The following is a 51,690-nucleotide window of genomic DNA, read 5'->3' on the forward strand; positions in this document are numbered from 1 at the left end:
ACCTGAGAGTCGAGCTCATCGATATTGGCTGAGCCAGCGATGAAGTTGCCTTCCATCATCAACATGCAGTAGATCGCTTCATGAACACCAGCGGCGCCCAAAGAGTGACCTGACAGGCTCTTTGTAGAGCTGATGGCCGGGGCCTTGTCACCAAAGACTTCCCGTACCGCCTTGATCTCCGCAACATCACCCACCGGGGTGGAGGTGCCGTGGGTGTTCAGGTAGTCAATCGGGGCGTCCACTGTAGACATCGCCTGGCGCATGCAGCGTGCAGCGCCTTCACCGCTCGGCGCAACCATGTCATAGCCATCGGATGTTGCACCGTAGCCTACAATTTCTGCATAAATCTTGGCACCACGAGCAAGGGCATGCTCGAGCTCCTCGACTACAACCATACCGCCGCCGCCAGCGATGACAAAGCCATCACGATTGGCATCGTACGCGCGGGAAGCCTTTTCAGGGGTTTCGTTGTACTGGCTAGACAGGGCGCCCATGGCGTCGAACAGGAAGGACTGGGACCAATGTTCCTCTTCACCGCCACCGGCAAACACGACGTCCTGCTTGCCCAGTTGAATCTGCTCCATCGCCAGGCCAATGCAGTGCGCACTGGTTGCGCAGGCCGATGCCACGGAATAGTTCAGGCCTTTAATTTTGAAAGGCGTTGCAAGGCAAGCCGATACCGTGCTGCTCATAGTACGAGTAACCCGGTAGGGGCCGACACGCTTGACGCCTTTTTCGCGCAAGATATCCAGCGCTTCCATCTGGTTGAACGTAGAGGCGCCCCCGGAGCCGGCAATCAGGCCGGTACGTGGGTTTGAAACCTGCTCTTCGGTCAAGCCTGAGTCTTTGACAGCCTGTTCCATTGCCAGGTAGGCATAGGCGGCTGCATCACCCACGAAGCGCTTGACCTTGCGGTCGATCAGCTCTTCCAGGTTCAGGTCGACGGACCCGGACACTTGGCTGCGAAGCCCCATTTCGGCATATTCCGGATTGAAACGAATGCCGGGACGACCTGCGCGCAGGTTGGCGGAAACGGTGTCTTTGTCATTGCCGAGGCAAGAAACAATGCCCAAGCCGGTGATCACGACGCGACGCATGCGGAAGGACCCTTAGAAACTTTCTGTTGAAGTGAATAGGCCGACACGAAGACCTTCGGCCGAGTAAATCTCGCGACCATCAACGCTAACCGTACCATCTGCAATGGCTAGAATTAGCGAACGTGTAATGGTGCGCTTGATATGTATGTTGTAGGTCACTTTCTTGGCAGTGGGCAGTACCTGGCCAAAAAACTTGACCTCTCCTGAGCCCAGCGCACGGCCGCGGCCAGGATTTCCCTGCCAGCCAAGATAGAAACCTACCAATTGCCACATGGCATCCAAGCCCAGGCAGCCTGGCATTACCGGGTCACCTTCGAAATGGCATTTAAAGAACCAGAGATCTGGATTGATATCCAGCTCGGCGACCAGTTCACCCTTACCGTACTTGCCGCCTACATCGCTGATATGAGTGATCCGATCGATCATCAGCATGTTCGGGGCGGGCAGTTGCGCATTACCCGGGCCGAATAGCTCGCCACGGCTGCAGCGCAGCAAGTCTTCGTGGGTGAAGGCGTGTTGTTTGGTCATGCAAGCTCCTGTAGCTGGCCTGGTGATCAATGTCGGCGATTATAGTGTCGCTCTCGCTATTGGACAGCCACCACATAGACAGCCAAGCCATTTTTAAAGTCACAGCGAGGCGGTAAAACCTCGCGAAAGACGAATTGTGCACGTTGGAGATCAAATACTCCAATAGTGATGCATATCCGATTACAAGGACGTTGCTCCTCGAGACCGCTCGGGCTGGCTAATCCAGCGTTGCAGCATCTGCTGAAGATCAGCTCGCTTGAAGGGTTTTGCCAGATAATCATTCATTCCGGCAGCCAGACAATTTTCCCGATCCCCCTGCAGCGCATTAGCCGTCAGTGCAATGATGGGAACCATAGGCCCAGGCTGTTGGCGGATCAGGCGAGTAGCCTGATAGCCATCCAGCACCGGTAAGCGACAGTCCATGAGAATTGCACTGAAAGACTGCTGCTCGGCCAGACTTACCGCCTGGGCTCCATCCCCTGCGATAGTAATATGATACCCCAGGCTGCGTAACATGGCTTCGATAACTGTCTGATTGACCGGGTTATCCTCAACCAGCAGGACGTTCAGTCCATTGGCCTGAAACTCCTGAAGAGGAGACTGGTTGCGCTCTGTCTGCTGGACGTGTCGGAAGGGAAGCGGCAATTCGAGCGTAAAGGTTGATCCCTGGCTTTCCTGGCTTATGGCATGAAGCGATCCACCCATCCGCTCCGCCAGTGTGCGTGCGATGGACAGTCCAAGCCCGGTACCTCCGTAACGGCGGCTGATGGTTGGGTCTGCCTGCTGGAAGGCATCAAACATGCGTTCCAGACGTTCTGCCGAAATACCTATGCCGCTATCGTGTACCGAGCAGGTGAGCCAGAGCAGGCGCTCATCCAGAGGTTGGCAGTAGCATTTAACCTCGATTAAGCCGCTCTCGGTAAATTTGAGTGCATTGCCAACCAGATTGACCAGGATCTGCCTCAGGCGCGTCGGGTCTCCTGTAACCTCCAGTCGCTCCAGACTTTCGGCGCCTTCAAGCGCCAGCTGCAGACCACGTTGTGTTGCACTGTGCTGGAAAACCTGCACCGAACCTGTAATCAGGTCGGCCAGATTGAATGGAATGCTTTCCAGCTCCAGCGCACCACGCTCGATGCGTGAGAAATCCAAAACATCGTTGATGACTTTCAGCAAATGCTCTGTGGATTCGGTAGCAAGGCTGGTGTATTCACTTTGCTCGCGGGATTGCTCTGTGGTTTCAAGGAGCTGCAACATGCCCAGTACGCCATTGAGTGGTGTACGAAGCTCATGACTCATCATGGCGAGGAAGTCTGATTTGGCGCGGTTGGCCTGCTCGGCCTCTTCACGTGCCGCAACCAGCTGATCAATGCTGCGCTGTTGCTCTTCACTGGCCCGCTGCAGGGCTTGGGCAAGATCATTGATCAGATGCGCCAATACGCCCATTTCGGAGTTGTCTGGTACCGGAAGACGGCTGTGGTAGTCGCCTGCGCGAATGGCATTCACGGTACGACCCATGTCGCTTAGCGGCGCGGAAAGGCGCTTGGCCAGGCGCCAGGCCAGCAAGAAGGTAAGCCCAAGTGCCAGTAAGGCCAGTGCGCCTGCCTTGGTCAAAATAGCCTGTTGGCGCTCATGGAAGGCTTCGTTGGTCACGCCAACGGCAACACGGCCAAGGGACCCATTCGAATTGGGTGTGCCCGAGCGGCTGATGCTTGCGTGAAATATCTCTACCTGTGAAGCCGATTGCGCATTGGGGGGCGGATTATGCGCATACATGATGATGCGCTCCTGACGATCGCGGATTTCGATAAAGCGAACGTAGCGGGTCGCCAGTGTGGCCTCCAGGAGGTTGCGTAGCATCGGCAGGTTGTCGGTCGAGACCCCATATTCACTGGCAGATGCCAACTGAATTGCAATCAGCTGACCTGTGTGACTGAGTTCGTGATGCAGATCCTGAAGGCGGGCGTATGTGAAATAGCCCGTCAGTACCAGTGTAATAATCAGGGCAGGTCCCAGGCTGATGGCTAAAGTACGGGTACGTATGCCCCAGCCGCGTCGCTTGTCCAATAGAGCGTTCTCCGTGAGCCTTGAGCTCGATGCTCTTACTACAATAGGCCATTCTGGCCGTTATGGTGTTAGCGTCCACCTTCAGGAAGAAGGATACGGTAATTACACATGGTTCAATAAAAGAGAGCGGAATGTTAAATAGGGGCTTCGTATAATGTGGATACCGTCGCACATTGCGGCATAAATGGATAACCCGATGAGTGTAAAGCAACCTATAGCAGTCTTGGGCGGAGGCAGTTTTGGAACTGCCCTGGCCAATCTGCTGGCGGAGAATGGTCATCCTGTAAAGCTCTGGATGCGCGATCCTGAGCAGGCTGAAGCTATTCGTCAAGTTCGTGAGAATCCGCGGTATCTAAAGGGCATAAAGGTTCATCAATCTGTCGAGTCGGGATGTGATCTTGATGCCTCTCTGGCAGGGTGTGACATTGTCTTTGTCGCGCTGCCCTCCAGTGCGTTACGTAATGTGCTTGCCCCGGTAGCCGATCGCCTGGCTGGTAAGGCGTTGGTCAGCCTCACCAAAGGAATTGAAGCGCATACCTTCAAGCTGATGAGCCAGATCCTTGAGGAGATCGCACCGAAAGCCAGAATTGGTGTGATTTCAGGACCTAACCTGGCGCGAGAGATTGCAGAGCACGCACTGACGGCTACCGTTATTGCCAGTGAAGATGATGCGCTCTGCCAGCAGGTGCAGGCTGTTCTCCATGGGCGTACCTTCAGGGTCTATGCCAGCCGTGACCGGCTGGGAGTAGAGCTGGCCGGAGCCTTGAAGAACGTATATGCCATCATGGCGGGGCTGGCAGCTGCGCTGAATATGGGTGAAAACACCCGCAGCATGCTGATTACCCGCGCGCTCGCCGAGATGACTCGCTTTGCCGTACAGCAGGGTGCCAATCCCATTACATTCATGGGTTTGGCCGGGGTAGGTGATCTTATCGTCACTTGTTCTTCGCCCAAGAGCCGCAACTATCAGGTAGGGCATGCATTGGGTGAGGGCCTTACGCTTGAGGCGGCAGTTGCTCGAATGGGGGAGACGGCGGAAGGAGTTAACACCTTGCGTGTCCTCAAGGAAAAAGCCGATGAACTCGGCGTCTACATGCCGCTGGTGCAAGGCCTGTATGCGGTACTTTTCGAGTCCCGCACGTTGGATCAGGTTATTGCTGCGTTGATGCGTGGGGAGCCGAAAACCGATGTCGATTTCTATTTGCCGATAGGCTCCGAAACCTAGGAGAGAATATGTCAGCAGACACTCATGAGCGCGAAAGCCTCGCGTTGCGTCTTATCTGGATGGTGATTTTCCTGCTTGTATGGTTAGTGTCGCAGTACCTTTTTGCAGGTGTGGTAATTGCTCAGCTGGGCTATCGCCTCGTCAAAGGCACACCAAGTGACGCCTTAAGTGAATTTGGTTCGAGTTTGTCCTGCTATCTGGCGCAGATTGTTCGTTTCGGAACCTTTGCTACAGAAGAAAAGCCATGGCCTCTTGCTGACTGGCCCGATACCGCTTCCTCTATGCAAGAGAAACAGCCATGACGCTCTGGTTGCTAAGGCATGGTGAGGCGGAGCCGCGTTCAGAGGGCGATGAGTTCAGGCCGTTGACGGATAGAGGGCGTACTGAGGTCAGGCGCAGTGCAGAGCGGCTATTAGGGCAAAGAATCGATGTGATTTATGCCAGTCCATACGTCCGAGCCCAGCAGACAGCCGAGCTGGTCAGGGGTGTTCTAGGGCACAAAGAGTCCATTGTCACTTTGCCCTGGATAACGCCTGATGATGACGTGATCAAGGCTATTGATCTTCTGGATGATCTTTCCGGCAGTAATATCCTGTTAGCTACCCATAATCCCTTTGTCAGCTACCTGGCTGGTCTTCTGGTTCATGGAAACCTACAGCAGCCACTGAGTATGGCTACAGGCTCACTGGCTACGCTTGAAGGGGAAACGCGCATTGCAGGTGCCATGGAGCTGGTTGAGCTTTTCCATCCTTGACTGATTCGACGATTCCATAATTTCTAACAAAAAAGAGGTCGTTATGTTAATTGATGCATCAGGTGTGTCTTTACGGGTCTATGCGGAGTACCTGGTATGAGTATCTGGTTCACCGAGCCGGACCTCGCTGCGCTGGATGAGAGTTTGCAAAACACTATTTGCGAGCGCGTGGATATTCATTTTGAGGCTTATGATGAAGATTCGCTCACTGCAAGCATGGCGGTAGATGAGCGTACCCACCAGCCGTTTGGGTTGCTTCATGGAGGGGCTTCTGTTGTCTTGGCAGAAACCGTCGGCTCCATTGCCAGTCTGCTCTGTATCGACAGGAGCCAGTACACCTGCGTGGGGCTTGAGGTCAATGCCAATCATTTGCGAGCTGTTAAACGTGGACGGGTGACCGCTGTGGCAAAGCCTGTCCATCTGGGTCGAAGTACTCATGTATGGGATATCCGATTGTCAGATGAAGCGGGGCGTGCAACCTGTATTTCGCGTTTAACGGTAGCTGTCATTCCCAAAGACCGCATTTCGTCCTGATGCCGCGCCTGGACCAGCCCTTTCGGTTATTAGGTGTTGGTCTTGCGCCTCTTTATATCTAGAGCATTTACTGGTTCGTCGAGCATGAGCGCCATTGCTCTGCGAAGCCCTTCTGCTTGCTTTATTGTCTGATCTGAAAATCAATTATGAGAACTAGACATGACTGCCCATGTACAGGAGTTGCGCCTTAACTTACCCCACCTTGAGCTTGCGGCTCGTTTATTCGGCCCTGAAGACGGGCGGCCAGTGCTGGCTTTGCATGGCTGGTTAGATAATGCCATGACGTTCTCGCGATTGGCCCCTTATCTGGAGGGGTTGCGCATTGTTGCAGTCGACCTGCCGGGGCATGGTTTATCCGCTCATCGCCCGGCCGGTGTTGGCTACCTGCTGCAAGACTACGTGCAGGACGTATTGATGGCAGCAGAGCAGCTAGGGTGGGAGCGCTTCTCGTTACTGGGTCACTCACTCGGGGCCATTATTTCGGTGCTTTTCGCAGCAGCATTGCCGGAACGTGTCGAGCGTCTGGCGTTGATCGACGGGCTGCTACCGTACACGACAGAGCCGGATGAGGCGCCTGAAAAATTAGGCAATGCCTTGCGTGCTCAGCTTAATTTGCCCAATAAGCGCAAGCCGGTTTATGAGACTGTTCAGCAGGCCGCTCAAGCCAGACTCAAAGGTGTGGGATCGGTCAGTATGGAGGCTGCAGAGCTACTGGCAGAGCGAGGGTTGATGCCTATTCCAGGAGGGTATACCTGGCGCTCCGATGCTCGTTTAACCTTGCCGGCCACATTAAGGCTGACGCATGAGCAGGCCTTGGCGTTCATTAAAAAAGTGCAGTGCCCCGCGAGTCTCGTTGTGGCTGACAAGGGGCTGCTCGTCAATATTCCCGGTATCGATGGACTTTTACAGGAGCTTGCTTGCTATGAAGTTACCCGTTTGGCTGGGGGGCATCACTTGCATCTGGATAACGAGGTTGGCGCAAGGGCGGTAGCAGATTGTTTCAATCGCTTTTTCTCTGCAGCTTGACTCGAATACGGGTATTGATAAGGCTTGTTATGCATAAAGGATCAATAGCGATCAAGTCACAGGGAGCCATGCCTCTAAAGGATGCAGCGTTTGGGCGGTTTTGAACGTGTATTCGCTCTGTCAGATTCGCCTGTCAGTCCTCAGGCAGGAGAAAGCGTGTGCCGGTATAACACGCTACTCCAGGTAAACATGTCCCCGCTATTATTTATGGGTCTTTAAATTAATTCAGGGTGATTCACTAATATATATGCGACTTTTTTTTGCGCTTGGTCTGGGATTCATGACGTGTGCTGCTGTTGCGGCAGATATGCCAGGCAGTGTCGATCTTCCAGTGCTGGCGCGACCTGCCCATGCCGAAATTATTGATTATCGTGAGGCTGGGTCTGTCGAAAAAATGTACCCACAGGGCGCTGTAAGTCGTATAGGAGGCAAGTTGCGCCTGGAGGGAGACGTCCAAGCAGAGGGTAAGCTCGTCACGCTGACCTATGAGTTGCCCCGTGGCCATGACCCTATTGCGGCACTTAATGAGGCTAGAAGTACATTGCAGAAGCAATCTGCGATACCGTTATCGTGGTGTAAGGGACGCGATTGTGGCTCCAGTAATGTATTTGCCAATGCTATTTTTGGAAAATCGCAGTTGTATGGGCCGGACGAGCAGCAGTCGTATCTCCTGTTGCGTCTCGCTCCACCACAAGACGACACATTGCTGGCGCTTTACGCGATCACTCGGGGTAATCGAAGGGGTTATCTGCATGTGGAGCAGCTCGAGGCTTCCATACCTTTGGGCAAGCTGGTAGCAAGTCCTGCAACATTGCTTCGTCAATTGCGGCAAGATGGTGAGTTACATCTTCCTGCGTTAGCCGATCCACCAGACGATATCTGGCTGGACCTGGTAGGGCAGTGCCTTAATCTGGACACAGGTACCCGAGTGATCATCGGTGGGCCGCAAGCGGGCAAGTGGGAAAAAGCGTTGCTGGCCAGGAGAATACGAGCTGCCCGGCTTGAAGTTGACCCGAATCGTGAGCCTGGGCTCTATCTGCAGCTATAACCCATCTAGCGGTAACGACAGGTATCTGGCGGGGCGTTAAGCTCTGACATTGTCACTTGCCTGTCCGGCGGGTGGAACCGATTAAGCAGGACAGTGATTCGATTGTCATCTTAGGAATTTTTATGCGGCTTCCTGCTGGTCAGTCTCCCCAATTACCTCCGCCCATGTATGAGCACGATCGCCTGCTCGTCCGCATACTTCTCCTGTCACTCCTTGGTGCCTGTCTATGGGTGTTGCTGCCATTCATGTCGGCCCTATTTTGGGCTGCGGTACTGGCTTACGCCAGTTGGCCCCTGATGCGGGGCTTGACCCGCAGGCTGAACGGCCGCAATACGGTGGCCGCTGCGATTCTTACGATCGGTTGGATATTGTTGGTGGCATTGCCGCTTGTATGGGTTGGTATCGGACTTGCTGATCATGTGCGTGGAACGATTGAGTTAGTTCGCAGCATTCAAGTGGGCGGTTTGCCGCCTGTGCCAGAGTGGGTAGTGCGGTTGCCTCTTGTTGGCGACCGGCTGGCCAGTCTATGGCAAACCCTAGATGCGCGAGGTACTGCCTATTTTGACAGCTTGAAGCCCTATCTGGGGCAGATGGGGAATTGGCTTCTGGCGCGAAGTGCGCGCGTAGGTGGCGGCTTTTTAGAGCTGGCGCTAAGTCTTGTCCTGGTGTTTTTCTTCTACCGTGACGGACCTCGGCTGGCTACCTTGGTTGAGAAGCTGCTCGTCAGGCTGATTGGTGCTCAAGCCGGCCATTATATGCAACTGGTCGGCGGCACAGTGCATCGAGTCGTTAATGGAATTCTAGGAACGGCGGCGGCTCAAGGTGTCTTGGCGATGATAGGCCTAATGATCGCTGGGGTGCCCGGCGCGTTAGGATTGGCGCTGTTGACCTTTGCATTGAGCTTGATCCCTGTAGGGCCTCCGCTGGTCTGGATACCTTCAACGATCTGGCTGGTGCTCCAGCAGGAATATGGATACGCCATATTCATGGGGCTTTGGGGGCTCTTTGTCATTAGCGGTGTAGATAATATTCTCAAGCCGTATTTGATTAGTCGGGGAGGGGACCTGCCATTGGTAGTCGTATTGCTTGGTGTCTTTGGCGGCCTGCTGGCGTTTGGTTTTATGGGATTGTTTCTGGGGCCTATTCTTTTGGCCGTTGCCTACAATCTGATTCGTGACTGGATGGCAGGCGCTACAGATCAGGTCCCAAAGCCATAACCAAACGAGTGGGGCAAACAAGACGTTTTACCCCACTCAAGCACGTTATAGCGGAAGGCTCTTGGCGTTTACATGCAGGTTGCGTCCTGCAAGCAGGCCAAATAACGCGGCTGAAATGGCGATTCCAATAAACAGGATGCCCACACTGCTCCAGCCGCTGCTCATGTCATGGATCACGCCTACCAGCAGGGGACCCATGGCTGCCAATGTATAGCCTACGCCTTGGGACATTCCTGACAGGCGAGCTGCAATATGCGCATCAGGCGAACGAAGTACGATCAAGGCCAGTGCTATACTGAAGGTTCCGCCTTGGCCCAGGCCTAGAATGCAAGCCCAGAACCATAGACTGCCGAGGGAACCGTACAGGCAGCCAAGAAGGCCGGTTAGCGTCATGCTCAGCACCAGGATGATGGCCAGGCGCTGGTCCTTGCCTCGGGTAGCCAGCCAAGGCGTGATAAGCGCGGTCAGTAATTGAAGTAGGACTGAAATGGACAGCATGAGTCCTGCCTCTACAGCGCTGAGACCTCGATCAATCAGGATGGAGGGTAGCCATCCAAAAACAATATAGGCGAGCGACGATTGAAGCCCCATATAAAGGGTGACCTGCCAAGCCAGCTTATCCTGCCATAAGCCTACCACCTGCCATTTCTGGCTGTTCGCATGATGATTAGCGCGGGTTTGCGGCAACCAGACGATTGCTGCCAAGATCGCTGGTGTTGCCCAGAAAGCCAAGGCCGGTTGCCAGCGGTCGTTGAACATATGCTCCAGTGGGGCTGTTGCACCGGCGGCGAGGGCGGCACCCAGGCATAGCGCCATGGTATAGGCGCCCATGAGCATGCCTGCCTGCTTTGGAAAGTCCCGCTTGATAATGCCGGGTAATAGAACGCCTATGACTCCAATGCTGGCACCTGCAACAAGACTGCCTATAAACAGGCCGGCAGGGGGTAACAGACTACGTAAGACAATACCGCCTGCCAGTGTAAGCAGTATCACCAGCACGGTTCTTTCGCTGCCCAGCCATCGGGAGAGGCGAGGCGCCAATGGCGCAAAAAGTCCCAGGCACAGGACGGGTGCTGTAGTCAGTAGCCCGGCTGCTGAGCTGGACAACCCGGTCGAGGCCTCGATCTGACGAAGCAGAGGGGAAAGACTTGATAAGGCGGGCCTTAAATTAAGTGCGACAAGAAAGAGTCCCAGCAGGAGTAACCACGCACGTGCGGGTACAGATGAGGTGTGGGTTGATGGGGCAGACATTAAGTAATCCAAATGTATAAACATGCTCATCCTACCTCAAACAATCGGCAGGACATTTTTGTAGTTGGGGTGGCGAGATATACACACCCGACTAAAACGCCATTGGGCGTAATGTCAAGGGGTTGTAATGCGTAGTAAAGCTATACTCTAAAATTATAAATAACTGAAAAGGCACAGAATTTATGGATTGCCTAAAAAAACGACAGTTTAGTTAAAGGTGGCGTGGCTACTGGCGTTGCGGTGATTTCCACCATCTTTTCCACGAACTTATCCACAGCTTTTGTGGATTAAAAACGTTCATGCCAGGTACTTTAAGGCGTTTATACAATGTTTTTTCGCGACATTTTGTCCTTGTAAATAGTTGGCAAGTTCCATCCGTGGCTCCATACGAGCCTCGAATCAGGCATATAGCAGGCGTATGCTGGCTATTTAGTCTGGTTCACTCACCAAGCAAGCCTAACCTTATCCAGGCTTTGTTAGAATACGGACCTATAAGCGCGCCTCGCGCGTATGAAATTCTTAGCCTTCAGCGGAGTACTTATGTCCGAGCCGATTCGCCTTACCCAATACAGCCATGGAGCCGGCTGTGGTTGCAAGATTTCGCCTAAGGTATTGGAAATCATTCTGGCCGGCAGTGGTGCCCAGCATCTGGACCCGAATCTTTGGGTAGGAAATGCCTCGAGGGATGATGCAGCGGTATATGCCCTTGATGCTGAGCGAGGTGTGGTTTCTACAACTGACTTTTTCATGCCCATTGTGGATGATCCCTTTGATTTCGGACGTATCGCGGCGACCAACGCCATTAGCGATATCTACGCCATGGGTGGCGATCCTTTGATGGCAATTGCAATTTTGGGCTGGCCTGTCAATGTGCTTCCGCCTGAGGTTGCACGGGAAGTGGTGGCAGGTGGCCGCAAGGTTTGTGACGAGGCGGGCATCCCGTTGGCTGGTGGACACTCTATCGATGCGCCTGAACCTATTTTTGGTCTGGCAGTAACAGGTGTCGTCGAAAAGCGAAACATGAAGCGAAACGACACGGCTTCGTTAGGCTGCAAGTTGTTCCTTACCAAGCCTCTGGGCATCGGCATTCTGACTACCGCTGAAAAAAAATCAAAATTGCGTGTGGAAGACATGGGTGTCGCACGCGATTGGATGTGTCAATTGAACAAGCCGGGTAGTCGCTTTGGCAAGTTGGCTGCCGTCACCGCAATGACAGATGTAACGGGCTTCGGGCTACTGGGACATCTGGTGGAAATGGCTGACGGCAGCGGCTTAACTGCCCGGGTCGAATATAACGCAGTTCCACGTTTGCCTATGGTTGAGCAGTATCTGGAGTGGGGGTGTGTGCCTGGTGGCACCTTACGCAACTTCGATAGCTACGGTGACCGTATTGCATCGCTATCCGAGCAGCAGAAATTGCTTTTGTGCGATCCCCAGACCAGTGGCGGGCTGTTGATCGCGGTCGAGCCGCAGGGCGAGTCAGCATTCATGTCGGTCGCTCGAGAGTTAGGCCTATCACTTCAGCCTATTGGCGAAATGGTTGATCGACAGCGGCATGCGGTTGAGGTGTGTTGATGCGCGATGACGCTCGGGACTACCGCTCCCTCTTTCTTTCTGGTGTGCCGCTAATGGATGTGCGTGCACCCGTCGAGTTTTCCAAGGGCGCTTTTCCGGGCGCAACCAACCGGCCGTTGATGAATGACATCGAGCGGCAAAAGGTGGGTACCTGTTACAAGCTGAAGGGGCAGCAGGCTGCTCTGGAGCTTGGACACTCTCTGGTTTCCGGTAAGTTGAAGGAAGCGCGGGTACAGGCGTGGGCCGAGTTTGCCGAGGCCAATCCGGAGGGCTATCTGTACTGCTTCAGGGGTGGGCTGCGGTCGCAAATCACTCAGCAATGGCTGCTTAGTGAGGCAGGTATTGCCTATCCACGTGTAGCCGGTGGCTATAAGGCCATGCGTACGTTTCTCATGGAAACACTGCTTCAGTCTGTTGAGGAATGCCGCTTTGTATTGGTGGGCGGTATGACTGGAACTGGCAAAACAGAAGTCATCGCTCAGCTCGACGATAGTATTGATCTGGAAGGGCATGCCAATCATCGCGGCTCAAGTTTTGGTAAGCGCGCCACCGTACAGCCATCACAAATCGATTTTGAGAACAGTCTGGCCATTGACTTGTTGAGGCGTCGTGCAAAGGGGCAGGATCGTTTTGTGCTGGAAGATGAGTCTCGGTTGATTGGGCGGTGCTCCTTGCCTTTTGAGTTGCACCAGGCTATGCAGCATTTTCCCATGGTATGGCTGGAAGACACCCTGGAGGAGCGTGTCGAGCGAATACTAAAGGACTACGTGATTGATCTGGCAGCCGAGTTCAATCGTGAACATGGCGACAGCGGATTTGATTTGTTTGCTGAACAGCTTTGTAAGAGTCTTTCCAATATTGCCAAAAGACTGGGCGGCGAGCGCTATCAACGCCTGGCGGAAATCATGAATGAAGCACTCGCGGTGCAGAAGGTCAGTGGCGATGTAGAGCAGCATCGTGAATGGATTCGAGCGTTGCTAAGTGAATATTACGACCCTATGTATGCCTATCAACGCGAGAATAAGTCAGGGCGCATCCTCTTTGCTGGAGATCAGCAGGCGGTCGTGGGTTATCTCAAGGCAAACCGTTGAACAGGCTAATTAAAACGAGGTCTTTAATGCGCCGGATTTACTTATCCATTGAAGGAGTCAAATCATGAATCGCTGGCTTGCAATGATGCCTGTCGCGGCGCTGGTACTTGCTGGATGTGCAGCCAAAACGGTCAACCGAGACAGTTGTGCAGCGGAAGTGAACGCTGCATGGAAAGAACTGGATATAGCCAAAACCGAAGGGTTTGCAGGTACGGTCAGCTACTCCAAGGCGCTGGGCTTGATTTCAACCGCCAAGACTCAGCAGCAGGTAGAAGCCTATAACGGCTGCGTTCAAAATGCCCAGAAGGCGCGCTTCTATATTCGCGAATCACGCGCTGGTCGTTGATTGATCCAAGGATGAACATCTCACATGTTCATCCTTTCTTGCTTCCCTTTCCTCTATCTAGCCTTGAGCGTTGAACGCTTGCCCATTGACGTGTGCGCTGTCTGGTCCCATCAAATAGAGGTAGACGGGCATGATCTCCTCGGGTGTTGGGTTGCGTGCAGGGTTTTCAGCAGGGTAAGCGAGGGCGCGCATGTCGGTTCGGGTTCCGCCGGGATTGATACTGTTGGCCCGTACGGCCGCAGTGCCATCCATTTCATCGGCAACCACCTGCATAAGGCCTTCGTTGGCAAATTTAGAAACGGCGTATGCTCCCCAATAGGCACGTCCTTTTCGCCCCACACTGCTGGAGGTGAAAATGATCGAGGCATCGTTCGATTGTCTGAGCAGTGGCAGTAGCGCACGCGTTAGCATGAAGACTGCGTTGACGTTGACTTGCATAACCTGCATGAAGGCTTCTCCGCTGGTCTGCTCAACAGAGGTGCGAGGACCTAGAATACCTGCATTGTGCAAAAGACCATCAAGTCGACCAAACTCCGTTTCTACCATGGCAGCCAGCTCTTCGAACTGCTCAGGCCGTGCGGCTTCAAGGTCAAAAGGAACGACTACCGCTTGTGGATGGCCAGCAGCCTCGATTTCATCGTAGACCTCGTTGAGGTTCTCTTCTGTCTTACCCAAGAGTAGGATGGTTGCGCCATGGGCAGCATAGGTTTTTGCCGCTGCCCGGCCAATGCCTCGTCCGGCACCTGTTACAAGGATGATTCGATTTTTGAGAAGGTCAGGGCGGGCCTTGTATTCAAACATCTTGACTCCCAGCCGCTCGCTTGAGCGGCCCTACTATTTTAACAGCCGCAAATGGCGCGGTCCAAGGCGTCACGCAGCTCAAGCGGGTGATCTACTACCAGATCGGCGCCCCAGTGAGCAGGATTGTCCTCTGGATGGATATAGCCATATCGCACGGCCGCTGTTTTGGTGCCCGCTGCGCGCCCCGAATCGATATCTCGACGATCGTCACCGACAAAAATGACGGCTTGCGGCTCGATATTGATTTGTTTACACGCTAACAACACGGGCTCTGGATCAGGTTTGCTGTAGGTGACGTGGTCAGGGCAGATCAGAACGGCTGAACGTTTAGCAAGGCCAAGTGCCTGCATGATGGGCTCTGCATAACGGACGGGCTTGTTGGTGACTACGCCCCAAGTCAGACGAGCCTGCTCCAGGTCCGCCAACAATTCTTCCATGCCCTCGAATAGGTGAGAGTGGATGGCGCAGTGATCCTGATAGCGGTCAAGAAAGTCCAATCGTAGTGGGTCAAACTCATCGCTCAAGGGATCTACTTCGAACGCGCTGGCTACCATGGCTCGCGCGCCACCCGATACGACGTCCCGGACAGTTTTCTCATCGACGGCTGGCAAGCCTCGATCAGCGCGCATGGACTGGATCACGGCGATAAAGTCAGGTGCCGTGTCGAGCAATGTGCCGTCCATATCGAACAGTACTGCTTTTATTCGCATCCTATTACTCCTCGCGGATGGTGCGCAGCATGTAGTTTACGTCGACATCATTGCCCAGCTTGTAGACCTTGGTAATCGGGTTGTAAGTCATACCGATGACATCGCGTACGTGTAGGCCGGCGTTTCGGCACCAAGCGCCTAATTCGGATGGACGAATAAACTTGCGGAAGTCATGAGTGCCGCGCGGCAGCAGACGCAAGACATATTCGGCGCCCACAATGGCAAATAGATAGGATTTGGGGTTGCGGTTAATCGTAGAGAAAAAGACATGGCCGCCAGGTTTAACTAGTGTCCGGCATGCTTGAATCACAGATGCCGGATCTGGGACATGCTCAAGCATTTCCATGCATGTGACGACATCGTAAGCGCCGGGCGTTTCAGCTGCCAGCTCCTCAGCGGTAATGCGGCGGTAGCTGACGGGCACACCTGATTCCAGTTGGTGAAGCTGTGCAACTGAAAGCGGCGCTTCGCCCATGTCGATCCCTGTGACGTCCGCGCCCCGTACTGCCATGGCTTCGCTCAGGATGCCGCCGCCGCAGCCTACGTCGAGTACTTTTTTGCCGGCGAGGTTGGCGTGTTGGTCAATCCAATTGACGCGCAACGGATTGATATCATGAAGCGGCTTGAATTCACTCTCTCTGTCCCACCACCGCGAGGCCAGGGCTTCGAATTTGGCAATCTCGGCATTATCGACGTTGGACATCCCTTACACTCCATTCTCTAAATTCGTTGTGCAAATGCGCTTGTGATTTGGCATTTGCTAGATGAACGCACCACTGGCGCAGCCAGTCGTTAGCGAGCGGCTATCTTTTGGCCCCAGGTGCGAGCGTTCTCGATAAGTTCTTGTTCATCCAGGCGGGTCAGCTTGCCGTCCTTTAACAAGGGGCGACCACCCACCCAGACATGCTTCACACAATCACGGTTGCTGGCATAAATCAGTTGAGACACTGGGTCATAAATGGGTTGCTGAGCCAGTCCGCTCATGTTGAAAGCGACCATGTCAGCTGCCTTGCCCACCTCAAGGGAGCCCAGGCAGCGCTCAAGACCTAGGGCACGTGCCCCATTGAGTGTGGCCATACGCAAGGCTCTGTGTGCATCCAGTGCTGTTGCGGAACCGGCTACGGCCTTGGCCAGGAGAGCGGCGGTACGGGTTTCGCCCAACAGATCCAGGTCATTGTTGCTGGCTGCCCCGTCCGTACCTATCGCGACGTTCACGCCTGCCTGCCAAAGCGTTTCTACCGGGCAGAAACCGCTGGCTAGCTTGAGATTGGACTCAGGGCAGTGGATTACATGAGTGTTGGTCTCAACCAGATTTTCCAAGTCTTCCTCGTCGATCTGGGTCATGTGGACAGACTGGAAGCGGGGACCTAAAAGTCCTAGCCTGCGCAGGCGAGCAAGCGGACGTTCCCCTGTCTTTTCGATTGCCTCCTGCACCTCGCCAGCCGTTTCATGCACATGCATGTGGATGCATGCGTCAAGTTGATCGGCCAACATCAGGACATTGGCCAGCTTGTCATCGCTGACGGTGTAGGGGGCGTGAGGCCCAAAAGCGACCTTGATGCGCTCATGTAGCTTCAGGTCATCAAAAAGCTCAAGTCCCCGGCGTATCGCCTCATCTGCAGTCCTTGCCCCTGGTACAGGAAAGTTCATGATCGGCAGGGTGACTTGCGCCCGCATACCTGACTCGTGGATGGCCTCACACGCTACCTGCGGAAAAAAGTACATATCCGAAAAGCAGGTTATGCCGCCTTTGATTTGCTCTGCGATGGCCAATCGGGTGCCGTCGCGGACGAAATCCTCGCTTACCCATTTGGCTTCAGCGGGCCAGATATGTTCCTGTAGCCAAGTCATGAGCGGAAGGTCATCCGCAAGGCCACGAAACAGTGTCATCGCAGCATGGCCGTGCATATTGATGAGGCCCGGACTCAGTAGCATGCCGGGAAGTTCGACTGACTCGGCTGCCTGATAGCGTCGCAGATCAGAGCGGGGTGCCAATACGGCGATTTGCCCATTCTTGATGCCGATAGCGTAGTCAGTCAGTACCACCCCGGCCGGTTCCACCGGAACGATCCAGGTGGGGAAAAGAAGCAGGTCAAGGGGCACGACACCAGGCATGGAAGGGCTTCCTGAAGGTAAATAAATGAAAGTATAACTGGCGTCAGCCCAATGGCGGGACTCAGTCGGACCACATTATCGATAAAAGCGTTTATAAGCCCATGTATTCGCGATGTCCTGTCACAGCGGCTTGTATCACCCCTGTATAATCGACTTTTTTGTTTCAGGCGATGAGGGTGATCATGCGCGAACGACTTCTGGCCGCAGAGAAGGTCAAGGCTATCGAGTGGAAAGAGGGCGTACTGCATCTGCTAGATCAGCGTTTATTACCCATGCAGGAAGTCTGGCTCACGTATGACTCGGCCAGTGGTGTGGCCGAGGCAATCAGGCAGATGGTCGTGCGAGGAGCACCGGCAATCGGTATTAGTGCAGCCTACGGCGTTGTGCTAGGCGCTCGAGCGCGCCAGCAGGCAGGGGAAGACTGGTTGCAAGCGCTGGATGAGGATATGCAGATGCTCGCAGAGTCCCGTCCTACAGCGGTCAACTTGTTCTGGGCGCTTAATCGTATGCGAGAGCGCCTGAAGCGACTCAAGCCGGGCGAGGAGGCACTAGCGGCCCTTGAAGCGGAGGCCGTTGCCATCCATGAGAGCGATCGCGAAGCCAATCTGACCATGGCGCAGCTCGGGGTCGAGTTGATTCGCAAGCATGGCGATGGCGTTCAGACGCTTCTGACCCATTGCAATACCGGTGCGTTGGCGACCGGAGGGTTTGGAACCGCCCTGGGGGTTATTCGTGCGGCTCACCTGGAAGGACTTGTGGACAAGGTATTTGCCGATGAGACGCGCCCGTGGCTACAAGGTGCCCGCCTTACTGCCTGGGAGTTGGCTGGCGAAGGCATTCCTGTCACTTTGAATGCCGATGCGGCAGCGGCCCATCTGATGAAAACCGGCAATATCTCCTGGGTCATCGTAGGGGCTGACCGAATCACAGCCAACGGTGACGTTGCCAACAAGATCGGGACCTATCAGCTGGCCGTCAATGCAATGCACCATGGGGTGCGCTTTATGGTTGTGGCGCCCAGTTCGACCATCGACATGAATCTGACATCCGGTGAGGACATCCCCATCGAGCAGCGTGAGGGACGCGAACTGCTTGAAATAGGCGGCGTTCGGATTGCGGCAGAAGTCGATACTGTAAATCCTGTTTTCGATGTAACGCCTGCTGATCTGATTGATGCGATTGTCACGGAGCGAGGCGTCGTGGAGCGGCCCACTGCAGAGAAAATGGCTGCACTTATGAACCGCAAGCGCTTGCACTGATTTTTCCGCTTAACACGACTCACACATCGCCTGCGGGAAACCGCAGGCAACCCTTGGTTTGTGGTAGTATTTACCGCTTTCCCGCAGGGTGTTGAAACTAAGGAACCAGGCTTCTCATGGGCGAACTGGCCAAAGAAATCCTCCCGGTCAATATTGAAGACGAACTCAGACAGTCTTACCTCGATTATGCGATGAGCGTAATCGTCGGACGCGCATTGCCGGATGTGCGCGACGGCTTGAAACCTGTGCATCGCCGTGTGCTTTATGCCATGAGCGAGCTGGGTAACGATTGGAACAAGCCTTATCTGAAATCCGCCCGTGTCGTGGGCGACGTAATCGGTAAATACCACCCTCACGGCGACTCTGCGGTATACGACACGATTGTACGTATGGCGCAGCCGTTCTCCCTTCGCTACATGTTGGTGAATGGTCAAGGTAACTTCGGTTCGGTTGACGGTGACTCCGCAGCCGCTATGCGATACACCGAAGTGCGCATGTTCAAATTGACCCACGAAATCCTGGCGGACCTGGATAAGGAAACCGTTGACTGGGTAGACAACTACGACGGGTCCCTGAAGATCCCGGCAGTCATGCCTACAAAGGTTCCGAACCTTCTGGTCAATGGCTCCAGTGGTATCGCGGTGGGGATGGCTACTAACATTCCGCCTCACAACCTGACCGAAGTGATCGATGGCTGCCTGGCACTGATCGAAAACAGTGAGCTGACTGTCGATCAACTGATGCAGTATATCCCGGGACCTGATTTCCCGACTGCAGGCATTATCAATGGCCGGGCAGGTATCATCGAGGCTTATCGCACAGGACGTGGCCGTATCTATGTACGTGCACGCGCTGACGTCGAGGATATCGACAAGTCAGGCACTCGCCAGCAGATCGTCATCACCGAGCTGCCTTATCAGCTGAACAAGGCTCGTCTGATCGAAAAGATTGCCGAGCTGGTGAAAGAACGCAAGATCGAAGGTATCACCGAACTGCGTGATGAGTCCGACAAGGATGGCATGCGTGTCGTAATTGAGTTGCGCCGCGGTGAAGTGGCTGAGGTCGTGCTGAACAATCTGTATGCACAAACCCAGCTGCAAACAGTGTTTGGTATCAATATCGTTGCGCTGGTGGATGGCCAGCCCAAGGTCCTTAACCTGAAGGACATGCTTGAGGCATTCATCCGTCACCGTCGCGAAGTGGTTACCCGCCGAACCATTTATGAGCTGCGTAAAGCGCGTGAGCGTGGTCATATTCTCGAAGGCCAAGCGGTAGCGCTGTCCAATATCGACCCGGTTATTGAACTGATCAGGTCCTCTCCAACCCCAGCTGAAGCCAAAGAGCGTCTCATTGCGACCGGCTGGGAGTCCAGTGCTGTCGAGGCGATGGTGGAACGCGCTGGTGCGGATTCTTGCCGGCCGGAGAACCTGGATCCGCAGTATGGTCTTCGTGATGGCAAATACTGGCTGTCTCCTGAGCAGGCGCAGGCCATCCTTGATCTGCGATTGCATCGTCTGACCGGCCTGGAGCATGAAAAGCTGCTGGCTGAATATCAGGAGATCCTGAAACAGATTGCAGAGCTGATCCGAATACTCAACAGCCCTGAGCGTCTCATGGAAGTCATCCGTGAGGAGCTTGAAAAGATCAAGACAGAGTTCGGTGATGCACGTCGTACTGAAATCGTCGCGTCTCAAGTCGATCTGACCATTGCTGACCTGATCACAGAAGAAGATCGTGTCGTCACCATTTCCCATGGCGGCTACGCCAAGTCCCAGCCCTTGCATGCCTATCAGGCTCAGCGCCGTGGTGGTCGCGGCCGTTCTGCCTCGGGCGTGAAGGAAGACGATTACATCGAGCATCTTCTTGTCGCCAATAGCCATACCACACTGCTGTTGTTCTCCAGCCTGGGTAAGGTGTACTGGAAAAAGACCTACGAAATTCCTGAGGCTTCTCGTGCTGCACGTGGTCGTCCGCTTGTAAATCTGCTGCCATTAGCTGAAGGCGAGCGTATCACTGCGATGTTGCCAGTAGATCTGGAGGCCGTGCGTCAACAGTCACCTGAGGATGAAGACCTGGGTGATCAGGACGATGTCGTTGAAGACGTGGTGCTTGAAGATGATGCTGAGGTCGATGAGGGCGCAGAAGGGGTTGAAGATAGCGGCAAGGATGAGCCTACCGGATCCTATATCTTCATGGCTACTGCTTACGGCACGGTCAAGAAAACCCCGCTGGTGCAGTTCAGTCGTCCTCGTAGCAATGGCCTGATTGCGCTGAAGCTGGAAGAGGGCGATAGCCTGATTGCAGCGGCCATTACCGATGGCGCCCAGGAGGTCATGCTGTTCTCTGACAACGGTAAGGTCATTCGCTTCAAGGAGCGTCATGTCCGCACGATGGGACGTACAGCCCGTGGTGTCCGCGGTATGCGTCTGGGTGATGGGCAGCATCTGATTTCCATGCTGATTCCAGAAGAGCAGGCGCAGATACTGACAGCCAGTCTGAATGGTTATGGCAAGCGTACTGCTATTGCTGAGTATCCGCAGCGTGGTCGTGGTGGTCAGGGCGTAATAGCCATGGTAACCAATGAGCGTAATGGCCCGCTGATTGGCGCTATTCAAGTCCTTGAAGGTGAGGAAATCATGTTGATTTCTGATCAGGGTACGCTGGTGCGTACACGGGTTGATGAGGTTTCCCTTCAAGGCCGCAACACGCAGGGTGTAACACTGATCAAGCTTGGCAAGGGCGAGAAGCTCGTAGGCCTTGAGCGTGTGCAGGAGCCCTCAGTTGACGACGAGTTGATCGAGCATGAGGGCGAGCTTGATGACGAGTTGCTTGAAAAGGAGCTTCCTGTCATTAGCGAAGAGCCAAGCGATGAGGATGTCCTGCCGGGCGCCAACGATGTTCCCTCTGATAACATGCCCAATGAGGACGATGAGTGATGAGCAAGCGAGCGTATAACTTCTGCGCTGGCCCGGCTGCGCTGCCGGAGGCGGTACTGAAACAAGCTCAGGCCGATCTGCTCGACTGGCAGGGGCGCGGCTTGTCTGTCATGGAGATGAGTCACCGTGGCGACGACTTCACTGCAATCAGCTCGAAAGCCGAGCAGGACTTGCGGGATTTGCTTGTAATCCCCGCTGATTACAAAGTGCTTTTCCTGCAGGGTGGGGCAAGTCTACAGTTCGCTCAGATTGCACTGAACCTGCTACCTGAAGGTGGAAAGGCTGATTACATCGATACAGGGATCTGGTCACGCAAGGCTATCGAGCAGGCGCAAAACTATGGCGCAGTGAATGTTGCCGCCAGCGCCAAGAAATACGATTACCTGGCTATCCCTGGGCAGAATGAGTGGCAGCTTTCCAAGGACGCGGCCTACGTTCATTACACGCCGAACGAAACCATTGGCGGCCTTGAGTACAACTGGATTCCTGAGACAGACGATGTTCCTCTAGTTGCTGATGCGTCCTCGAACCTACTGTCACGTCCTTTGGACGTGTCACGGTTTGGGTTGATTTATGCGGGCGCGCAGAAAAACATCGGACCCAGTGGGCTTGTAGTGGTGATCGTTCAGGAGGAGTTGCTGGGGCGGGCACGTTCCTCTTGTCCCAAGCTCCTTGATTATAAGGTCGAGGCAGACAACGGTTCGATGTACAACACGCCCGCCACGTTTTCCTGGTATCTGTCTGGCCTGGTGTTCCAGTGGCTGAAAGATCAGGGTGGACTACCTGCCATCGAGCGGATCAACCGTCAGAAGCAGGAGCTTCTGTATGGCTTCATCGATAGTAGTGAAATGTACATGAATCCGATTGCGGTAAATGATCGTTCCTGGATGAACGTGCCTTTCCGCCTGGCAGATGAGCGTCTGGACAAGACTTTCCTGTCGGGTGCCGAAGAGCGAGGCCTTCTATATCTTCAGGGGCATCGCTCGGTAGGTGGCATGCGCGCATCCATCTACAACGCTGTCAGTCTTGAGGCTGTGCAAGCACTGGTCGCCTATATGACAGAGTTTGAAAAGGGGCACGGTTAAACCATGGCGGAACAAGAGCTCAAGGCCCTGCGCCTCCGTATCGATAGCTTGGATGAACGGATTCAGGAACTCATCAGTGAGCGCGCCCGCTGCGCTCAGGATGTGGCTCGCGTGAAAATGCAGTCGCTAGGTGAGGGGGAAAGTCCGGTTTTCTATCGACCGGAGCGCGAAGCGCAGGTGCTCAAGCGGGTAATGGAGCGTAACCAGGGCCCGTTGGGTAATGAGGACGTGGCTCGTTTGTTTCGAGAGATCATGTCGTCGTGCCTTGCGCTTGAAGAGCCATTGAAGGTTGCCTATTTGGGGCCGGAAGGTACGTTTTCGCAGGCGGCTACGCTTAAGCATTTTGGTATGGCGGTAAAGACACGGCCAATGGCCGCTATCGACGAAGTCTTTCGTGAGGTGGCGGCTGGGGCCGTAAATTTTGGTGTGGTTCCTGTTGAGAACTCAACTGAAGGTGCCGTCAACCATACGCTTGATAGTTTCCTGGAGCATGATCTGGTTATCTGCGGCGAGGTGGAATTGCGTATCCACCATCATCTGCTTGTGGGTGAAACGACCAAGACAGATAGCATTTCGCGTGTTTACTCACACGCGCAGTCCCTGGCTCAGTGCCGTAAATGGCTAGACGCGTATTTCCCTAACATCGAACGAATCGCAGTTTCGAGCAATGCCGAGGCTGCGAAGCGGGTTAAAAGTGAATGGAATAGTGCGGCGATAGCAGGGGATATGGCGGCTTCCCTGTATGGTTTGTCAAAGCTGCATGAGAAAATCGAGGATCGTCCAGATAACTCCACGCGGTTTTTGATTATTGGAAATCAGGAGGTCCCACCTAGCGGCGATGACAAGACGTCTGTGATCGTGTCGACTCGCAATAAGCCGGGCGCCTTGCATGATTTGTTAATGCCGTTTCATGCCAACAACATTGACCTGACGCGCATCGAAACACGTCCATCCCGCAGTGGTAAGTGGACCTATGTTTTCTTTATAGACTTCGTCGGTCATCAGCATGATCCTCTCATCAAGGATGTGCTAGAAAAAATCAATGGCGATACGGTCGCCTTGAAAGTTTTAGGGTCGTATCCTAAAGCAGTGTTGTAACGCTCGAAAGCCACACCGTTAGGGTGTGGCTTTTTTATATTTGCTTTCTGTATCTGCAACGCATCCCGCATCATCAAAACTAATGACGCGTGAATGCTTCTTGCGCTGCGTTACATAGTAGTAGCGGGTGCGATTATTGTTCTCGACGATCCTGTCTGGCTTTCCCAGGGCGCTTTCGACATCCTCTTTCGTCATGCCCGCTATAACCTTTTTGTGGATGACCGCCGTTCTTCTTTCCGAGCCTGAAAGCACGTTTGGGCAGGCTCCTTCCTTAGCTCCCACAACTGCCAGCTCATGGTAGGTAGGCAATTGATCCTTTGAGGGGGAAGGCGAGGATAACGGTTGTGTCGATATCGGTGTTTTGGGTCCGTTGCCGCCAGGCTTGGGATTATCAGCGGTTTGGTGGCTGATCGTCTCGCCTTTAAGGCAACCATTTGCGGAAAAGCTGATATGGCCGTCTTCGCTTGCACATCGAAAGACCGTTGTGGCAGTAGCCGTATTTGAAAAAAACAACATTACCAAACATAGAAGTGTAACGGGATTACGGTACATAGCTGTCCTCCATGACATCTGTTCATAGCGTAGTGCGAGATGCGCCGTGCCGCTGTGATTGGCTCCGCAGATCAACGGCTAGGCTCGGTCAGGCATGAGCATTAGCTGCCAAATGATTGTTTTTAACTGTTTTACATCGCCGACTCAGCGCATGCAGTGCTATGATTCCGCTTGTCAGCCCCGCCGGGGCTCGTGGACCCTTTCCATGGACATACCCCGATCTAACAAACTTCGATCGCTGTTTCGTTTATTAAAGATTTAATTCCCGCAGCGCGCTCCGTTGCCGGGGATGGAGTGCGCTTATGAGTGAAGTGGAAGCAAGAAAGCCACAGGAAAGTCTGCAGGAGCGACTGGCTCAAGTCGTTGAGCTGCTCCATCAGTATCGTTTCGTTGAAGGTCCCGCTCACGACGAGCAGGTTGTGCAGCCTGATGAGGCGTTGCATGAAGAGGGGCTGTCCGAACTCCGTCGCCGCCTGGATGAACTGCATCCGGCCGATATTGCCTTTATCCTTGAGGCGCTTCCACTTCATGAGCGTCTGACCGTCTGGAGCCTGGTTAAGACCGAGCGTGACGGCGACATCCTTCTTGAGGTCTCCGACTCTGTTCGTGAAACACTGATTGCCGACATGGATGATCAGGAAATCCTTGCAGTGGCAGGACAGCTGGATGCTGATGAGCTGGCCGACCTGGCGCCTGACCTCCCTCGAGATGTTGTACATGAGCTTATGGAGGCTCTGGACGCCCAGCAGCGTGAGCGGGTGCGCTCAGCGCTTTCATATGAAGAGGATCAGGTTGGCGCACTGATGGACTTCGAGATGGTGACTATCCGCGACGATGTCACGCTTGAGGTTGTTCTGCGGTATTTGCGTCGCTTGAAGGAGCTGCCAGGCCATACGGATAAGCTGTTTGTTGTCGATTATGACGGCATATTGAAGGGCGTGCTTCCTGTGAAGCGGCTTTTGGTCAATGACCCGGAAAAGCAAGTCGCTGAGGTAATGGCTAACGACCCGGTAGCGTTTCATCCTGATAATGATGCCTACGAGGCCGCTCAAGCGTTTGAACGTTACGATCTAATTTCTGCGCCTGTCGTTGACAAGAATGGCAAATTGATAGGTCGTCTCACTATCGATGAAATGGTGGACTTGATTCGCGAGGAAAGTGAATCTGAGGTCCTCAACATGGCGGGTCTTCGTGAAGACGAAGATGTTTTTGCTTCTGTTTGGAAGTCGGTCGGCAATCGTTGGACCTGGCTTGCTACGAATCTGGTAACGGCGTTTGTTGCATCTCGTGTAATCGGGCTCTTTGAAGGCAGCATTGAAAAGTTAGTAGCGCTGGCCGCCTTGATGCCTATCGTTGCAGGTATTGGCGGTAATTCGGGTAATCAGACGATCACTATGATTGTGCGTGCTATCGCGCTGGGTCAGCTCAATGCCAGCAGCACCATGAGATTGTTGAGGAAAGAGCTAGGTGTTGCGCTCTTCAATGGATTGATTTGGGGTGGGGTAATTGGCCTGATTGCCTATTACCTTTATAACAGTTGGTCGTTAGGGGTCGTCATGACGGCTGCCATGACGTTGAATCTCTTGCTGGCCGCGTTCATGGGAGTATTGATTCCCATGACGTTACAACGGTTTGGGCGAGATCCCGCAATGGGGTCCAGCGTGCTGATTACAGCAATGACAGACAGCGGCGGCTTTTTCATCTTCCTTGGTCTTGCCACTATGTTCCTTCTGTAACTTCAAGCGAAAGGATCAGGGTGTATCCCTGATCCTTTAACAAATACTTTATTCCTGTGATGACTCGACGTCATTGGCAATCAGAGAGAGGAGGGCGTTTTGCTGGCGTCCAGAAAGTTGTCTGAAGCGCTGTAGCAGTTCCCGTTCATGAGCGCTTAGCTCTGGACTATCCATACGCATGCTCGGGTCTGTATCGATAGCGCCTTCTTGAATGAGACTCTGCTCCAGTCGAGCAATGATTTCAGAATTCATGCTGCGATGATGGTTGCGTGCAACTTCGGCGATACGTTCGCGCATTCCTTCGGGAAGACGGACGACGAATTTGTCAGCTGTGCGACTGGAGTACGATCTAATTGCCTGAGTCATGAGTACATTCATCTAAGTGGTCAAGGACGATGCCAACAAGGCTTTCATGAAGCTTGGGACAGCATTTGTTATTTGCTCTCAACGCCATTACTTGCGTGAGCTTATTGGCGTCAATTTAGTGACAATTTTCAAAAAAAGCAAAGTGGCTTCTCTCTAAATCAATGCTAATGAGAAGCTTAGCAATGATTTCTGGGAATAGCGGTCTTTAACGCTAGGTTTTACATAACGCATGACAAAGCGCGCTCTTGTCGTTAACATTCTGCTCTCGCACGACGTCATTTGGTCCCAGTAGCTCAATTGGATAGAGCATCCCCCTCCTAAGGGGAAGGTTGTGAGTTCGAACCTCGCCTGGGACACCATAAAACTTGCAATACCTCACGCTCTTCTACTCTTCACATCCTTGACTAACTCATAAACTGGACTTTATGGTCTTTTATATTATTGTGCGTTAACAGTTGTCCTTTCATTTTTATGGCAACTATTAATATGACTTCTAATATGACTTCTACCGTAAAGTGATATTAATAGTTAGCCGTCCTATAACCGATATATAAATATGTGATGGGGTTGGCAGACTGAAGGGGAACCTTTGGTGGGCATGAGAATCTATCGCTGGCGCTAGTATTAAGGGGTAACAAGATTCCTTAATTATAGTTATGTTATTCCGGTGCTCATTGGGCTGAGCGTGTTGGCCTCGATAACGATTCGAACAAGCAGAGCCCAGCAATGAACTTGTTTTACAGGCACGGCCAATTGAGTTGGCTGTGATGGTTTGTTCGTTATGTCGCGCCCATTCTTAATGAAGCCGCAATATTAAAGTTTATCTAGACAGCTTTGCTGAATATGGATCAACCCACTTGGGCTCTCTGAGAGGAAGCGTGAATGTCTTATTATCCCGTTCTGTTATCAATCGTTTTTGTTGTCCGTAATCAGTCTAGGGAGCTTGCAGAGTCATTGACTAATGCGGCGAGTATTATCGCCTCACTAGTGAGTGACTATGAGTTGATCATTGTTGACAACGCCTCTACCGATGACAGTGTAGCCATGTTAAAAGGGTTAACCAGCGAGAAGGGTTTGCCGAATCTTCAGGTGTATGCTCTGACCAAAGAGGTCGATACGGACACGGCTTGCTGGGTGGGTTTGGAAAATGCACTTGGCGATTATGTAGCGGTCATTGATCCACTGACGGACGATGTCGGGTTCTTGCCTGCAATGCTGGAAAAGGCAGCGGAAGGAAGTGATGTCGTATTTGCGGCCAATTCTCAAAAGCCTAAGCGTACCTTAGCCTACAAGGCCTGCTTCTCCAGCTTTAACTCTTTGTACAAGCGTCTAGGCGGCATCGACCTTGCAAACGATGCCCCTCAGTATCGCCTGTTGAGCAAGCGCGTAGTTAATTTTATTCTGCAACACCCTGTTCCTGCTTTGACCTATCGTCATTTGCCGGCAACAGCGGGCTTTGCTCAGACAAAGTTGACCTATAGCTCTACGCCCAAAGCGCCTCAGAACAAGCGTCTGGGAGACAGTATCGAGCGGGGAATCCGTCTTCTGATCTCTACAACGCGTGCCCCTATGCGACTGGTCAACGTTCTTTGCATGTTTGGTGCTGCAGCCAACCTTATCTACTCGGCATATGTCATCGCGGTTGGGCTTCTCAAGTCGGATGTTGCGCCAGGTTGGGTAACGCTATCCCTGCAACAGTCAGGCATGTTCTTTCTTCTGTCCCTCGTGCTGCTGGTGTTGGGCGAATACATCCTGCAAGTGGCTACCCGTACCAATGAAGGGCCGGCATACCATGTTGCTCAGGAGTTTACGAGCGCCATCATGACGCGACGCGAGAAACTCAACATTGAGGTCGTCAGTGACCCACAGCCGTCTACCGTGACTGCTGCTGCCTCTAATATGGCTTAAGGCATACATACATCATGCAGGATGCTATTGTCATTGGTGGCGGTTTCTACGGATCCATGATTGCCTTGTATTTGATGAAAGTACGAGGTTTCAAAGCTGTGACGTTGATTGAGCGAGAGGCGACTCTGCTCAATCGTGCGTCTTATAACAATCAGGCCCGTGTGCATAACGGCTATCATTATCCGCGTAGTTTCACGACTGCCTTCAGAAGTCGCGTCAACTTACCCCGCTTTATAAAAGATTATCCTGACGCTGTAGTCACAAACTTTACAAAGCTCTACGCCATAGCCCGTAATAACTCGAAAGTTACTGCCAAGCAGTTCGAGCGGTTTTGTCATGAAATTGGTGCAAAGCTTGAACCTGTACCTGCGTCAATGGAAAAGCTCTTTGAGCCACGGCTTATTGAGGCTGTTTATCTAACGGAAGAGTACGCGTTCAATTCTAGAGAATTGGCAGGAGAGGCGAGGCGCGAACTCGATGAAGTTGGAGTCGAGGTATTACTTAATACCAGGGTGAAATCTATTCATCGGCAGGGCAGTGACACGCTTTCGGTCACTTATGAGCAGGATGGAAAATCGGTAGAGCGCTCCACTCGGTTCATTTTTAACTGCACCTATAGTGGTCTGAATCAGTTTTCCGGCGACTTTCCGGGTACTCAGACCAAGTTGAAGCATGAGCTGACAGAAATGGCCTTGGTTGAGATGCCGGATGCGCTTAAAGGTCTAGGCGTTACGGTGATGGATGGGCCTTTCTTCTCCATGATGCCTTTCCCTGCGAGAGGGCTGCATACGCTATCCCATGTGCGATACACGCCGCATATGCAGTGGAACGACTCACCGGATCTCGACCCCTATCATCGCCTTGAGCACTATCACCGCGACACACGCGTTGATCGCATGATTCGAGATGTGGCGCGATACATGGCCCCTGTCGCCAATGTTCAGTACAGAGACTCGCTTTTTGAAGTCAAGACCATCCTCGTTAAGAACGAAGGGGATGACGGTCGTCCCATCCTTTTTGAGCAACACGCTCAACTGCCCAATTGTTACTCGGTTCTAGGCGGAAAAATCGATAACATTTTTGATGTTCTGGAGAAGCTAGATGCCGAACCCATCCACTGATGCAACAAGTTTTGCGGATGTTACCCCGGCTCGGACGGCCCGCTGGCTGGGAATTATTGCTCTACTCGCGTTTGCTTTCGTCAGTCATTTCACGCTAGGTCCAGGCAATATTGTCGATCCTTTCCATCAAGGAGAGTTTTTTGCCACTTTGCCTAACATGTTGCATGGCCAAGCAGGTGAGCATGCTTTTACTATTCATGGTGCACTCGATTATTTACCTGCCTGGATCGCCACTCACTTCAGCGGGCCGGATAATAACTTTCTCTATACCCAGGTTGCCTACGCACTGTGCAACCTAGGTGCGGCTTGGCTGTTTTACTTGATAGCGTCTTTATTTATTGAGCGTGGCGCTAGATATGAGTTGCTGACACTCGTTGCAGTGGCGGTGGTAGCCAGCCAACTGGTTGGTTACCGTGACCTGTGCTTGCTGCTTTCGATCTATTTATTCCTGCTGTGTTTGCGAGCCAATCGCTCCTCCGATTTTTTTGTTAAAGCGACTCTCTTGGGTATTGCTGCAGCATTCAACATGTTTTGGTCTTATGATCGGGGCATTACCGGCTTTGGGGCGATAGGGTTGGGCGTGCTTCTGGCCAGCTTTTACGATCGCCGTTTCATCTATGCCATGGCCATCTTTGTTGGGACGTTTCTTGTACTGTCCCTGATGACTGAGGTGTTTTCCCTTAGCGATTATCTACGGAACTTCGACTTTCTACTCAGTACATCCTCGCAATGGACGTATCACAGTCCACGCTTCATCATTCAGAGCGCGCTACTGACCGTACCGACAGTGCTGGCTTATTATGCACTGTTCAAAGCGCTGCCTAAGCCGTTCCATTTCGGCTCTGCGTTTGCCATTGCTGGAATGCTGGCTGTCCTGATGTTGGTTTTGTACAAGATCGCGACCAACCGTGCAGATTTCATCCATGTTCCGATGGGTATGTGGGCGCCTTTGCTCAGTTTCCTCTTCGCTTATGACCAGCTGCGTAAGACGGGCCGAAAGCAGGAATTTGTGCTGCTGAAAAAGCCCGTAGCCGCGGCGGTGGTTGGGTCTATGCTGCTTCTAGGGCTGATTGGTAAGAACCCGATGCCCTTTTTTGCAGTTCTGCTGGGTTTGGTACTCATTAACAGCAACCGCAAGCCCTTGGGGTATGTAGCCTTGGTAGGTCTCTCGGGGTTGCTGGCTGCCTTTACACTTTACAAATCGCCAGTCCCCAATGTTCTTGTAAACGGCTACAAGTGGCTACCCAATATGGCGTCGCCCCCTGAGAACTCTCTGCTGGTCTCTGACGGTGCGCGTTGGGCGGCCAGCCAGATCAAGGGGTCAGGATCGCAGTGTGTGTTTGATCTTTCCAATAACGGAATTATCAATGGCGTGACAGGTTTGCCCGCGTGTACGAAATACATTTATCCGGTGTATGCCACGCGCGTGTATGAGCAAGACATGATTTCGGATCTGAAAAAGTCAGACCCCTCTGTCGTGGTCTACTCCACAACGTTCTGGTCGTTCAATATCAACGACATATCAATGCACGACAAATTTCCTGAACTCAAAAAGTATCTGGATGAAAGGTATCCGTACGAAAAGTGCGAGTCGGAATATTGTCTTCGTTTTAAAAATACTCAGGGGTGATAGGAATGAGTTTGCCAGACGCGCTTATAGGATATAGCGGCTTTGTCGGTTCGACATTACTCAAGCAAAAAAACTTTGAGGGCCAGTTTCGCTCGACCAACATCTCTGAGGTAGGCGAAAAGGCTTATCACACGCTTGTATGCGCCGGTGCCCCCGCTCAGAAATGGATTGCGAATAAGGACCCCGAGGCTGACCGAGAGAAAATCGACGGTTTGATCGAACACTTGAAGCAGGTTAAATGCGAGACATTTGTTCTTATCAGTACTGTTGATGTATTCGGCTCGCCCGTTGGAGTCAATGAAGAAACGCCTGTTGTTGAAGAGGGCCTGCATGCGTATGGCTTGAATCGCAGACGCCTTGAGAAATTCGTAGAAAGTCATTTCCCCAATTACCTGATTGTTCGTTTGCCAGGTCTAGTCGGACCAGGACTTCGCAAGAACGTTATTTTTGACTTCCTGAACGATAATAATCTCTCGGTCATCGATAGCCGTGGGGTATTCCAGTTCTATCCCATGGTCAATCTCTGGTACGACATCCAGACTGCCCTGAAGGCTAATCTCAAACTGGTGCATTTTACTTCGGAGCCTGTCAGCGTCGCTGATATCGCTCGCTATGGCTTTGGCTTCGAGTTCACTAATGAATTAAGCAACACTCCAGCTTCGTATGATTTCCAATCCCTCCATGCTGAGGAGTTTGGCGGTGGTGCCGGCTATCAGTACAGCAAGCGTGAGACGCTTCAGGCAGTAAGGGCATATGCACAGTCCGAGCCGTTGAAAGCGAAGACTGCTTCGGAGGCTCATTGATGCGAGTCGCCATTTCCAACATCGCTTGGGATGTTTCCAATGACGAAGAAGTAGCGCAGCTGCTTTCCCGTTACGATGTAGATGCAGTCGATATAGCGCCCGGTAAATACTTTCCGCAGCCCAAGGATGCGACTGATGCAGAGATCCGGGCAGTCAAGCAGTGGTGGCAGTCCCGTGGTGTTTCGCTAACAGGCATGCAGTCCCTGTTATTCGGAACTACTGGATTAAATGTTTTTGGCTCCGCTGAGTCACAGCAGGCAATGCTGGATCACTTGGATGCCGTCTGCCGTATTGCGGCAGGCCTGGGCTCTACGCGTTTGGTATTTGGCTCTCCCAAGAACCGTGATCGCTCTGCAATTGCGGAGGAACAGGTAGATAGCGTAGCTATCCCTTTCTTCCGCCGCTTGGGTGATATTGCTGCTCGTCATGGTGTGCTGATATGCCTGGAGCCAAATCCCACCTGTTATGGGGCTAACTTCATGGTCAATAGTGTAGAGACTGCTCGTGTAGTTGAGGCAGTTGATCATGACTCTATCCGGATGCAACTCGATACCGGCGCCTTGGCGATCAATGACGAAAATCCTGAAGAGATCATTGCCCGCTTTGCACCTTTCATTGGGCATGTACATGCCAGTGAACCCAATCTGATTACGTTGGGTGATGGCGGTTCGAAGCATGCGCAGGTTGCCCAAGCATTGGCACAACACCTTCCCGATCATGTCGTGACTATCGAGATGCTCCCTGCCAAGGAAGAATCGAACATGGCATCTATCGAAAGAGCACTGGGCGTTGCTACACGGCTCTATCGAGATGGTGTGCAAGCAGGGGTAATGGCATGAAGTGGATGATCCTCATACTGGGCATCCTGTCCAATGCATCTGCCAGTGTCCTTGTAAAGATGGCCATGATGCCACCAAGAAAGTTTCCAAGTCTTTCCGATCCTATGGGAGCGTTAAGCAACTGGCCATTCTGGCTTGGGCTTTTTCTTTATGGATTGGCGTTTCTGCTGTATGCCGCTGCGCTTGCACGTTTGCCGCTGAATGTGGCGCATCCCGTTTTGACCGCTGGTGCCATAGCAACCGTGGCGATCATGTCGGCAGCGATATTCAAAGAACCTTTCCCATGGACGACCATTACCGGGATCATCATGGTAATCGCCGGTGTTGCGCTGATTACGGCCCGTGTAAGCTCATAATGTAGACATGACTATGACAGCAGATATTTCCGAACACATACGCACTTCCTGGCAAGTGCCTGCGTATGAAAAAACGATGTGGTTGGGCAAGCAGCACGCCACATGCATCATCATTCCCGTTATCAATGAAGGAAGCCGTATTGTCAGTTTGCTGACTCGGATGAAGGATCTGAACGTTGATCAAGCGTCGGATGTAATCATTATCGATGGCGGCAGCACAGACGGCTCATTGGAGCTGGAGCGCCTCAAGTCCAAGGGTGTTAGAGGCCTGTTGCTCAAAAAGGGACCTGGTAAGCTAAGTGCTCAGTTGCGTTGTGCCTACGCCTTTGCATTAGAGCAGGGCTACGAAGGCATCGTGACGATTGACGGGAACGACAAGGATGATCCTGAGGCTATCCCGCGGTTCATCAAGGCGTTGGAGGAGGGGGCAGACTTCGTGCAGGCGTCGCGCTTCCTGCAAGGCGGTGTTGCTGAAAACACGCCAAAGTCCCGTGATTTCGCTATTCGCTTCATTCATGCGCCTATGCTGAGCATGGCATCAGGCTTTCACTGGACCGATACGACCCAGGGGTTCCGGGCCTATAGTCGCAAAATGCTGTTGGATCCGCGTGTCGCTCCATTCCGTGATGTGTTCATGACCTATGAGCTGTTGGCTTACCTGTCCTATCGAGTGCCCAAGCTGGGTTATCGTTGTGTAGAGCTGCCTACCATCCGCCGCTACCCTAAAGGTGAAGTGCCCACCAAGATCAGTAGCGTGAGAGGAAATCTCTCTGTTCTTCAAGTTCTCTTCAAGGCGTGTACGGGACAGTACAACCCTTGAGGGACTATAAACACGGCGGCTTAGGCCGCCGTGTTTGTTTCGGCTAAAAATCCCTCCTGACTCGACCGAACTCTTGGGCTTGCTGCCCATCGAAGGGGTACATCAACGTCAAGGCAACAGGCCTTCGTGTCAAACGCATAAGAATCTGTCTTCGAAGCGCATTGTGCTGCCTTCGTAAGGAGCTGTAATGGGACGTACGTTATCTGCCTTCCGAGCGCTTTATGCTGCTACTTTGCTCATGCTGATCGGCTCAGGCCTGCTTAGCACCTATATGGCACTAAGGCTTGCGTCCGAGGAAGTTCCAGGGGCCTGGATCGGTGCATTGACAGGTGCTCAATACCTGGGTCTGGTGTTGGGAGGCAAGGTAGGGCATCGGCTTATTGCGCGTGTAGGGCATATAAGGGCTTACGTTGCTTGTGCGGGAATCGTAACTGCTGCAGTTCTGGGAACCGGAATATTGCCCTTTCTGCCCGTGTGGCTGCTGCTGCGTATGCTGGTAGGGATGGGCATGATGTGCCAGTACATGGTGTTGGAAAGCTGGTTGAATGAGCAAGCTGAGCCCAACCAGAGAGGCAAGGTATTCTCGGGGTATATGACGGCTTCCTACTTTGGTCTGGTTCTAGGGCAAGGTGTACTGATTGCCTGGCCTGAGCTCGGTAGCGAAAAGCTTATGCTGGTTGCGCTCTGTTTTGCGCTCTGTCTGGTGCCTGTTGCGATCACTGCGAAGATCCACCCGGCCCCGATGAGTCCGGCTCCTCTTGATCCTGGATTTTTCTTCAAACGAATCCCCCAATCGTTAACAACAACTGTAGTGAGTGGCCTCGCTATCGGTTCGTTTTATGGTCTTGCGCCTGTTTACGCCGCGGCCCAAGGGCTGCTAACCGAGCGAGTCGGCTTATTCATGGGGGTTTGTATTTTCGCAGGGCTGCTGGCCCAATGGCCTATTGGTTGGCTTTCCGACCGCCATGATCGTAGTTGGCTGATTAATAAGGTTGCGCTTGTTCTGGTGGTGGCTGCACTACCGCTGGCGTTATTGCCCAAGGTCCCCTTATTACTGCTGCTTGCTCTTGGCTTTGCAGTCAGCATGTTGCTTTTTGTGCTTTATCCTCTAGCCGTTGCGCTTTCCAACGACCATGTGGAAGGGGAGCGACGGGTATCCCTTACCGCCATGCTCCTGGCCACCTTTGGCGTGGGAGCCTGTATCGGTCCGCTATTAGTGGGTGCCTTGATGAATTGGTTCGGCGCCAACATGTTGTACGCGTCCATTGGTGTGTGCGGGTTGATTCTGGTGTGGCGTATCAGGCCGCAGGATGTAAAAGGCTTGCACCGTGTCGACGAGGCCCCGCTGCAACACGTGCCTATGCCGGATAGCCTGGCCAGCTCACCTTTGGTTGCGGCACTGGACCCGCGAGTAGATGAGCAGGTAGTCCATGATCAGATGCAGAATGCAGAGGCGGTGGCAACTCCAGCGGAGGCTGCAGATGAAGAGACTTCCTCATCTGCAGTGGAGGCTATGGCTGAAGAGAGCAATCCTATACCTGAGGATGAGCCCAAGCGTTAATCTATCCGCCGTGTTTCGCGTTGAAGTTGATAGACGAAGCGTTCGACCTGACGTTGAGTTAGGCCCGACATGCGATAGAAGCGCAGGCCTACCTCGGTACAATCTAGCCTTTCGTTATAAGAAACGTGGCGAACTTCTACTGTTGAGCTAAGGGCGCTGCCAGGGAGGGCTACGGAGAATTTTTCCAGTAGCTCACCAGGAGACACCATGGACGTTGCATTCTTGGCGATACGGATCTTGCAGCCGGTCGCCGAGATGTCCAGGAGCGAACCTTTCAGGAATTTTTTACTGGGAAGGTCTGAGAGCTCGGCTGTTGGCTGGCGATTAAGCTGAAGGCGGACCCTAAAAGCATTTCGGCGCTGGTGATAGCTTACTTCCTTCGGGAGTGGAAACCAGTAGCAGCGGCTGTCGTCCAGCTCGCTCAAACTACCTGGAACGTCGTATTCCCAGGTGATTTGCACGCCTTCATGGGAGCTGTCGATGCGAAAACGCTCTCCCTGAAGCAGTAGCCGTTCCCCTTCGGTAGGGATGAGTTCATCCAGTGCGATCAAGCCTTGTTCGGTATTGATGTCGATCAGAAAGCTCTGGAACTGTCTGTTACGTTCCAGAAAGGTTACGCGGAGTGGACTACGGGTTTCCACCAACGGTTTTAGGTATGCAGCTATCTCAATAGGTGTCTTGAGTAGCTTGGGTGGCTGAGGACCCTGCACATCATTAAATGCGTTGGACACGCCCTGTCTCCATTTCTTGACAAATAAATAAAGAATGGCCGGGATCGTTTAATCCCAGCCATTGTTTCAACAATTCATACCTGACTTAACGGGCGTTGGTAATTCGAGCGGGGCAGATGGCCGCGTCTGTTGTACAGACTGGGCACAGGAGGGCCCTGCAAAATTTCGAGCATGCTGGCCACAGTATACTGGTTGGCCTTGATGATCTGGCCATTCCGGTTGTTGGCTTCCTTGCACTGCTCAATAACGGTCGTGAGCTGGTCTGCCGCCTCGATCAACTGATCGTCCTGCTCGAAACGTTCGGCATAGGCTAACAGGCCTTCACGGCTCAAGGGTAACCCCAGGCGCTGCAATTGTGCAGAGCGCAAGTGATTATGCTGATCCAGCTGAACCAGGAGTGGCTGCTTTTCATCCAGCAGCAGGCCAAGCAAATCGAACTTGCGATTTACCAGGGCTTCGTGTTCTAACTCGATCAGTTCCAGCAACCTTGTAGCGATGTTCAAATCGCTAAGGGTTAGCTCAAGCAAGCTGGCGTTGTGCATACGATCTACACTCGTGCGTCATATTTCCAACGCTGCGTCGCTTAGCGCTGGGATTCAAAATCAAGCAGTTTGGAAGCTACGCGCTGGCTATCGACTTTATAGCTGCCATCAGCAATGGCCTGCTTCAGGCGATTAACACGCTCGCTATCAACCACCGGCTCTTGGCGAATCTTTTCGACAGCCTTCTGAAGCGTTTGGGCTTCATCGCTCAGCTTTACATTTTCGCCTGCTGGCTGGGTTGGGGATACGGCAGCAGCCTTGGCAACTTCACTGGTTTTGTTAGTTGCATTGGTCGCTGCAGGTCCAGTAGTCCGGCTAGTGCTGGCGGTGCTGGAAGTGCTGTTCGTTCTGTTGAAATCAATAACCATGATGGATAACCTCGGACAGTTTCGGTCGCATGCCCAGCTTTTCGGCTTAGCCCAAAAAAACTTTAGGCTAAATTTTGTGCTCCGTTTGGCAAAAAGCTAATGGGCCAGTATAAACCATCTGTTAGAGGCCATGGTGGCTGTTTGGTTTACATGGCGACCTCAACCATTCCCGGGCCAGTCACACGCGCTTTAATGACGCGCTTGGAATTCAGATTCTTGACGCGAATCTGTTCTCCCTGGGCTCCATCAATCAACGCCTCTCCCTGCATTCTTACAGTAAAGCCTCCCGATCCCGCACTAATGACAACCTGATCGCCCTTGCGCACCACTTCGGCTGCCTGGAGAAAGGAGGGAGCCAGTATCTGATCTGCCACTACCTGCCGCTTGAGTTTCTGGCCCATTATTAGATCGATATCGGTGAGATAACCTTGAGGTAATTTTCCGACGTCTCGCTCCAGTAGAGCTACATTTTGCGGATCTATAATCGTATCGCGCAGCAACGGTCGGGTAGTGACTACGACATTTCGATACAGGCGAACCTCCGCAGGAATGTAGACGGTCCAAGGGGTGCTTCCTTCGCATCGAACACGTACCGAAACACGGCCTAGCGGTGCTTCAAGGCCCTGCTGTGCAACGGTTAACGGTCGATCGCAAGCCGCCAGACGTAAACGTGGGTCCAAGTCTTTCACCTGAACCTCGTGTCGACCCTCGGCATGACTCTCGATCAAATATTCCTGAACGCGCTCCTCAAGAAATCCTTGAGCCGAGCCGATAAGTTCTTCAGGCAGGGTTAGCTCGGCAGCTGCATAGGTCTGGTTTGCAGAGCAGAACCCTACAAGCGTTATCAGTAATGAGATGTGGCGTCTGTTCATGCGTCGAGAAACTGTCTTCGGCGGTTCATGAACCTACCTAAGCAATCCCTGTGCCGTCTTCTGTCATCCGATAGGCCGGCCTTTTCAGGAGTTCACAAATGGCTGGCGTATTAGATGCAGTCAACCAGCGTACTCAGTTGGTCGGGCAGAATCGGCTGGAACTGCTGTTGTTCCGTTTGGACGGCCCGCAGCTTTATGGAATCAACGTCTTCAAGGTAAGGGAAGTGCTGCAGTGCCCCAAACTTACCGTGATGCCGAAATCCAGTGCTGTCGTACGTGGCGTTGCAAGTATTCGTGGTGGCACCTTTCCGATCATGGACCTGGCGCTGGCAACGGGTCGCCGTGGTCTGGATGATCTGACGAACAGCTTCGTCATCATTACAGAATACAACACCAAGGTTCAGGGCTTCCTGGTGCGCTCCGTCGAGCGAATCATCAATATGAACTGGGATATGATCCAACCGCCACCCAAGGGAACCGGTCGTGATCATTACCTGACGGCTGTTACGCGTGTCGATAATCAGCTGGTTGAAATTATCGACGTGGAAAAAATCCTTTCAGAAGTAGCGCCTTCGGTCGAAACCATTTCGGAAGGTGTTATTGACACGGTTGTTCAGGCAAAAGCCGTTACCAAGCATGTGCTGATCGTCGATGACTCGTCTGTGGCACGTAAGCAGGTGAGCCGCTGTCTGGGAACCGTTGGAGTGGAAGTAACTGCGCTCAATGACGGACGTCAGGCGCTGAATTTCCTGAAGGACATGGTCGATAATGGTGAAAAGCCGGAGCGGGAGTTGCTCATGCTGATCTCTGATATCGAGATGCCTGAAATGGACGGCTATACTTTGACGGCAGAAATCCGTAACGACCCCCGGATGAGCAACCTCCATATCCTTCTTCATACCTCACTGTCTGGTGTATTCAACCAAGCTATGGTTAAGAAGGTTGGAGCTAATGATTTCCTCGCTAAATTCCGCCCCGATGATCTTGCATCCCGGGTTATTGAGCGTATCAAGGCAGCCGATGAAGGCTGAGATGATCAACGCTCTTCTTTTCTGATTCAGGAGCAGAACGGAAGTGTCAGCAGTTAATGCAGATTTTATGCAGTTCCGTGTCTTTCTTGAAAAGACGTGTGGAATCCTGCTTGGTGATAATAAACAGTATCTGGTTTCCAGTCGCCTCAACAAACTGATGGAGGCGGAAGGAATCAAGTCGTTGGGAGAGCTGGTACAGCGTATCCAGACCCAGCCACGCAGTGGACTTAAGGAGAAGGTCGTCGATGCGATGACGACCAATGAAACCTTATGGTTTCGTGATACTTATCCGTTTGAGGTTCTGAAGAATCGCCTGTTGCCAGAGTTGACCAAAGCCAACCCTGGACAGCGACTGCGTATCTGGTCGGCAGCCTGCTCGTCGGGCCAGGAGCCTTACTCGCTATCGATGACCATAGACGAGTTTGAGCGTAGCAGCCCAGGCCAGCTACGCAGTGGTGTCCAGATCGTAGCAACAGACTTATCCGGTGTAATTTTGACAGCGGCTAAATCAGGTGAGTATGACTCATTGGCAATCGGGCGTGGCCTTTCCCAGGAAAGACTGCAACGTAATTTTGACGTGGTTCCGCCGAATCGGTGGTCAGTAAAGCCCGCTATTAAAAGCCGCGTTGAATTCAGAGCGCTCAATCTGTTGGACAGTTATGCCAGCCTGGGCAAGTTCGACATGGTCTTTTGCCGCAACGTGCTGATTTATTTCTCGGCTGATGTGAAGAAAGATATCCTGACGCGTATTCACGGCACGCTCAAACCGGGAGGCTACCTGTTCCTGGGGGCGTCGGAAGCCTTGAACGGGCTGCCGGAACTCTATCAGATGGTCCAGTGTAATCCTGGCATCATTTACAAAGCGAAATAAGCCAAAGGCCCGACATGTCGGGCCTTTTCTTTTCCTGTCTTGCCATCCTTCCTGTCAAAGTTTTGCCGTCATCCTTGCCGCTTGCCCCTTCAAATACGGAAAAACCTTGCCGCTTTTGGCGCCGTAGCGCGCCTTATTTTTTTAAACCATTGATATTTAAGGGTTTTAATAGTTGGCATGTGCATTGCTAAAGGGAGATAGCCCTTCTGGCAATAGGTTCATGACCATGAGTATCAGTTTCGATAAAGCATTGGGTATCCATCAGCAGGCGTTGAATTTCCGTTCTCAACGCGCCGAAGTGTTGGGCAACAACATTGCTAACGCCGACACGCCTGGATACAAGGCGCGCGATCTGGATTTCTCGGCCGTTCTGGCAGAGCAAGCCAGCAAGTCGTCGCATAGCAAATTCAACCTTGATACGACCAACACTCGTCATATCGAGGCTGAAGGTTTCGGTGATCTGTCAGCGGATGCTGCGATGCGCTATCGCATACCCACTCAGCCTTCGCTGGATCAGAACACTGTAGATGAGCAAGTAGAGCAAGCCAATTACGCAGAAAACTCTGTGCAGTTCCAGGCCAGCTTCACGTTGCTTAACAACAAATTCAAAGGGCTCATGTCTGCCCTTCGTGGAGAGTAACCATGTCCCTGAGTAATGTATTCAACATTGCTGGTACAGGTATGAGCGCACAGACCACGCGCCTGAATACCATCGCCAGTAACATTGCTAACGCCGAGACCGTTTCGTCCAGCGTGGATGAGACCTACCGTGCCCGTCACCCTGTGTTCGCAACCATGTTGAACCAGGCGCAGAACGGTGGCAGCGCTTCTCTGTTCGATGAGCAGGGCGAAGCTGGAACGGGTGTGCAGGTACTGGGCATCGTTGAAGACCAAAGCAATCTTGAGGCCCGTTACGAGCCCAATCATCCGGCTGCTGATAAAGACGGTTATGTGTACTACCCGAACGTCAATGTCGTGGAAGAGATGGCGGACATGATTTCGGCAAGCCGTGCATTTCAGACCAACGCTGACATCATGAACACTGCCAAGCAGATGATGCAGAAAGTCTTGACATTAGGTCAGTAAGCGGAGATCACGCATGTCCACTATCAATACGAATACCAATAACGCAGGCGTTGCAGCATCGGCATTGACAAGTCTTACGAGCACTTCGTCAAAGGATGCTACTGCGTCTACCGATAAGAAAGGCAGTCTGGGAAAGGATGACTTTCTGCAGCTGCTGGTCACTCAGCTCAACAACCAGAACCCGCTAAGCCCTCAGGACAATAGTGAGTTCGTTGCTCAGTTGGCGCAGTTCAGTAGTGTTGAAAGCCTGCAGAACCTGAACTCTGCGGTTAACGGCATCGCAGGTACCTATCAGTCTTCGCAAGCGCTGCAGGCGTCGTCACTAGTGGGACGCTCCGTGATCGCCCAAACGGGGTCGTCCATGGTGGACACCTCGAAAAGTTTCAATGGCTCGCTGGTCATGCCGGCGGCCGGTAAGGATGTCACTGTCGGCGTGTACGACAGTGCAGGTTCGCTGGTCAAGACCATCGACCTGGGCGTAGCCAAGGCAGGCACTACCGATTTCATCTGGGATGGTACAGATGCGAAAGGTAATAAAGTTGATGCGGGAATTTATAGCTTCAAGGCATCTGCCGATATCGATGAAACGCGGCAAGCCCTGACTACTTATCTGCCGGCCACCGTCAATAGCGTAACGCTGGGACAGGATGGCGGTGAAATGCAACTTAACCTGGCTGGGCTGGGCAGCGTGACGCTGTCGCAAGTTCAGATGATTGGTCAGTAAGCCGGCAGTCCGGCAGAGGAAAGAATTATGTCATTCAATGTTGGTCTGAGCGGTCTGAAAGCAGCAAGCACTCACCTGAACGTTACCGGTAATAACATTGCCAACGTAGGCAGCACCGGCTTCAAGGCATCCCGTGCCGAATTTGCCGATATCTATGCAACGTCGATGTTTGGTGTAGGCAATAACACCACAGGCAGCGGCGTCTTGACTGCCAATATTTCCCAGCAGTTCACGCAGGGCACAATCAGCAAGACCGGCAATAGCCTGGACATGGCCATTAACGGTAATGGCTTTTACATCATGAGCAACAACGGTACGGAGACCTATACTCGTAACGGTACGTTCAGCACGGATAAAGAAGGCTATATCGTTGACAATTCGGGCAACCGTCTCCAGGGCTATCGTGCTGATATCGATGGTAATATTGTGCCCGGCGCGGTGACTGACCTTGTGGTCGATACGACCAACCAGCTGCCTAAAGCCACGACTGCCGTAGCACAGACGCTGACCTTGAACTCAAGCTCGACGGTACCGACGTCCACTACATTCGATCCTAATCTGGCTTCTAGCTACAACTGGTCTACCTCAGTCAGTGTGTTCGATACTCAAGGTAACGAGCACAACATGATGCAGTACTTCGTCAAGAATGATACAAACCAGTGGACCATGTATGTAACGGTTGACGGTCGTAACCCTGCAGATCCAGCCTCAACCACACCGTATTCAGCGAACGTGAATTTTGACGCTGCCGGTCGTATGAGCTCAATTGCGTCGAATGACTTCCAGGTCGACGCAAACAACGTGCTGACCATGAACAACTGGGTGCCTGCTGCTGTTAAAGACAGCAAGGCTGATCCGGTCGTTTGGGGTGCCAATGGCGCGGCTGCCAACGGTGCGGGTGTAACCCTGGATATCACCAAGGTCACCCAGACTAACAGCAGCTCTGCAGTTACTAAAGTAACCCAGGATGGCTATACCACGGGTCAGCTGTCAGGTCTTTCCGTAGATGCCAGCGGCACGTTGTTCGCCAACTACACCAATGGCCAGTCGAAAAACATTGGTCAGACTGTTCTGGCTACCTTCGCCAACATGCAGGGCCTGCGTCCGGTAGGCAACACTAATTGGATCCAGACCGTTGCGTCCGGCGAGCCTGTTCGTGGTACTCCGGGTTCAGGTGTGATTGGTACGATCGAGTCCGGCTCATTGGAAGATTCCAACGTGGATCTGACGGCTCAGCTGGTAGACCTGATCGTTGCTCAGCGCAACTATCAGGCTAACGCCAAGACCATCGAAACTGAGAACGCTATTTCCCAGACGATCATTCAGATTCGTTAATTAGGGGAAGGATAGGTTTGCCGCTAGCGGCAACAATATTCCGGCGCTCTGATAAAAAGGCCTCATCCGAGGCCTTTTTCTTTTTAAATCAACTACTTAACTAATTTAAATAATATGGCACAGGCCTTGCTATAGATCCTGCATCGAAGCAATTCGCTGCAAAAAACCGTCGCTAGAGGATTCTATGGACAAGTTGCTTTACGTCGCTATGAGCGGTGCCAGCCAGAATGAAATGGCACAGCGTGCCCACGCCAACAACTTGGCGAACGTTTCCACTTCAGGATTCCGTAAGGATCTTGAGCAAGCACGCTCGATGCAGGTATTTGGTGATACTCATCCTTCACGCGTCTATGCCATGAGCGAGCGTCCGGCAACGGACTTTACGCCTGGCTCGCTTCAAGAGACCGGACGGAACCTGGATATCGCTATCGAGGGTAACGGCATGATTGCTGTCCAGGCGCCCGATGGTAGCGAGGCGTATGTACGTACCGCCAGCCTTCAGATTGATGCATTGGGTCAGCTGCGTACTAGCGGCGGCTTTCCGGTCATTGGCAATGGCGGACCTATTGCGGTGCCTCCGCAAGCCAAGGTGGAAATCGGTCAGGACGGCACAATCAGTATTCAGGCGCTAGGTGAGAGTCCTCGCGTACTGGCCGAGGTTGACCGCATCAAGCTGGTTAACCCTGATACCAAGCAAATGGAAAAAGGTCTTGATGGCCTGATCCACACTAAGAACAACCAGCCTGCAGCGCCGGATGCCAATGTCCGTGTGGCTTCGGGATTCGTAGAAAGCAGCAACGTGAATGCTGCTGAAGAAATGACCTCTGTTCTTGCCCTGGCCCGTCAGTTCGAGTTGCACATCAAGATGATGCGTTCGGCTGAAGACAACTCGGCTGCGATGGCAAAGGTTTTGCAATCCTAATTATCAGTTTGCATGAAACGCCGTAAAGCCGGCGCTTGAGGAGAACGCAATTATGATGTCTGCATTGTGGGTCAGTAAAACAGGTCTGTCCGCTCAGGACATGAACCTGACCACTATTTCCAACAACCTGGCCAACGTCTCCACGACGGGCTTCAAGCGCGACCGTGCCGAGTTCCAGGATTTGCTGTATCAGGTACGTCGCCAGCCAGGCGCCCAGTCCACTCAGGACAGCCAGCTGCCGTCAGGTCTGCAACTGGGTACTGGTGTACGTATCGTAGGTACCCAGAAAAACTTTACCGAAGGTAGCCTGCAAACCACGGATCAGCCGTTGGACATGGCCATCAACGGTCGTGGTTTCTTCCAGGTTTCCATGCCGGACGGCACGATTGCCTATACCCGTGACGGTACCTTCCACCTGAACTCTGATGGTCAGGTCGTTACCGCCAATGGTTTCGCGCTGGAGCCAGCGATTGTTGTTCCTGCCGAGACCAGAACCTTTACTGTGGGCGAAGACGGTACGGTGTCGGTAACCACGGCTAACAATGCGGCGCCACAGGTGATCGGCAACCTTCAGACGGCTGACTTTATCAACCCGGGCGGCCTGCAGGCTGTAGGCAACAACCTGTTCATGGAAACCGCTGCCAGTGGTGCTCCGCAGAATGGTACCCCTGGCTTGAATGGTCTTGGCACCGTCATGCAGCAGACATTGGAAAACTCCAACGTAAGCACCGTGGAAGAGTTAGTGAACATGATCACTACTCAGCGCGCTTACGAGATGAACTCCAAGGTCATCTCCACCGCTGACCAGATGCTTGGCTTCGTTACTCAGAACCTGTAATCGCTTTTATTCGCGAGGTCGTTGTTTGTATGAACCGCCTTCTTGCTCTTGTTCCCGCGCTTGGCGCTGTATTGCTGGTTGGCTGCGTAGCACCTGCTGCTCAGCCAAACGATCCGTATTACGCGCCGGTGCTGCCGCGCACGCCGATGCCGGCTGCGCAGAACAATGGCTCCATTTACCAGCCTGGGTTCGACCAGAACCTGTATACCGACCGCAAGGCGTTCCGCGTGGGTGACATCATTACCATCACGCTGGAAGAAAGGACTCAGGCGAGCAAGAACGCGAGTTCGGATATTTCCAAGGACAGTTCGGCCAATCTTGGGGTCAGCTCCCTGTTTGGCACCAAGGCACAGATTGGCAACCCGCTTTCGGGTGGCAACCTGAACCTGGGCGCCCAGTTTGACGGCGCTCGAGAGAACAAGGGTGATGCCAAGGCTGCACAAGGCAACAGTCTGACGGGTTCTTTGACCGTGACGGTGGCAGATGTGATGCCCAACGGAGTATTGGCCGTCAGGGGTGAAAAATGGCTGACGCTCAACACAGGTAATGAGCTGATGCGCATTTCTGGACTGATTCGTGCAGACGATATCAGCACCAATAACACCGTGTCTTCCACTCGGGTAGCAGATGCACGGATTACCTATTCCGGTACCGGGGCATTTGCCGATGCCAGTCAGCCGGGTTGGTTGAGCCGCTTCTTTACTAGTCCGCTATTTCCGTTCTGAGGCGTGAAATCATGTTGAAACATCTATGCGTTGCTTTCGCACTGGTACTGTCGGCAACGGCAGTCCAGGCAGAACGCCTCAAGGACATCGCCACGATTCAGGGCGTGCGGACCAACCAGTTGATTGGTTATGGCTTGGTTGTAGGCTTGAATGGTACAGGTGACCAGACGACTCAGACACCGTTTACCGTCCAGACCTTCAATAACATGATGGCGCAGTTCGGTATCAAGGTCCCCAACGGCGGAAACGTCCAGCTCAAGAACGTGGCCGCTGTATCCATTCATGCGGACCTGCCAGCGTTTGCCAAGCCAGGCCAGACGATCGACGTTACCATTTCGTCGATCGGTAATGCCAAGAGCCTGCGTGGCGGTAGCCTGTTGATGGCCCCGCTAAAAGGTATCGACGGTAATGTGTATGCCGTCGCGCAAGGCAACCTGGTTGTAGGTGGGTTTGACGCAGAAGGTAAGGACGGCTCGCGTATCACTGTCAACGTTCCGTCAGCAGGGCGTATCCCCGGCGGGGCCACCGTCGAGCGTCCGGTTCCGAGCGGCTTCGATCAAGGCAACTCGCTGACGCTGAACCTTAACCGTTCGGACTTTACAACCGCCAAACATATCGTTGACAAGATCAACGACCTGCTGGGTCCTGGTGTGGCAACGGCAGTAGATGGCGGCTCGGTTCGTGTGACGGCACCGCTCGATCCCAACCAGCGCGTGGACTATATCTCTGTGCTGGAAAACCTGGAAGTCAGCCCAGGCGAAGCAGTTGCCAAGGTCATTATCAACTCGCGTACCGGCACTATCGTCGTCGGGCAGAACGTAAAAGTTGCGCCTGCAGCTGTTACGCACGGCAGCCTGACGGTCACCATCAGTGAAGATCCCATTGTCAGTCAGCCCAATCCGCTCTCGGACGGCCAGACAGCAGTGGTACCCAACTCGACGGTCAAGGCCAAGCAGGAAGCCAAGCCGATGTTCAGGTTTGGTCCTGGCACGACTCTTGATGAGATTGTACGGGCCGTCAACCAAGTTGGCGCAGCACCCAGTGATTTGATGGCGATCCTCGAGGCGCTTAAACAGGCTGGCGCCTTGCAGGCCGATCTGATTGTAATTTAACGGAGCAGTAGTCATGGACTCTCGTTTGGGCGGAACCTACAGCAGTAACGTCGATTCCGGCGCATACACCGACCTGAACCGCCTTGCCCAGATGAAGGGCAAGAACCGGGATAGTGAGGAAAACGTCAAGAAAGTGGCTCAGGAGTTCGAGTCGCTCTTCCTGAACCAGATGATGAAGTCCATGCGCTCGGCTAATGAAGTGCTGGCCGATAAGGACAGTCCGTTTCAGAGCGAAACGACCAAGCAATACCAGAGCATGTATGACCAGCAGATGGCCGTGTCGCTCTCGCGAGAGGGTGGTGGCCTTGGCTTAGCCTCTGTGCTTGAGCGTCAGCTCTCGAAGACGGGTCAGACCAGTCATCGTCCGAATCCATTTGCGCAGGTAGGGCAGGCAGCGGCGGCGCCGAAAAGTGAGGCTTCAGCGGCTGCCCAGCCTTCAACGCTTCGCTCCGATCACAAACTGGCCACTGTAGATCCTGCGCGTGATGACTCCAAGTTTCTCAATCAACGCCGCCTGGCGTTGCCTGGAAAGCTGGTTGATCGCGTCATGGCCGGTATTGTGCCGGATGTACAAAATCCGACCAGTCAAGTTGCCGGCACGGCTAACACTGCACTGTCAAAAAATGATTGGAAGCCTGCTCAAGCTCTGGCCGTTTCGGCCGATAAAGGTCTGAGTACGGGTGCCTCCCAAGAGATTAGTGGACGTCGGTATGCGCAACCGCCCCTGGCCAGTAAGTCATCCTTCAGTAGCCGTGAGGACTTCGTTAACACGATGCTGCCAATGGCGAAGGAAGCGGCTGAGCGGATCGGCGTCGACCCGCGTTTCCTGGTAGCCCAGGCTGCACTTGAAACCGGCTGGGGCAAGTCCATCATCCAGCAGCAGGACGGCTCCAGTAGCCACAACCTGTTCGGCATCAAGGCTCATGGCTGGCAGGGTGGTTCGGCGCGTGCACTGACTACCGAATATGTGAACGGGCAGCCCGTTAAAGAGGTAGCCAAGTTCCGTGCATATGACTCGTACGCAGACAGCTTCCATGACTATGTGAGCTTTCTGCAGGACAACGATCGGTATCAGAAGGCGCTTAACAGCGGAGGCGATTCAGAGAAGTTCATGAAAGGACTCCAGCAAGCCGGCTACGCCACTGACCCGAACTATGCACGCAAGGTAACGCAAATTGCTCAAGGCATTGGTACTTACCAGAACATTGCCTCGAATAGCTCAACTACGATTCGTTCATAAGGCCTGATCATGTCGAACCTCATTTCAATCGGACTTTCGGGGCTTTCAGCCAGCCAGAGTGCTTTGAGCACGACGGGTCATAACATTACCAATGCGGATACCGCAGGGTATACCCGTCAGCAGACTGTTCAGAAAACGACGGCAGCGCGTCTTGAAGGTACCTCCTATATTGGTACCGGTACGACCATTGCCGACGTGCGCCGTATTTATAATGACTACCTGGGTACCCAGGTAAGGACGACCACTGCGCTGAATAGCGCCGCGCAGTCGTTTTACAACCAGGTCAAGCAGGTCGACTCACTGCTGTCGGACGGTACTACCGGCGTTAGCAAGGTCATGCAGTCATTCTTTGCTGCGCTGCAGACAGCATCGGCCAGTCCTACGGATAATGCCTCTCGCCAACTGCTTCTGACACAGGCTCAGGGCTTGAGCGAGCGCTTCAATTCCGTAACCAACCAGCTGGTAGACCAGAACAACTACGTTAACGAGCAGTTGGCCAGCATGGCCACACAGGCCAACAAATTGGCAGGTAGCGTAGCTCAGTACAACCAGGCTATTGCCGAGGCCTCGGGCAACGGCGCTTCGCCCAACGATCTGCTGGATGCCCGTGACGAGGCGGTACGTCAGCTTTCCGAGATGATCGGCGTAACGGTGGTCAACCAGGACGGCAACTACAACCTGTATATCGGCTCAGGTCAGCCCCTGGTGGTCGGCAACTCTGTGTCTACGCTTGCAGCAGGCTCCAGCCAAATCGATCCGGCGCGTTATGCCGTTACGTTGACCAAGGCCAATACAACCCAAGATGTCTCTTCCGTAGTAACGGGCGGTGAAATGGGTGGATTGCTCAACTACCGTGACAACGTGCTTGATCCGGCCCGAAATGAGCTGGGCCGCATGGCGATGGTGATTACCGAGCAGGTGAATAGCCAGTTGGGGCAGGGCCTGGATCTTAACGGCAACTTCGGTTCGCCGATGTTTGCTGATCTTAACAGCGCCGCTAACGTTTCTCATCGCAGCCTTGCCCAGATTGGCAACAGCGATAAGACGGCAAGCCTGAACGTAGACATCAAGGATACCAGCAAGCTGACCACTAGTGACTATGAAGTCACGATGCTGGAAGGTAATAGATATTCGGTGCGCCGTCTTTCCGATGGCCAAGCCATGGGCTCTTACAACCTGGATGCTTCACCTGCACCGGTGATTGATGGCTTCTCGCTGAGCCTGGCGAGCGGGTCTGCGGTAAAGGGTGACAAGTTCACGATCATACCGACTCGTACCGGGGCGGCAGACATCTCTGCGCAGCTCAAGGATGCCTCTCAGCTGGCGTTCGCTGCGCCGTTGTCTGCCACGCTTACAACCGGTAATAAAGGGTCTGGCAGCGTGACGCAGCCGACTTTGACGACCAAGCTGGATGTTAATGATGCCACCGCCAATGCTCAGATGCAGGCGGGTATCAAGAACGGCACGCCGGTCAAGATTGTATTTGGTGACGTCGCGAATGGCTCTCAGAGCTACTCGGTATTCAATACCAAGGGTGAATCCATCGGGACCGGTACTATCGTTCCGGGCAACAACAACAAGGTTGCTGTCAATGTTCCTGTACTGGATAACACTGGCAATGCGGTACTGAATACAGACGGAACGGCCAAAACGTTCTCGTTTGAAATGACGGTGAGCGGCTCTCCATCCAAGGATGACAGCCTCACGGTGTCGTTCAACAAGAGCGGCGCCTCTGATAACCGCAACGCTCAACAACTGCTGAATCTGCAAACCAAGAATGCGGTGGGCGTCAGTGGCGGGAGTGTAGGAACCAGCATTACAGGTGCTTACAGCTCATTGATTGAGCGAGTAGGGGCCATTACAAGTCAGGCCGAGCTCGATACCAAGGCAACGAGCGCTGTGCTGACCCAAGCAAAAGACAGTCGTGATTCGGTATCAGGCGTCAACCTGGACGAAGAGGCGGCTAACCTGGTCAAGTTTCAACAGTATTACAACGCGTCTGCGCAGGTGATCTCGATCGCTCGCAGCACGTTCGATACGCTGATCAATGCAGTTCGATAGAGGCTTTATTCATGCGCATCTCTACTTCACAAATGTTTGCTTCGAATATTGCCGGATATCAGAACGGCTATTCGAGCATTGTTAAAACCCAACAGCAGATCTCCAGCGGCGTTCGTATCCAGACGCCGGCAGACGATCCGGTCGGCGCTGCTCGCTTGCTTCAGCTGGAGCAGCAACAGGCTCAGCTAGGACAGTACAAGGGCAATCTGGAGACAGCGAAGAATAGCTTGCTGCAAGAGGAAAGCGTTCTTACGTCTGTAAATAATATGTTACAGCGGGCGCGTGAACTTGCACTGTCGGCAGGAAATGGCGCTTACTCAGATAAGGATCGAAGCTCGGTTGCTGCAGAGTTAGATCAAATCCAGCAACAGCTCCTAACGGCGATGAATAGCCGTGACTCGAATGGCCAATATTTGTTTGGCGGTTCAAAGAGCGGAGAGGCACCGTTTACCCAGAATCCAGACGGTACTTACAGCTACGTTGGTGATCAAGGATCTCTTGACCTGCAGGTCTCCAGCTCTATGCGGCTTTCTTCCAACGATAGCGGTTGGAGCGTTTTTGAGAGTGTATCTAATAATGCTCGCACTGAATCTCAGGTGACAGCTTTTCCTGCCAGTGGTCAGAAGGCGTTTCTTGGTCAGGGTGTTGTAACTAACAATCAAACCTTTAGCAGTTCGTATGCTAGCGGCGCTCCCTATGTAGTAGAGCTGACAAGTAGCAAGGAGTACAAGGTTTATAGCAAGGCAGATCCTAGCCAGGCCTTGGCAACAGGTACAATCGACCCAGCAAAGTCTACAAATAATATTTCGTTCCGCGGTGTAGATTTTTCATTGGGTATTAGCGGCCTGTCAAAAGACTCTACTGTTTTAGATTCAGAGTTGACAGGGCATCAATTCGAACTTTCCAGTGCGCCAGACAAATTTTCAGTTTCTGGTCAGAATGCATCGAATGTCCAGCTAAGTGGTGGGGCTGTTGTTGACTCTCAAGCCTATATCACGCAGTTTCCTGCGACTGGCGTTTCCATTAAGTTCAGCAGTGCTACGGACTATGAAATTTATGCCCAACCTATAAGCGAGGGTAGTAAGCCTGTTGCGCAGGGATCATTAAGTGGCTCGTCGTTAACTTATGCAGGAGTTCAACTGCAAGTAGGCGGAACACCTCAGGCTGGAGACCAGCTAAGTGTGTCGCCAAAATCACAGACAACACAAGGTATCTTGGATACATTGTCCAATCTGTCTAAGGCGCTTAAAACCCCTGTAACGGGTAACGAGACGGCACAATTCAAATTGAATGAGTCACTTAACTTGGCAGTTAAAAATATTGATAGTGCCATGAGTAATGTTGACGCTACTCGGTCGTCTATTGGTGCACGGTTAAATACGATCGAGACGCTTTCGATCGAGAATGAAAGCTTGAATATGACCAACTCTTCTACCCAGTCGGATATTCGTGATACTGACATGGCTGAAGCGTCGTCTAAGCTTATACTTCAGCAAACTATGCTAGAGGCGGCTCAGGCATCCTTTGCACGAGTCAGCCAATTGAGCTTGTTTGATAAGCTTTAAATACAACGCAATAAAAAGGCGAGCCTGGCTCGCCTTTTTTTATTGCTGCCAGATTGGCAAAGGCAGCCTAATGTAGGTTTAGAACGGATGTGCTGCGGATAAAAGGTATGGAGAAAAATTAAAGCAGCATCAAAACAGGCCGAAATAGAGAGTAACCAGTTTAGGCCATCTGCTGTAGGCGGGTGGGGTGGCGAAGTTAGCCAACTGCTTGGGAA

At 53.0% G+C, this 51,690-nt stretch carries 51 protein-coding genes and 1 tRNA gene (1 of these 52 cut by a window edge); 37 read left to right on the forward strand and 15 right to left on the reverse strand.

What is annotated here, in order from left to right:
• From fabB to GM154_RS20610, 3 genes are all read right to left on the reverse strand, one after another.
• Positions 1–1,097: the 5' portion of a beta-ketoacyl-ACP synthase I gene (fabB, locus tag GM154_RS20600; protein ID WP_074827340.1), read on the reverse strand. The gene continues 121 nt to the left of window position 1, outside the view; 1,097 of the gene's 1,218 nt are visible here — the first part of the coding sequence; it begins with the start codon at positions 1,095–1,097; its stop codon lies off the left edge, out of view.
• Between the two features lie 12 nt (positions 1,098–1,109).
• Positions 1,110–1,625 (reverse strand): 3-hydroxyacyl-[acyl-carrier-protein] dehydratase FabA, encoded by a 516-nt coding sequence (gene fabA / locus GM154_RS20605; RefSeq protein WP_010797837.1) that lies wholly within the window; start codon positions 1,623–1,625, stop codon positions 1,110–1,112.
• A 180-nt stretch (positions 1,626–1,805) separates the two neighbouring features.
• Entirely contained in the window at positions 1,806–3,689 is a 1,884-nt protein-coding gene (locus GM154_RS20610; protein ID WP_219653207.1) for an ATP-binding protein, read from the reverse strand.
• A 196-nt stretch (positions 3,690–3,885) separates the two neighbouring features.
• Between GM154_RS20610 and GM154_RS20615 the strand changes: the two genes are divergently transcribed.
• From GM154_RS20615 to GM154_RS20645, 7 genes are all read left to right on the forward strand, one after another.
• Positions 3,886–4,914: an NAD(P)H-dependent glycerol-3-phosphate dehydrogenase gene (locus GM154_RS20615; RefSeq protein WP_219653208.1), complete on the forward strand. Its 1,029-nt coding sequence runs from the start codon at positions 3,886–3,888 to the stop codon at positions 4,912–4,914.
• An 8-nt stretch (positions 4,915–4,922) separates the two neighbouring features.
• Positions 4,923–5,216, forward strand: coding sequence for a DUF4389 domain-containing protein (locus GM154_RS20620; protein ID WP_219653209.1), 294 nt, complete (start codon positions 4,923–4,925; stop codon positions 5,214–5,216).
• The gene (gene sixA / locus GM154_RS20625) at positions 5,213–5,668 is read left to right on the forward strand and encodes a phosphohistidine phosphatase SixA (RefSeq protein ID WP_219653210.1); all 456 of its coding nucleotides are present in this window, start codon (positions 5,213–5,215) and stop codon (positions 5,666–5,668) included. The genes GM154_RS20620 and sixA overlap by 4 nt, the downstream gene beginning before the upstream one ends.
• 96 nt (positions 5,669–5,764) lie before the next feature.
• Positions 5,765–6,202: a hotdog fold thioesterase gene (locus GM154_RS20630; RefSeq protein ID WP_219653211.1), complete on the forward strand. Its 438-nt coding sequence runs from the start codon at positions 5,765–5,767 to the stop codon at positions 6,200–6,202.
• Positions 6,203–6,361: 159 nt separating this feature from the next.
• Positions 6,362–7,228, forward strand: coding sequence for an alpha/beta fold hydrolase (locus GM154_RS20635; protein WP_010797843.1), 867 nt, complete (start codon positions 6,362–6,364; stop codon positions 7,226–7,228).
• 247 nt (positions 7,229–7,475) lie between these two features.
• Positions 7,476–8,276, forward strand: a complete 801-nt coding sequence (locus GM154_RS20640) for a DUF4892 domain-containing protein (protein ID WP_125887854.1) — start codon at positions 7,476–7,478, stop codon at positions 8,274–8,276.
• Between the two features lie 164 nt (positions 8,277–8,440).
• Entirely contained in the window at positions 8,441–9,493 is a 1,053-nt protein-coding gene (locus GM154_RS20645; protein ID WP_037030858.1) for an AI-2E family transporter, read from the forward strand.
• 45 nt (positions 9,494–9,538) lie between these two features.
• On the opposite strand, the gene GM154_RS20650 is transcribed toward GM154_RS20645, so the two are convergent.
• Positions 9,539–10,744: an MFS transporter gene (locus GM154_RS20650; RefSeq protein WP_219653212.1), complete on the reverse strand. Its 1,206-nt coding sequence runs from the start codon at positions 10,742–10,744 to the stop codon at positions 9,539–9,541.
• Positions 10,745–11,284: 540 nt separating this feature from the next.
• Between GM154_RS20650 and selD the strand changes: the two genes are divergently transcribed.
• From selD to GM154_RS20665, 3 genes are all read left to right on the forward strand, one after another.
• Positions 11,285–12,319, forward strand: a complete 1,035-nt coding sequence (selD, locus tag GM154_RS20655; protein ID WP_219653213.1) for a selenide, water dikinase SelD — start codon at positions 11,285–11,287, stop codon at positions 12,317–12,319.
• Entirely contained in the window at positions 12,319–13,410 is a 1,092-nt protein-coding gene (gene mnmH, locus GM154_RS20660; RefSeq protein WP_219653214.1) for a tRNA 2-selenouridine(34) synthase MnmH, read from the forward strand. The genes selD and mnmH overlap by 1 nt, the downstream gene beginning before the upstream one ends.
• A 64-nt stretch (positions 13,411–13,474) precedes the next feature.
• Positions 13,475–13,756 (forward strand): hypothetical protein, encoded by a 282-nt coding sequence (locus GM154_RS20665; RefSeq protein ID WP_010797849.1) that lies wholly within the window; start codon positions 13,475–13,477, stop codon positions 13,754–13,756.
• A 57-nt stretch (positions 13,757–13,813) separates the two neighbouring features.
• On the opposite strand, the gene GM154_RS20670 is transcribed toward GM154_RS20665, so the two are convergent.
• From GM154_RS20670 to GM154_RS20685, 4 genes are all read right to left on the reverse strand, one after another.
• Positions 13,814–14,557: a YciK family oxidoreductase gene (locus GM154_RS20670; protein WP_219653215.1), complete on the reverse strand. Its 744-nt coding sequence runs from the start codon at positions 14,555–14,557 to the stop codon at positions 13,814–13,816.
• A 38-nt stretch (positions 14,558–14,595) separates the two neighbouring features.
• Positions 14,596–15,267, reverse strand: coding sequence for an N-acetylmuramic acid 6-phosphate phosphatase MupP (gene mupP / locus GM154_RS20675; protein WP_219653216.1), 672 nt, complete (start codon positions 15,265–15,267; stop codon positions 14,596–14,598).
• A 4-nt stretch (positions 15,268–15,271) separates the two neighbouring features.
• Positions 15,272–15,970 (reverse strand): bifunctional 2-polyprenyl-6-hydroxyphenol methylase/3-demethylubiquinol 3-O-methyltransferase UbiG, encoded by a 699-nt coding sequence (gene ubiG, locus GM154_RS20680; RefSeq protein ID WP_010797852.1) that lies wholly within the window; start codon positions 15,968–15,970, stop codon positions 15,272–15,274.
• An 89-nt stretch (positions 15,971–16,059) separates the two neighbouring features.
• Complete coding sequence (locus tag GM154_RS20685; RefSeq protein ID WP_219653217.1) at positions 16,060–17,382, reverse strand: TRZ/ATZ family hydrolase; 1,323 nt, start codon at positions 17,380–17,382, stop codon at positions 16,060–16,062.
• A gap of 182 nt (positions 17,383–17,564) precedes the next feature.
• Here GM154_RS20685 and mtnA point away from each other — a divergent pair, with 182 nt between their 5' ends.
• From mtnA to pheA, 4 genes are all read left to right on the forward strand, one after another.
• Entirely contained in the window at positions 17,565–18,641 is a 1,077-nt protein-coding gene (mtnA, locus tag GM154_RS20690) for an S-methyl-5-thioribose-1-phosphate isomerase (protein WP_219653218.1), read from the forward strand.
• A 116-nt stretch (positions 18,642–18,757) separates the two neighbouring features.
• Positions 18,758–21,577 (forward strand): DNA gyrase subunit A, encoded by a 2,820-nt coding sequence (gyrA, locus tag GM154_RS20695; protein WP_219653219.1) that lies wholly within the window; start codon positions 18,758–18,760, stop codon positions 21,575–21,577.
• Positions 21,577–22,662: a 3-phosphoserine/phosphohydroxythreonine transaminase gene (serC, locus tag GM154_RS20700; protein WP_219653220.1), complete on the forward strand. Its 1,086-nt coding sequence runs from the start codon at positions 21,577–21,579 to the stop codon at positions 22,660–22,662. The genes gyrA and serC overlap by 1 nt, the downstream gene beginning before the upstream one ends.
• A 3-nt stretch (positions 22,663–22,665) precedes the next feature.
• Positions 22,666–23,760 (forward strand): prephenate dehydratase, encoded by a 1,095-nt coding sequence (pheA, locus tag GM154_RS20705; protein ID WP_219653221.1) that lies wholly within the window; start codon positions 22,666–22,668, stop codon positions 23,758–23,760.
• A gap of 18 nt (positions 23,761–23,778) precedes the next feature.
• Here pheA and bamE read toward each other — a convergent pair whose 3' ends face one another.
• Positions 23,779–24,312, reverse strand: a complete 534-nt coding sequence (gene bamE / locus GM154_RS20710; RefSeq protein WP_219653222.1) for an outer membrane protein assembly factor BamE — start codon at positions 24,310–24,312, stop codon at positions 23,779–23,781.
• 302 nt (positions 24,313–24,614) lie between these two features.
• On the opposite strand from bamE, the gene mgtE reads away from it, so the two are divergent.
• Positions 24,615–26,048 carry a magnesium transporter gene (gene mgtE, locus GM154_RS20715; protein WP_010797859.1) on the forward strand — a complete coding sequence of 478 codons (1,434 nt, stop codon included), beginning with the start codon at positions 24,615–24,617 and terminating at the stop codon, positions 26,046–26,048.
• 48 nt (positions 26,049–26,096) lie between these two features.
• Here mgtE and GM154_RS20720 read toward each other — a convergent pair whose 3' ends face one another.
• The gene (locus GM154_RS20720) at positions 26,097–26,414 is read right to left on the reverse strand and encodes an Arc family DNA-binding protein (RefSeq protein WP_010797860.1); all 318 of its coding nucleotides are present in this window, start codon (positions 26,412–26,414) and stop codon (positions 26,097–26,099) included.
• 282 nt (positions 26,415–26,696) lie between these two features.
• Here GM154_RS20720 and GM154_RS20725 point away from each other — a divergent pair.
• From GM154_RS20725 to GM154_RS20765, 9 genes are all read left to right on the forward strand, one after another.
• A tRNA-Arg gene (locus GM154_RS20725) sits at positions 26,697–26,773 on the forward strand.
• Between the two features lie 523 nt (positions 26,774–27,296).
• Positions 27,297–28,322 (forward strand): glycosyltransferase, encoded by a 1,026-nt coding sequence (locus GM154_RS20730; RefSeq protein ID WP_219653223.1) that lies wholly within the window; start codon positions 27,297–27,299, stop codon positions 28,320–28,322.
• A 14-nt stretch (positions 28,323–28,336) separates the two neighbouring features.
• Positions 28,337–29,443 carry an FAD-dependent oxidoreductase gene (locus GM154_RS20735; protein WP_010797862.1) on the forward strand — a complete coding sequence of 369 codons (1,107 nt, stop codon included), beginning with the start codon at positions 28,337–28,339 and terminating at the stop codon, positions 29,441–29,443.
• The gene (locus GM154_RS20740; protein ID WP_258019961.1) at positions 29,424–31,073 is read left to right on the forward strand and encodes a hypothetical protein; all 1,650 of its coding nucleotides are present in this window, start codon (positions 29,424–29,426) and stop codon (positions 31,071–31,073) included. Before GM154_RS20735 ends, GM154_RS20740 begins: the two co-directional genes overlap by 20 nt.
• A 5-nt stretch (positions 31,074–31,078) precedes the next feature.
• A complete protein-coding gene (locus GM154_RS20745) occupies positions 31,079–31,876 on the forward strand; it encodes a pyridine nucleotide transhydrogenase (RefSeq protein ID WP_219653224.1) in 798 nt (265 codons plus the stop codon).
• Positions 31,876–32,715: a sugar phosphate isomerase/epimerase gene (locus GM154_RS20750; RefSeq protein ID WP_074827299.1), complete on the forward strand. Its 840-nt coding sequence runs from the start codon at positions 31,876–31,878 to the stop codon at positions 32,713–32,715. The genes GM154_RS20745 and GM154_RS20750 overlap by 1 nt, the downstream gene beginning before the upstream one ends.
• Positions 32,712–33,071: an EamA family transporter gene (locus tag GM154_RS20755; RefSeq protein ID WP_010797866.1), complete on the forward strand. Its 360-nt coding sequence runs from the start codon at positions 32,712–32,714 to the stop codon at positions 33,069–33,071. Before GM154_RS20750 ends, GM154_RS20755 begins: the two co-directional genes overlap by 4 nt.
• Positions 33,072–33,078: 7 nt before the next feature.
• Positions 33,079–33,891, forward strand: coding sequence for a glycosyltransferase family 2 protein (locus tag GM154_RS20760; protein WP_230382325.1), 813 nt, complete (start codon positions 33,079–33,081; stop codon positions 33,889–33,891).
• Positions 33,892–34,078: 187 nt separating this feature from the next.
• A complete protein-coding gene (locus GM154_RS20765) occupies positions 34,079–35,452 on the forward strand; it encodes an MFS transporter (protein ID WP_219653225.1) in 1,374 nt (457 codons plus the stop codon).
• Here the strand turns inward: GM154_RS20765 and GM154_RS20770 are convergent.
• From GM154_RS20770 to flgA, 4 genes are all read right to left on the reverse strand, one after another.
• Entirely contained in the window at positions 35,449–36,183 is a 735-nt protein-coding gene (locus GM154_RS20770; protein ID WP_219653226.1) for a flagellar brake protein, read from the reverse strand. The two genes, GM154_RS20765 and GM154_RS20770, sit on opposite strands and share 4 nt — an antisense overlap.
• A gap of 74 nt (positions 36,184–36,257) precedes the next feature.
• The gene (locus tag GM154_RS20775; protein WP_125887869.1) at positions 36,258–36,725 is read right to left on the reverse strand and encodes a flagella synthesis protein FlgN; all 468 of its coding nucleotides are present in this window, start codon (positions 36,723–36,725) and stop codon (positions 36,258–36,260) included.
• Between the two features lie 41 nt (positions 36,726–36,766).
• A complete protein-coding gene (gene flgM / locus GM154_RS20780) occupies positions 36,767–37,093 on the reverse strand; it encodes a flagellar biosynthesis anti-sigma factor FlgM (RefSeq protein ID WP_010797871.1) in 327 nt (108 codons plus the stop codon).
• Positions 37,094–37,239: 146 nt separating this feature from the next.
• On the reverse strand, positions 37,240–37,965 hold the full coding sequence (flgA, locus tag GM154_RS20785) for a flagellar basal body P-ring formation chaperone FlgA (protein ID WP_219653227.1): 726 nt from the start codon (positions 37,963–37,965) through the stop codon (positions 37,240–37,242).
• Positions 37,966–38,063: 98 nt separating this feature from the next.
• On the opposite strand from flgA, the gene GM154_RS20790 reads away from it, so the two are divergent.
• From GM154_RS20790 to GM154_RS20850, 13 genes are all read left to right on the forward strand, one after another.
• Positions 38,064–38,996 (forward strand): chemotaxis protein CheV, encoded by a 933-nt coding sequence (locus tag GM154_RS20790; RefSeq protein WP_010797873.1) that lies wholly within the window; start codon positions 38,064–38,066, stop codon positions 38,994–38,996.
• A gap of 43 nt (positions 38,997–39,039) precedes the next feature.
• A complete protein-coding gene (gene cheR / locus GM154_RS20795) occupies positions 39,040–39,867 on the forward strand; it encodes a protein-glutamate O-methyltransferase CheR (protein ID WP_010797874.1) in 828 nt (275 codons plus the stop codon).
• A 226-nt stretch (positions 39,868–40,093) separates the two neighbouring features.
• Positions 40,094–40,507 carry a flagellar basal body rod protein FlgB gene (flgB, locus tag GM154_RS20800; protein ID WP_010797875.1) on the forward strand — a complete coding sequence of 138 codons (414 nt, stop codon included), beginning with the start codon at positions 40,094–40,096 and terminating at the stop codon, positions 40,505–40,507.
• Positions 40,508–40,509: 2 nt separating this feature from the next.
• The gene (gene flgC, locus GM154_RS20805; protein ID WP_010797876.1) at positions 40,510–40,953 is read left to right on the forward strand and encodes a flagellar basal body rod protein FlgC; all 444 of its coding nucleotides are present in this window, start codon (positions 40,510–40,512) and stop codon (positions 40,951–40,953) included.
• Between the two features lie 13 nt (positions 40,954–40,966).
• Positions 40,967–41,677: a flagellar hook assembly protein FlgD gene (locus tag GM154_RS20810; protein WP_010797877.1), complete on the forward strand. Its 711-nt coding sequence runs from the start codon at positions 40,967–40,969 to the stop codon at positions 41,675–41,677.
• A gap of 27 nt (positions 41,678–41,704) precedes the next feature.
• On the forward strand, positions 41,705–43,012 hold the full coding sequence (gene flgE, locus GM154_RS20815; protein ID WP_219653228.1) for a flagellar hook protein FlgE: 1,308 nt from the start codon (positions 41,705–41,707) through the stop codon (positions 43,010–43,012).
• A 184-nt stretch (positions 43,013–43,196) separates the two neighbouring features.
• Positions 43,197–43,934: a flagellar basal-body rod protein FlgF gene (flgF, locus tag GM154_RS20820; RefSeq protein ID WP_010797879.1), complete on the forward strand. Its 738-nt coding sequence runs from the start codon at positions 43,197–43,199 to the stop codon at positions 43,932–43,934.
• Positions 43,935–43,986: 52 nt separating this feature from the next.
• Positions 43,987–44,772, forward strand: a complete 786-nt coding sequence (flgG, locus tag GM154_RS20825) for a flagellar basal-body rod protein FlgG (RefSeq protein WP_010797880.1) — start codon at positions 43,987–43,989, stop codon at positions 44,770–44,772.
• A 29-nt stretch (positions 44,773–44,801) separates the two neighbouring features.
• Positions 44,802–45,497, forward strand: a complete 696-nt coding sequence (gene flgH / locus GM154_RS20830; protein ID WP_010797881.1) for a flagellar basal body L-ring protein FlgH — start codon at positions 44,802–44,804, stop codon at positions 45,495–45,497.
• 11 nt (positions 45,498–45,508) lie between these two features.
• Complete coding sequence (locus GM154_RS20835) at positions 45,509–46,609, forward strand: flagellar basal body P-ring protein FlgI (RefSeq protein ID WP_010797882.1); 1,101 nt, start codon at positions 45,509–45,511, stop codon at positions 46,607–46,609.
• 13 nt (positions 46,610–46,622) lie between these two features.
• Positions 46,623–47,849, forward strand: coding sequence for a flagellar assembly peptidoglycan hydrolase FlgJ (gene flgJ, locus GM154_RS20840; protein WP_219653229.1), 1,227 nt, complete (start codon positions 46,623–46,625; stop codon positions 47,847–47,849).
• A gap of 9 nt (positions 47,850–47,858) precedes the next feature.
• The gene (gene flgK, locus GM154_RS20845) at positions 47,859–49,910 is read left to right on the forward strand and encodes a flagellar hook-associated protein FlgK (RefSeq protein ID WP_219653230.1); all 2,052 of its coding nucleotides are present in this window, start codon (positions 47,859–47,861) and stop codon (positions 49,908–49,910) included.
• Between the two features lie 11 nt (positions 49,911–49,921).
• Positions 49,922–51,475, forward strand: a complete 1,554-nt coding sequence (locus GM154_RS20850) for a flagellar hook-associated protein 3 (protein ID WP_219653231.1) — start codon at positions 49,922–49,924, stop codon at positions 51,473–51,475.
• Here GM154_RS20850 and GM154_RS20855 read toward each other — a convergent pair.
• Positions 51,472–51,690: hypothetical protein (locus tag GM154_RS20855; RefSeq protein ID WP_219653232.1), on the reverse strand; the 219-nt coding region annotated here is incomplete at its 5' end. The two genes, GM154_RS20850 and GM154_RS20855, sit on opposite strands and share 4 nt — an antisense overlap.

The sequence above is a fragment of the Pseudomonas sp. MAG002Y genome (assembly GCF_019400845.1).
Lineage (GTDB): Bacteria > Pseudomonadota > Gammaproteobacteria > Pseudomonadales > Pseudomonadaceae > Chryseomonas > Chryseomonas luteola.

Bases quoted from the DNA above. Each gene is read 5' to 3' on its own strand.
- fabA (WP_010797837.1), bottom strand. From the start codon at position 1,625: ATGACCAAACAACACGCCTTCACCCACGAAGACTTGCTGCGCTGCAGC.
- GM154_RS20615 (WP_219653208.1), top strand. From the start codon at position 3,886: ATGAGTGTAAAGCAACCTATAGCAGTCTTGGGCGGAGGCAGTTTTGGA.
- GM154_RS20620 (WP_219653209.1), top strand. From the start codon at position 4,923: ATGTCAGCAGACACTCATGAGCGCGAAAGCCTCGCGTTGCGTCTTATC.
- sixA (WP_219653210.1), top strand. From the start codon at position 5,213: ATGACGCTCTGGTTGCTAAGGCATGGTGAGGCGGAGCCGCGTTCAGAG.
- GM154_RS20630 (WP_219653211.1), top strand. From the start codon at position 5,765: ATGAGTATCTGGTTCACCGAGCCGGACCTCGCTGCGCTGGATGAGAGT.
- GM154_RS20635 (WP_010797843.1), top strand. From the start codon at position 6,362: ATGACTGCCCATGTACAGGAGTTGCGCCTTAACTTACCCCACCTTGAG.
- GM154_RS20640 (WP_125887854.1), top strand. From the start codon at position 7,476: ATGCGACTTTTTTTTGCGCTTGGTCTGGGATTCATGACGTGTGCTGCT.
- GM154_RS20645 (WP_037030858.1), top strand. From the start codon at position 8,441: ATGTATGAGCACGATCGCCTGCTCGTCCGCATACTTCTCCTGTCACTC.
- GM154_RS20650 (WP_219653212.1), bottom strand. From the start codon at position 10,744: ATGTCTGCCCCATCAACCCACACCTCATCTGTACCCGCACGTGCGTGG.
- selD (WP_219653213.1), top strand. From the start codon at position 11,285: ATGTCCGAGCCGATTCGCCTTACCCAATACAGCCATGGAGCCGGCTGT.
- mnmH (WP_219653214.1), top strand. From the start codon at position 12,319: ATGCGCGATGACGCTCGGGACTACCGCTCCCTCTTTCTTTCTGGTGTG.
- GM154_RS20665 (WP_010797849.1), top strand. From the start codon at position 13,475: ATGAATCGCTGGCTTGCAATGATGCCTGTCGCGGCGCTGGTACTTGCT.
- GM154_RS20670 (WP_219653215.1), bottom strand. From the start codon at position 14,557: ATGTTTGAATACAAGGCCCGCCCTGACCTTCTCAAAAATCGAATCATC.
- mupP (WP_219653216.1), bottom strand. From the start codon at position 15,267: ATGCGAATAAAAGCAGTACTGTTCGATATGGACGGCACATTGCTCGAC.
- ubiG (WP_010797852.1), bottom strand. From the start codon at position 15,970: ATGTCCAACGTCGATAATGCCGAGATTGCCAAATTCGAAGCCCTGGCC.
- GM154_RS20685 (WP_219653217.1), bottom strand. From the start codon at position 17,382: ATGCCTGGTGTCGTGCCCCTTGACCTGCTTCTTTTCCCCACCTGGATC.
- mtnA (WP_219653218.1), top strand. From the start codon at position 17,565: ATGCGCGAACGACTTCTGGCCGCAGAGAAGGTCAAGGCTATCGAGTGG.
- gyrA (WP_219653219.1), top strand. From the start codon at position 18,758: ATGGGCGAACTGGCCAAAGAAATCCTCCCGGTCAATATTGAAGACGAA.
- serC (WP_219653220.1), top strand. From the start codon at position 21,577: ATGAGCAAGCGAGCGTATAACTTCTGCGCTGGCCCGGCTGCGCTGCCG.
- pheA (WP_219653221.1), top strand. From the start codon at position 22,666: ATGGCGGAACAAGAGCTCAAGGCCCTGCGCCTCCGTATCGATAGCTTG.
- bamE (WP_219653222.1), bottom strand. From the start codon at position 24,312: ATGTACCGTAATCCCGTTACACTTCTATGTTTGGTAATGTTGTTTTTT.
- mgtE (WP_010797859.1), top strand. From the start codon at position 24,615: ATGAGTGAAGTGGAAGCAAGAAAGCCACAGGAAAGTCTGCAGGAGCGA.
- GM154_RS20720 (WP_010797860.1), bottom strand. From the start codon at position 26,414: ATGACTCAGGCAATTAGATCGTACTCCAGTCGCACAGCTGACAAATTC.
- GM154_RS20730 (WP_219653223.1), top strand. From the start codon at position 27,297: ATGTCTTATTATCCCGTTCTGTTATCAATCGTTTTTGTTGTCCGTAAT.
- GM154_RS20735 (WP_010797862.1), top strand. From the start codon at position 28,337: ATGCAGGATGCTATTGTCATTGGTGGCGGTTTCTACGGATCCATGATT.
- GM154_RS20740 (WP_258019961.1), top strand. From the start codon at position 29,424: ATGCCGAACCCATCCACTGATGCAACAAGTTTTGCGGATGTTACCCCG.
- GM154_RS20745 (WP_219653224.1), top strand. From the start codon at position 31,079: ATGAGTTTGCCAGACGCGCTTATAGGATATAGCGGCTTTGTCGGTTCG.
- GM154_RS20750 (WP_074827299.1), top strand. From the start codon at position 31,876: ATGCGAGTCGCCATTTCCAACATCGCTTGGGATGTTTCCAATGACGAA.
- GM154_RS20755 (WP_010797866.1), top strand. From the start codon at position 32,712: ATGAAGTGGATGATCCTCATACTGGGCATCCTGTCCAATGCATCTGCC.
- GM154_RS20760 (WP_230382325.1), top strand. From the start codon at position 33,079: ATGACTATGACAGCAGATATTTCCGAACACATACGCACTTCCTGGCAA.
- GM154_RS20765 (WP_219653225.1), top strand. From the start codon at position 34,079: ATGGGACGTACGTTATCTGCCTTCCGAGCGCTTTATGCTGCTACTTTG.
- GM154_RS20775 (WP_125887869.1), bottom strand. From the start codon at position 36,725: ATGCACAACGCCAGCTTGCTTGAGCTAACCCTTAGCGATTTGAACATC.
- flgM (WP_010797871.1), bottom strand. From the start codon at position 37,093: ATGGTTATTGATTTCAACAGAACGAACAGCACTTCCAGCACCGCCAGC.
- flgA (WP_219653227.1), bottom strand. From the start codon at position 37,965: ATGAACAGACGCCACATCTCATTACTGATAACGCTTGTAGGGTTCTGC.
- GM154_RS20790 (WP_010797873.1), top strand. From the start codon at position 38,064: ATGGCTGGCGTATTAGATGCAGTCAACCAGCGTACTCAGTTGGTCGGG.
- flgB (WP_010797875.1), top strand. From the start codon at position 40,094: ATGAGTATCAGTTTCGATAAAGCATTGGGTATCCATCAGCAGGCGTTG.
- flgC (WP_010797876.1), top strand. From the start codon at position 40,510: ATGTCCCTGAGTAATGTATTCAACATTGCTGGTACAGGTATGAGCGCA.
- GM154_RS20810 (WP_010797877.1), top strand. From the start codon at position 40,967: ATGTCCACTATCAATACGAATACCAATAACGCAGGCGTTGCAGCATCG.
- flgE (WP_219653228.1), top strand. From the start codon at position 41,705: ATGTCATTCAATGTTGGTCTGAGCGGTCTGAAAGCAGCAAGCACTCAC.
- flgF (WP_010797879.1), top strand. From the start codon at position 43,197: ATGGACAAGTTGCTTTACGTCGCTATGAGCGGTGCCAGCCAGAATGAA.
- flgG (WP_010797880.1), top strand. From the start codon at position 43,987: ATGATGTCTGCATTGTGGGTCAGTAAAACAGGTCTGTCCGCTCAGGAC.
- flgH (WP_010797881.1), top strand. From the start codon at position 44,802: ATGAACCGCCTTCTTGCTCTTGTTCCCGCGCTTGGCGCTGTATTGCTG.
- GM154_RS20835 (WP_010797882.1), top strand. From the start codon at position 45,509: ATGTTGAAACATCTATGCGTTGCTTTCGCACTGGTACTGTCGGCAACG.
- flgJ (WP_219653229.1), top strand. From the start codon at position 46,623: ATGGACTCTCGTTTGGGCGGAACCTACAGCAGTAACGTCGATTCCGGC.
- flgK (WP_219653230.1), top strand. From the start codon at position 47,859: ATGTCGAACCTCATTTCAATCGGACTTTCGGGGCTTTCAGCCAGCCAG.
- GM154_RS20850 (WP_219653231.1), top strand. From the start codon at position 49,922: ATGCGCATCTCTACTTCACAAATGTTTGCTTCGAATATTGCCGGATAT.